General features: G+C 65.7%; 30 protein-coding genes, 1 pseudogene and 1 riboswitch. Of the genes and pseudogenes, 14 read left to right on the forward strand and 17 right to left on the reverse strand.

Annotated features, from left to right (window positions below):
• The 3 genes and pseudogenes from KAY22_RS04270 to KAY22_RS04280 all read left to right on the forward strand — a co-directional run.
• Nucleotides 1-265 (forward strand): annotated as a pseudogene (locus KAY22_RS04270) (electron transfer flavoprotein subunit beta/FixA family protein); the annotation flags it as partial.
• Nucleotides 262-1191: an electron transfer flavoprotein subunit alpha/FixB family protein gene (locus KAY22_RS04275; protein ID WP_296620400.1), complete on the forward strand. Its 930-nt coding sequence runs from the start codon at nucleotides 262-264 to the stop codon at nucleotides 1189-1191. The pseudogene KAY22_RS04270 and the gene KAY22_RS04275, both read left to right, overlap by 4 nt.
• Nucleotides 1192-1502: 311 nt before the next feature.
• Nucleotides 1503-1847 (forward strand): GAF domain-containing protein, encoded by a 345-nt coding sequence (locus tag KAY22_RS04280; RefSeq protein ID WP_296620402.1) that lies wholly within the window; start codon nucleotides 1503-1505, stop codon nucleotides 1845-1847.
• 4 nt (nucleotides 1848-1851) lie between these two features.
• On the opposite strand, the gene KAY22_RS04285 is transcribed toward KAY22_RS04280, so the two are convergent.
• On the reverse strand, nucleotides 1852-2937 hold the full coding sequence (locus KAY22_RS04285; RefSeq protein ID WP_366514062.1) for an FAD-dependent oxidoreductase: 1086 nt from the start codon (nucleotides 2935-2937) through the stop codon (nucleotides 1852-1854).
• A gap of 192 nt (nucleotides 2938-3129) precedes the next feature.
• Between KAY22_RS04285 and KAY22_RS04290 the strand changes: the two genes are divergently transcribed.
• The gene (locus tag KAY22_RS04290; RefSeq protein WP_296620407.1) at nucleotides 3130-3303 is read left to right on the forward strand and encodes a Thivi_2564 family membrane protein; all 174 of its coding nucleotides are present in this window, start codon (nucleotides 3130-3132) and stop codon (nucleotides 3301-3303) included.
• 48 nt (nucleotides 3304-3351) lie between these two features.
• Here the strand turns inward: KAY22_RS04290 and KAY22_RS04295 are convergent, their stop codons facing one another.
• The 6 genes from KAY22_RS04295 to KAY22_RS04320 all read right to left on the reverse strand — a co-directional run bounded on the left by KAY22_RS04295 (nucleotide 3352) and on the right by KAY22_RS04320 (nucleotide 19191).
• Nucleotides 3352-4713, reverse strand: a complete 1362-nt coding sequence (locus tag KAY22_RS04295; protein ID WP_296620409.1) for a UdgX family uracil-DNA binding protein — start codon at nucleotides 4711-4713, stop codon at nucleotides 3352-3354.
• Between the two features lie 10 nt (nucleotides 4714-4723).
• The gene (locus KAY22_RS04300; protein WP_296620411.1) at nucleotides 4724-5962 is read right to left on the reverse strand and encodes a putative DNA modification/repair radical SAM protein; all 1239 of its coding nucleotides are present in this window, start codon (nucleotides 5960-5962) and stop codon (nucleotides 4724-4726) included.
• A gap of 104 nt (nucleotides 5963-6066) precedes the next feature.
• Entirely contained in the window at nucleotides 6067-14232 is an 8166-nt protein-coding gene (locus KAY22_RS04305) for an Ig domain-containing protein (protein WP_296620413.1), read from the reverse strand.
• Nucleotides 14233-14277: 45 nt separating this feature from the next.
• A complete protein-coding gene (locus tag KAY22_RS04310; protein WP_296620415.1) occupies nucleotides 14278-17385 on the reverse strand; it encodes a CHAT domain-containing protein in 3108 nt (1035 codons plus the stop codon).
• Nucleotides 17378-17503, reverse strand: coding sequence for a hypothetical protein (locus KAY22_RS04315; protein ID WP_296620418.1), 126 nt, complete (start codon nucleotides 17501-17503; stop codon nucleotides 17378-17380). The genes KAY22_RS04310 and KAY22_RS04315 overlap by 8 nt, the downstream gene beginning before the upstream one ends.
• Nucleotides 17503-19191: a ShlB/FhaC/HecB family hemolysin secretion/activation protein gene (locus KAY22_RS04320; RefSeq protein ID WP_296620420.1), complete on the reverse strand. Its 1689-nt coding sequence runs from the start codon at nucleotides 19189-19191 to the stop codon at nucleotides 17503-17505. Before KAY22_RS04320 ends, KAY22_RS04315 begins: the two co-directional genes overlap by 1 nt.
• A 291-nt stretch (nucleotides 19192-19482) precedes the next feature.
• A riboswitch (cobalamin riboswitch) is annotated at nucleotides 19483-19682 on the forward strand.
• Between the two features lie 130 nt (nucleotides 19683-19812).
• Between KAY22_RS04320 and KAY22_RS04325 the strand changes: the two genes are divergently transcribed.
• Complete coding sequence (locus KAY22_RS04325; RefSeq protein ID WP_296620422.1) at nucleotides 19813-21696, forward strand: TonB-dependent receptor; 1884 nt, start codon at nucleotides 19813-19815, stop codon at nucleotides 21694-21696.
• A 92-nt stretch (nucleotides 21697-21788) separates the two neighbouring features.
• Here the strand turns inward: KAY22_RS04325 and KAY22_RS04330 are convergent, their stop codons facing one another.
• Nucleotides 21789-22400 carry a response regulator gene (locus KAY22_RS04330; protein WP_296620424.1) on the reverse strand — a complete coding sequence of 204 codons (612 nt, stop codon included), beginning with the start codon at nucleotides 22398-22400 and terminating at the stop codon, nucleotides 21789-21791.
• 506 nt (nucleotides 22401-22906) lie between these two features.
• Here KAY22_RS04330 and KAY22_RS04335 point away from each other — a divergent pair.
• Entirely contained in the window at nucleotides 22907-23272 is a 366-nt protein-coding gene (locus KAY22_RS04335; protein ID WP_296620426.1) for a response regulator, read from the forward strand.
• A gap of 17 nt (nucleotides 23273-23289) precedes the next feature.
• Here KAY22_RS04335 and KAY22_RS04340 read toward each other — a convergent pair whose 3' ends face one another.
• Genes KAY22_RS04340 through KAY22_RS04350 form a run of 3 tightly spaced genes read right to left on the reverse strand, consistent with a single transcriptional unit; the run spans nucleotide 23290 to nucleotide 26533 of the window.
• On the reverse strand, nucleotides 23290-24492 hold the full coding sequence (locus KAY22_RS04340; RefSeq protein WP_296620429.1) for a glycosyltransferase family 4 protein: 1203 nt from the start codon (nucleotides 24490-24492) through the stop codon (nucleotides 23290-23292).
• On the reverse strand, nucleotides 24489-25409 hold the full coding sequence (locus KAY22_RS04345; protein ID WP_296620432.1) for a Gfo/Idh/MocA family oxidoreductase: 921 nt from the start codon (nucleotides 25407-25409) through the stop codon (nucleotides 24489-24491). Before KAY22_RS04345 ends, KAY22_RS04340 begins: the two co-directional genes overlap by 4 nt.
• Nucleotides 25409-26533 (reverse strand): Gfo/Idh/MocA family oxidoreductase, encoded by a 1125-nt coding sequence (locus tag KAY22_RS04350; RefSeq protein WP_296620433.1) that lies wholly within the window; start codon nucleotides 26531-26533, stop codon nucleotides 25409-25411. The genes KAY22_RS04345 and KAY22_RS04350 overlap by 1 nt, the downstream gene beginning before the upstream one ends.
• Before the next feature lie 201 nt (nucleotides 26534-26734).
• Here KAY22_RS04350 and KAY22_RS04355 point away from each other — a divergent pair, with 201 nt between their 5' ends.
• From KAY22_RS04355 to KAY22_RS04375, 5 genes are all read left to right on the forward strand, one after another.
• Nucleotides 26735-27289 carry a helix-turn-helix transcriptional regulator gene (locus KAY22_RS04355; RefSeq protein WP_296620434.1) on the forward strand — a complete coding sequence of 185 codons (555 nt, stop codon included), beginning with the start codon at nucleotides 26735-26737 and terminating at the stop codon, nucleotides 27287-27289.
• Between the two features lie 73 nt (nucleotides 27290-27362).
• Nucleotides 27363-27716 carry a hypothetical protein gene (locus KAY22_RS04360; protein ID WP_165323681.1) on the forward strand — a complete coding sequence of 118 codons (354 nt, stop codon included), beginning with the start codon at nucleotides 27363-27365 and terminating at the stop codon, nucleotides 27714-27716.
• Between the two features lie 71 nt (nucleotides 27717-27787).
• Nucleotides 27788-28237 (forward strand): hypothetical protein, encoded by a 450-nt coding sequence (locus KAY22_RS04365; RefSeq protein ID WP_296620439.1) that lies wholly within the window; start codon nucleotides 27788-27790, stop codon nucleotides 28235-28237.
• Nucleotides 28123-28818: a DNA repair protein RadC gene (gene radC / locus KAY22_RS04370; protein ID WP_296620441.1), complete on the forward strand. Its 696-nt coding sequence runs from the start codon at nucleotides 28123-28125 to the stop codon at nucleotides 28816-28818. The genes KAY22_RS04365 and radC overlap by 115 nt, the downstream gene beginning before the upstream one ends.
• 52 nt (nucleotides 28819-28870) lie before the next feature.
• Nucleotides 28871-29059 (forward strand): hypothetical protein, encoded by a 189-nt coding sequence (locus tag KAY22_RS04375; RefSeq protein WP_296620443.1) that lies wholly within the window; start codon nucleotides 28871-28873, stop codon nucleotides 29057-29059.
• Nucleotides 29060-29286: 227 nt separating this feature from the next.
• On the opposite strand, the gene lepA is transcribed toward KAY22_RS04375, so the two are convergent.
• On the reverse strand, nucleotides 29287-31110 hold the full coding sequence (gene lepA / locus KAY22_RS04380; RefSeq protein WP_296620445.1) for a translation elongation factor 4: 1824 nt from the start codon (nucleotides 31108-31110) through the stop codon (nucleotides 29287-29289).
• A gap of 194 nt (nucleotides 31111-31304) precedes the next feature.
• Between lepA and KAY22_RS04385 the strand changes: the two genes are divergently transcribed.
• Nucleotides 31305-32240: an SH3 domain-containing protein gene (locus KAY22_RS04385; RefSeq protein WP_296620447.1), complete on the forward strand. Its 936-nt coding sequence runs from the start codon at nucleotides 31305-31307 to the stop codon at nucleotides 32238-32240.
• A 60-nt stretch (nucleotides 32241-32300) separates the two neighbouring features.
• Here the strand turns inward: KAY22_RS04385 and KAY22_RS04390 are convergent, their stop codons facing one another.
• The 5 genes from KAY22_RS04390 to KAY22_RS04410 form a co-directional block, all read right to left on the reverse strand.
• Nucleotides 32301-33887: an NAD(P)/FAD-dependent oxidoreductase gene (locus tag KAY22_RS04390; RefSeq protein WP_296620449.1), complete on the reverse strand. Its 1587-nt coding sequence runs from the start codon at nucleotides 33885-33887 to the stop codon at nucleotides 32301-32303.
• Complete coding sequence (locus tag KAY22_RS04395) at nucleotides 33884-34678, reverse strand: SDR family oxidoreductase (protein ID WP_296620452.1); 795 nt, start codon at nucleotides 34676-34678, stop codon at nucleotides 33884-33886. The genes KAY22_RS04390 and KAY22_RS04395 overlap by 4 nt, the downstream gene beginning before the upstream one ends.
• Nucleotides 34678-36186 (reverse strand): NAD(P)/FAD-dependent oxidoreductase, encoded by a 1509-nt coding sequence (locus KAY22_RS04400; protein ID WP_296620454.1) that lies wholly within the window; start codon nucleotides 36184-36186, stop codon nucleotides 34678-34680. Before KAY22_RS04400 ends, KAY22_RS04395 begins: the two co-directional genes overlap by 1 nt.
• Nucleotides 36187-36307: 121 nt before the next feature.
• The gene (locus tag KAY22_RS04405; protein ID WP_296620456.1) at nucleotides 36308-37285 is read right to left on the reverse strand and encodes an AraC family transcriptional regulator; all 978 of its coding nucleotides are present in this window, start codon (nucleotides 37283-37285) and stop codon (nucleotides 36308-36310) included.
• An 87-nt stretch (nucleotides 37286-37372) separates the two neighbouring features.
• Complete coding sequence (locus KAY22_RS04410; protein ID WP_296620458.1) at nucleotides 37373-39772, reverse strand: TonB-dependent receptor; 2400 nt, start codon at nucleotides 39770-39772, stop codon at nucleotides 37373-37375.
• 218 nt (nucleotides 39773-39990) lie between these two features.
• Here KAY22_RS04410 and KAY22_RS04415 point away from each other — a divergent pair, with 218 nt between their 5' ends.
• The gene (locus KAY22_RS04415; protein WP_296620460.1) at nucleotides 39991-40692 is read left to right on the forward strand and encodes a TetR/AcrR family transcriptional regulator; all 702 of its coding nucleotides are present in this window, start codon (nucleotides 39991-39993) and stop codon (nucleotides 40690-40692) included.
• 62 nt (nucleotides 40693-40754) lie between these two features.
• Nucleotides 40755-41827: class I adenylate-forming enzyme family protein (locus tag KAY22_RS04420; RefSeq protein ID WP_296620462.1), on the forward strand; the 1073-nt coding region annotated here is incomplete at its 3' end.

Here is a 41827-nt window from a genome sequence, read left to right on the forward strand (position 1 = left end):
CCTCGAGACGGTGAGCCTGAAGACCCCGGCGATCGTCACCACCGACCTTCGCCTCAACGAGCCGCGCTATGCTTCGCTGCCCAACATCATGAAGGCGAAGTCCAAGCCGCTCGCGCAGAAGACCCCGGCGGACTATGGCGTGGACGTCACTCCGCGCCTGAAGACGCTCAAGGTTTCCGAGCCGCCGAAGCGTTCGGCCGGCATCAAGGTGGCCGACGTCGATGAACTGGCGGCCAAGCTCAAGGCTCTGGGAGTTGCGGCATGAAGACGCTCGTTTGGGTCGAACATGAGGGCGGCGCCGTCAAGGACGCCACCCTGTCGGCAGTGACCGCCGCCTCGAAGCTCGGTGAAGTCCACCTGCTCGTCGCCGGCGAAGGCGTCGGCGCAGTGGCCGATGCCGCTGCGAAGATCGCCGGTGTCGGCAAGGTTCACGTCGCCGACGGCGCGGCCTATGCCAATGCGCTGGCCGAGAATGTCGCGCCGCTCGTCGTCGAACTGATGGGGCACCACGATGCCTTCGTCGCGCCGGCAACGGCTAACGGCAAGAACATCGCGCCGCGCGTCGCTGCGCTGCTCGACGTCATGCAGATTTCGGAGATCCTGTCGGTCGAAAGCGCCGACACCTTCACCCGGCCTACTTATGCCGGCAACGCGATCGCGACCGTGCAGTCGTCGGATGCGAAGAAGGTGATCACGGTTCGCGCCACCTCGTTCGAGAAGGCCGCCCGCGAGGGTGGTTCGGGCGCGGTCGAGGCCGTGTCGGGTGCGGGCGATGCCGGTCTGTCGAGCTTCGTCGGTGCCGAGATCAGCAAGTCCGAGCGTCCTGAACTGACCTCCGCCAAGGTGATCGTGTCGGGTGGGCGCGCGCTGCAGAACAGCGAGAACTTCCACTCGATCATCGAACCGCTGGCCGACAAGCTGGGCGCCGCCGTCGGCGCCTCGCGCGCTGCGGTCGATGCGGGCTATGTCCCGAACGACTATCAGGTCGGCCAGACCGGCAAGATCGTCGCTCCGGAAGTCTATGTCGCGGTCGGCATCTCGGGTGCGATCCAGCATCTGGCCGGCATGAAGGACTCGAAGGTGATCATCGCGATCAACAAGGACGAAGAGGCGCCGATCTTCCAGGTCGCCGACATCGGCCTCGTGGGCGACCTGTTCAAGGTCGTGCCGGAACTGACCGGCAAGCTCTGATCGACGCCACAGACGCAATAGAGGGGGACGGGAGCCATCGGTTTCCGTCCCCCTTCCTTTGAGGGTCGGGGTGCCATTTTGGGAACCATCTTTTCATAATATCGCTTAGGTAGATTGCCGTAGCGTCATGCCGCGCCTAGAGTGCCTGCTCCCGACGTTTGCCGGGGGAGGGCCTGCTGATAAGCCGAACTCTGGAAGAGGATGTCGCGGCGATACGCTCGATCGACGCGGTTCCGTCGGTCCTCGATCTCGCATCGGCGCGTAGCGGCATGGCATTTGCCGGTATCTGTCGCGTTACGCCTGATCGTTGGATGGCCTGTGCGATTTCGGACCGAATCGGTCTCGGCATTTCCGCTGGCGATGAACTTTCTCTCAAGACGACGATCTGCGACGAGGTTCGTGGCCACGGTCGGGCCATCATCATCGACGACATCACCAATGATCCGCTGTACCGCGCTCATCCCACGCCACGCCTGTACGGTTTTCGCAGCTATATATCCGCGCCGATCGTGGTTCAGGACGGCGGCTTCTTCGGAACGCTGTTCGCCGTGGATCCCAAGCCGGCCCGCCTCTCGAACAGCAATGCCCTGCTCTGCTTCGATCTTCTCGCCGGACTGATCGCACTGGAGCTGTCGCGTCGCGACTGGCGCGACTGAGCGACTAGCTCGCCATGGCTCCGAAGAGCTCTGCAATGCGCCTGACAGACGCCTCGGCGGCTTCGCGGTCCGGGCGCTCGTCGGCACTGTCCAGCCCGAAACGGTCGTCGGGGCCCATGTCCTGCACGACGATGCCATCCGATCGACCGAGGACGCTGACGTTTCGATAGAATAGCCCATAATCCACCGTCGATTGCGGCAGCAGCCAGGCTATCTGGCCCCGCACCGGCCGCACGCTCTCGTCCCGGAACAAAGCGCGCGCGCCATAGCCGGTACAGTTGATGACCACCTTCTCGCGCAACCGACCCAAGTCGGAGGGCTGTTCGAAGGTCACGGCCTCGAAGCGTCCGCCGGCTGCAAGAAAATCCTGCGTCAGCTGGTGGGCGAGCGCCGCGATGTTGAACGTCATCTGGCTGTTGCGCAGTGCATAGCGCGTTGGGAACGGATGCGCGCCGGGCCCGAAAAGCTGCGAGCGGGGACTGATGTCTTCGATCAGATCGGAAAAATGCGCAAACCCGGCCACGTCATGCCTGCGCAATTCGGCGCGCATCTCGTCGGGCGGAAGGTCGGAAAGCGTATATCGGTCACTCCACAGTACAGGCTGACCGGCAAGCCCGACGAAGCTTTGCCATCTGGCGTAGCTTTCATGGGCCATCACGCTCCACAGGGAGCCGAACTCCGGGCCCGCCGCATCCGCCATCGCAATCCGGGAGTCAGGCGTCCAGCTGCCGGTTGCGCGAGCCGATGGCACATCTGGGAAGCGGTCGCGCGCGTAGATGGTGACGCGCGCCCCGGCCCGCTGCGCCGCAATGGCGCTGGTCAAGCCGATCGCACCCGCCCCGATCACCGCTATCTCGCGCGGGTGCGCCATCATGGCCTTGCGTACCGCGATTTCGGCCGATCCCCAGCTGAGCGACCAACCGCTGCCGCCATGGCCATAATTGTGGACGACCAGCTTACGTCCCACCCGCTCAACATCGAGCCGCGGTCCCTGTGCGCGAAACGGGCGCAGACAGACCGTTATCCGGAAGATCCGGTCGACCAGGGCCCTGATCGGCGTAATCGTGCCGATCGGGTCAAACATGGGCATCGGGCGTTGCGCAGCGGAGCGTCCCCCTGACAAGTTTGCGCCGGCTACGGCAGCCAATCCCCCGCCCAAGAATCTCCGCCTGTGCATGCTCGCCCCCCTTTCAATCGGCACAGGCTAGCAACCCTCGAAGGAACATTCGTCGCTGTTCCGGGTTCGTAGCGACAGAATCACAGAAAACGAGGATGAATGACCATGCTTATCAACGTTATTGTCGTCCTGATCATCGTGGGTGTTCTGTTGTGGCTGGTCAACAATTACATCCCGATGGACGCGAAGATCAAAAGTATCCTGAACGTCGTCGTCGTGATCATCGTTGTCCTCTGGCTGCTCAAGGCCTTCGGTCTGCTTGCCGGGGTTGGACTCTAATCCGGTTAACTTTTGTTGTTTTAGGTAGCAAAGGGGGCGTTTGCTCGGTCAGAGCGACGCCCCCGAGCGAAGGTCCGCAACGAACCGGGCATATTCTTCCTCGGCTTTCTCCTCGTCGGGCAGCCGCAGCAAATAGCTGGGATGGATCGTCGCTCGACCTTCTGCCGCACCATCCAGCGTGATCGTTTCACCCCGAACCGAGGTCAGCGAACTCGCTTTTCCCGTCAGCGAATGAATGGCGGTGGTGCCCAGCATGATGATGCGGCGTGGCGCAACGATCGCGCGCTCCTGATCGATCCACCAGCGACAAGCCTTGATCTCTCCCGCATTCGGCCTGGAATGGATGCGCCGCTTTCCACGCGGTTCGAATTTGAAATGCTTGACCGCGTTGGTGACGTAGATCCGCGAGCGATCGATGCCCGCATCGCCGAGAGCGCGGTCGAACACCTGTCCTGCCGGCCCCACGAAAGGCCGCCCCGCCAGATCCTCCTGATCGCCGGGCTGTTCCCCCACCACCATGATATCGGCGTCGACCGGCCCCTCCCCAAACACCGTCCGGCTGGCGCAGCGGTACAGATCGCAGCGCGTGCATTGGGCTGCTTCGGCGCGTAGTGCCTGCCAGGCCTGATCCGCATTGCCTCGCGGCATCGACCGCTCCACCATCTCGATTTCGCGAGCGCGAGCACCCGCTATGAGCTCGGGAATCAACGCCGTCTCGGGCATGTTGGCCCAATATTTTCGGGGCATCTCTTTCAGCATCGCGCCGACCTTCAGTCGGGCGGGATTGAAGATGGAGGCATAATAGCCTTTCCAAAGCGCCTCGACGGGATCGCCATCGGGTGCATCGGTCCGCTGGGCACCGGGCCCCTCGCTCAGGCTGCTGCCGTCCCAGTGGGTCGACAATTCGGGTGTCAGGATCGACCAGCGCATGGTCGCGAACCGGCGCACGAAGAAGCCTGCATTGGCACGAACGATGTGGTGGTCGGGTTCGAACCAGGCGACGTAGCGGTCATCCACCTCGCGAAAGCGGACGAATGCGCGCATCTTGTGGATGTCGCGCCTTACCTCCTTGGCGAGCAGATCGAGCCGCCGCCGCAGCGGATCGGCCTCGTCCGCCATTGAGCCCGGCTGATCGAGCAGGCGCAGCAGCATATGGTAGAGCAGGGCAAAGCGCTCGGGCTCCCGATGGGGCACGACGTCCTCGGCCAGTCGGAGAAATTGCCGCGACACGGCAAAGGGCGATCGTGTCGGCTCGGGCAAAGGCGTGGGGGTGCTGCCAAAGAGGTCGCCTCCCTCACCCTCGACCTCCCACAGCAGCTCGCTCGGATCCACGCCCGCCATCGCCGCCCGCCGCGCCGCATCGCGCCAGGCGGCCACATCGTCGGGCTGGGGAAGCAGGATGCGATACATGGCGGTCGGCTCAGGCGCCGAACAGCTCCAGTTGCTCGGTCACGCGTGTGCGCAGGTCGATCCGATCGATCAGAGCAGTCGGGCGCCAGTCCGTGGTGACGATGAAGGGACGCAGCTTGGCGATCGAGCGGGAAAGCCGGCCCACATCGGCAAGGCTCAGCTTGCGCCAGCGGCGTGAGGCGATGACCGCATCGACCGCCTTCACCCCCAACCCCGGTACCCGCAGCAGCAGCTCGCGCGGCGCGGTGTTGACGTCGACGGGAAATTGCTCGCGGGCCTTGAGCGCCCAGGCCAGCTTGGGATCGATATCGAGCGGCAACATGCCCTGCTCGTCGGTGGCCTGCGCCACCTCGGCGGGCCGATAGCCATAGAAGCGCATCAGCCAGTCGGATTGATAGAGCCGATGCTCGCGCATCAGCGGCGGACGCTTCAGAGGAAGCACCGCCGAAGCATCCGGGATCGGGCTGAACGCCGAATAATAGACGCGCCGCAGGGCGAAGCGATCGTAGAGCCCGCTGGCCGTATGTACAATGTCCCGATCATTGGCAGCGTCGGCCCCAACGATCATCTGGGTCGACTGTCCGGCAGGGGCGAATTTCGGAGCCGAGCGATAGCGGCGCGATGCGTCCTTGCCGTCCTCGATCGCGGTCTTCATGCCCGCCATCGCGCCCCGAATGCGCGAAACCGACTTGTCCGGTGCCAGCCTTTCGAGCCCGGCCGCCGTAGGCAGTTCGACGTTGATCGAGATGCGGTCGGCATGGTGGCCGGCGGCCTCGATCAAGCCCGGATCGGCATCGGGAATCGTCTTTAGGTGGATATAGCCCCGGAACTGGTGATCCTCGCGCAGGCTGCGCGCCACTTCGACCAGTTGCTCCATCGTATAGTCGGACGATCGAATGATGCCCGAGGACAGGAACAGTCCCTCGATATAATTGCGGCGATAGAAAGCTAGGGTGAGGTCGACCACCTCCTTCGCCGTGAAGCGGGCGCGGCGGACGTTGGAGCTCTTCCGGTTGATGCAATAATGGCAGTCGAAGATGCAGCTGTTGGTCAGCAATATCTTCAGCAGCGAGATACAGCGTCCGTCGGGTGCATAGGCATGGCAGATGCCCATGCCTTCGGTCGAACCGATCCCTTTCGCAGCCCCGCGGGAGTCACGCTTGCTCGTGCCCGATGACGCGCAGGACGCATCATATTTCGCCGCGTCGGCAAGAATTTCGAGCTTCTGACGAACATCCAGCTGAGCCATGTGTTCTTTATATGTTCACATGGCAGCTGCGTCCAGCCCACCCCTAAGGGAAGGCCGGACGCGGCGCTTTTGGCCCTGGCGCGAACCCCCGCCCGGCCCGCGCCCTAGTTGCCCGGAACGTCGGCCACGCCGTCTGCACCAGGCCACAGGCTGCTGTTGCCGCCTGAAGTGATCGGCGTGTCGACCTCGACATTGGGCGATCCGACCCGGCTGAGGTCGATCAGGACATTCGGTCCTGCAACCGAATTGCCCGAGCCGCCTGCGCTGCTCGACTCGCTGCCGTCCTCATCACCACCCTCGTCGGCTACGCTGCCTTCACCCGATCCGGAATCGGACGAAGCGGCGCTGCTGCTGGCAGAACCCGTTCCGCCCGAAGCCTCGCTCGAGGAAGAGCCGGAGGAGGAGCTGGACCCAGAACTCGAACTGGAGCCGGACGACGTCGTCGAACCGCCTCCGGACGATGAGCCGAAGCCGGCCAGACCGCCCGAACTGGTACCGACGCTTCCTCCCGCGACCCGCGTGCCCGTCAACGAGGACTGGATGCTGGTCGTGATGATCGTCGTTTCACGCATGACCGTTTGCATCACCACCGGCTCCTCCACGGAGGGAGGCGGCGGCGGCGGCACCTCGGGAGGAGGTGGCGGCGGCGGCGGCACCTCGGGCGGAGGCGGCGGCGACACCGGAGGCGGCGGAGGCGGCGGAGGCGGCGGGACCTCCGGCGGAGGCGGAGGCGATACCGGCGGCGGTGGCGGCGGCACCTCGGGAGGAGGTGGCGGCGACACCGGAGGCGGTGGCGGTGGCGGCGGTGGCGGTGGCGGCGGCGGCGGAGGTGGCGGAGGTGGGTTCCTCGGAACTGGCGCCGCACATGCCTGGCTGTTCACCGTGCAGGTCTGGATGGACAAGGTACCGTTCGGGTCGAGGAAGAAGCCGATCGGCCCGCTCCCGTTCAGCGCGAACGTGTTGATCGACAGGGTGCCGTTGCCCGCCGAAACCTCCGACGGCTCGGGTGCGGTGGCAGTCCCACCCGCGGCCACCTGTACGTTGGTAAGGACTTCCAGATCGCCACCGGCGGTGTTGATCAGGAAGCTGCCGGCCGCCGAAAGCGGTCCGTATCCGGATACGTCGCCATTGATCGAACTGATCGTCAGGTCGCCGGCAGTGAGCGGCAGATAGTTGCTGCCGGTGTCGCCATCGAATCGATAGGAGGCGATGGCCGCAAAGCTTCCGCCCTGCGCAGTACCGGATCCCCCCGGTCCCGCTGCACCCGTCCCGCCGCTTCCGCTCGTAGCACTGGCATTGACGAGCGTGGTACCCAGCGTCACCGGGACACCCCGGGCGAGAATGGCCGTGGAACCACCTACGGCATTGCCGCCCGCGCCGCCCACGCCATTGACCCCGGCAGCGTTCGTAGCCGCGCCCGTACCGCCATCGCCGCCTTCGGCGTAGACGGCGATCTGGGTGTTGCCGAAGCTGCCATTGCCCTGCGTTACGGTAGTGGTTGGACCACTGAAGATGCCCAGGTCGACCCGACCGCCGGTGGCGTCACCGCCGCGGCCGCCGGCCCCGCCCGTCGCACCCGTGACGCCATCGCCGCCGAGACCGCCGATCGCGATCGCCTGAGCGACCGTGGTACCGATGGAAACCGTCGAATAGCCGGCATATCCGCCGATCACGACTTCGCCGCCGGTCGCCTCACCTCCGATGCCGCCCGTCGTTCCGCTCGCACTTGCCGTGCCGGCCGAAGCACCAAAGCCGCTTGCCGAGACCGTGGCCGTGGTGGCGTTGATCGTGCTGGTCGACGGATTGGCCGAGTCGCGGAACGACAAGAGTTCGGCATAGCCACCGCGCCCGGCACCGGCCGTTCCGACGACGCCGCTGGCGCTCGCCCGGGCCTGGCCACCCGTTCCGTTGGACAGGATCGTGATGCCCGAACCGTTGAAGTTGAGCGTGCCCGAGGTCGTATCTACATAAGAGCCGAGCGAGAAATCGGTCGCCGTACCACCCAGGCCGTCACCGCCATTGTCGCCGCTGCCGCCCTCACCACTGGTATCGACCTGCGCGCTGCTCGACACAGTGATCGTGGCGCGGTTTGCCTGGATGGCAGCGCCACCGCCACGCCCCAACCCGCCGGCAGCGCCTTCCGGAGCGTCGGAGAAGGAATTGAAGCCGCTGTTGCCGCCGACACCTATGGCGGTCAGGTTGAGCGTCGTGGCGCTGATGGTGGTGGCGTTATTGGCCTGGACCAGGACCGTGCCGCCGCGGCCCTCACCGCCGCCATTGCGCCCCATGCCGCCGAAACCGGTGGCGCCGAGGTCGGCCAGGCCCATGGAGATATCGTGGTTGGCCGCCGTGATGAAGACATTGCCGCCCGTACCGATGCCACCGACGCCGCCGATGGACGTGCCGCCCTCGCCATTGGCGCTGACGCTCAGGTTGCCGAAGCCGATCGTCCCGCCGCCGGCCGTTGCCGAAAAACCGCCGCCCGTGGCATTTCCGCCGGTGCCGCCGGCAGCGGTCGCGACGCCGCCGGAGCCCGCAAGGTTGGCCTGTATGGGACCGGCGAAACTGATTCCCCCGCCGCTCGCGTTGATCGTCAAGGAACCGCCCGTGCCGACACCGCCAGCCGTGCCCCCCGAACCGCCCGAGCCAATCGCGGTGAAGGTAGCGCCGTTGAGGTTGATCGAACCGTTGATCGCCGAAATCAGGATCGCGCCACCGGTGCCGGCGCCGCCCGCACCGCTGGTCGCTCCGCCCCCGAAGGCCGAGGTGAAGATCTCGAGATTGCCGAGGATCTCGACCATCGAATCCTGGCCATTCGCCTCAATGGTGACCGAGGACGCCGAAGCGCCGACCCCTTCGCCCGATTCGCTTCGGCTGGTGTCGACCGATACGTCACCCGCGAAATTGAGCGATCCGGTGGCGCCGCTGGCGGCAATGACCACATTACCGGCGGAGTTGATCGAAACCCCGCCATCGAAGAAGCTCGCCCCATCGGTCACGCCGAAGGTGACGCCCCCGCCGATCGAGCCGATCGACAGGTCCCCGCCAAAGGTGGTGCCGCCTGTCAGGAACAGCGGCGCAGCGGAAAGGATGCTGGTACCGACCTGGCCGACACTGCTGAACTCGCCAGCGCGAACGATCACGCTGCCGCCGGCGAGTCCTCCGCTGGCCTGTGTCATCCGCGCCGGAGCCAGATTTGCGCCGGCACCGATCAGGATGCTCTGCGAGAAGGGATCGGCCCCGCCGGATAGCGTGAAGTCGATATTGCCGCCGCCCATGTCGAGCACGGCGCTCTGGTTCTTCGGCGCAACGAGCAGCGATACTGTGCGCGACACCGCTCCGTCCGCGAGGACGTTCGTCGTGCCGCCATGGGTAATCGCGTTGACCTGCCCCGTGCCCGTCACGACCGTGATGTCGGTCGGGCCGGTCAGATCGATACTGGCCTCTTCCGCTGCGACATAGGACACATTGCCGTTGGCGGTGACCGTACCACCCTGATTGATCGAGGGTGCCAGCGCCACGACATAGCCATCGGCGCTGACATCGTCCGACTCGATTCCGATCGACGCATTGGGGTCGGTGGGAATCAGAGGGGATTCGATTGAGATGAGGTCGGGGTTCGAGTTGAACGGATCGGAGAAGCCGATATCGACACTCGACAGGACGAGGCCGCCGACATCGATCAGCGCCGTAGAGCCGATCAGGATGCCGCCGGGGCTGTAGAACCAGACATTGCCGCCCGTACCCGTGAGGTTGTCGTTCGAATCGTATAGGCGGCTCTGAATCGTCCCGTTGAGAGCAACCCGGCGCGACGGATCGTTCGGCAGGATCCGGTTGAGAACCGTGAAGCCGCCCGTGTTCGTGACCGCATTGCGGAACAGAACAGACGAACTCGAGGGCAGGAAGACGATGTCTCCGCCGCCCACGCCTGCATCGTCGGGAGCCCAGTTGATGATCGCCGTCGGTGCATTGACGGTGATCGTGTCGCTGCCGGCGGAGCGGACGATATCATAGTCCTGGGTCGATAGCTGCCCAGGATCACCGGCGAAACCGAACGAACCCGACGGCGGAGGCGGAGGCGGCGGCGGCGGGGGAGGAGAAATCGCTCCCTGCTGCACCGTGATCGAGAACATCATCGATCCGGTCTGGTTGTTTGCGTCGGTGACGGTGACTTCGAAGGTATAAGGCCCGACTTCGGTCGGGATACCGGTGATGTTGCCGGCGGAATCGACCGTCAAACCGGGTGGAACCGTACCGCCGGTAACCGCAAAGCTGTAAGGCGAAACGCCGCCGGCCGCGGCGATGAACTGGTTGTAGCTGCTGCCGGTTTCCGCATCGGGCAGGCTGCCGGGCGTATCGAAGCCGGGCGAGGTCGGCGGCGGGGGCGGCGAGGAACAGGTCGCGTTGATGTTGCATTCACCGGTGACCGTGCCGGTGTTGAGCGAATATTCCGCAGCGGTGATCGTACCCGTACCTGCGACGGCAAAGGTGATGCCGCGAGCGGGCATGTCGATCGCCAGATCGGTGCCCGATGGGTTGTTGAACAGGATCGCGCCATCGGTCGCGCTGATCAGATTGTCAGGATCGCTCGGTGGGACATCGGCACCGCTGCCGAAGATCGACACGGCTCCGCTCGAAGTGATGTCGCCACCATTGGCGAGGATCGAGAAGGTCCCGGCCGTGGAGAGGCCAGAGACGCCCCCCATGCCCGCGGTGCCGCTCATATTGGCGACGACGCCATTGAGCAGCATGTCTCCCAGAACCGTCGGCTGGTTGAACCGCGTGGTCGATTCGATGCCCAGAGAACCACCGGTGCCATTACCGCCAGCACCCGTCGTTTCGCTGCTGCCACCATCCCCGCCGGTACCGTTGGCCGTGAATGTGACCTGGCCCGAGATGCTCAGCCCCGGATCCGTAGCGTTCGAGCCGCGCGACAAGAGGGCGAGTTGTCCGCCCGTCGCAGAGCCGCCGGCACCGCCATCGCCCTGACCAGCCTCGGCCGACGTGCCACCGGTACCGCCGGCGCCCGCATCGGCGTTAGCGAAGACCGTGACGCCAGCCAATTGCACGCGCCCCTGCGTATCGACCGTGTCGGGACCGCTGACGAAACCGACCTGCGCGAAACCCGCCGTCGCATCGCCGCCCGCACCGCCGGCACCGCCCTGCGTCGGCCCCGAGGCGACCCCGCCACCGGTTCCGCCCGACCCGGCGGTGGCGCCCACGCTCAGCGTGACCGGACCGCCCAGATCGAGCCGACCGAGCCCGGCCTGCGCGCCGAGGAAAATGGATCCGCCGGTTGCTGATCCACCGAAACCACCTGCGGCTCCGTCAGCTGCATTTCCGCCAAAGCCGCCTGACCCAGTCGCGTTGAGGAAGAATTCGGTGCTGCTGGCAGTGACGCTGCCCAGTGCGCTGTCCCCGGTCAGCCCAGCGATGTTGGCGTCGCCGCCAATGCCCTCGCCCGCATCGCCGATGGTGCCAGCCGCATCGGCAAAGCTGGATCCACCCACACCATTGGCGTTCAGTGTCACCGTTACCCCGGTGATGTCGATCGTCCCGTCCGAGGCCGTGATGGCGGCGCCGTTGCCGCCGTTGATCAGATCGAAACCGGCCTGGCCCGTGCCACCACTATAGCCGCCCCCGCCCTGCCCGTTCGACTGGATAGTCGCACTGCCCATCGTGACCGCACTGCCTGTGCGGACCGTGACGCCGGCAAAGCCGCCCGTACCAGCACCGCCCACCGAATTGGTCAGCGCGACCCCGCCGGTCACCGCATCGCCGCCGCCGCCGTCGGCAATCAGCAGCACACTGCCAACCGTCATGGTGGTTCCACCGATTGCCGCAATATTGGCGATGCCGCCCTGGCCATCGCCGCCGCTCGTCTCGCCCTGCCCGCCATAGCCGTTGGCGAACAGACTTACCCCCGAGTTGGCGGTAATCGTGCCGGCTCCTCCGCCGAAGATCAGGTCACCGCCAAGACCCGCTCCACCGTCCGTCACCGGGGAGCCGCCACCCGTACCGGAGCCGGACATGAAGACGCTTCCGCCGAAGTCGATCGACCCACCGGACGCGACGACCACGCTGGCGTTGCCACCCGTTCCGGTGCCGCCGGCGCCGAAGAGGTTTGCACCACCGGCCCCGTCCATAGCGATGCTCACCCCGGCCAGAGTGAGCGTCCCGCCATCCGCCCGGGCACCGAAGCGGCCGCCCGTCGCGCTGCCGCCGCCGTTGGATTCGCCATTGGCAACCGTTGCGTCGCCAGCAAAGGAAAGTGTGTCACGCACCGTAACCGTCGCGCCGTTGGACGCAATGATGTCGAAACCACCGCCCCGGGCATTGCCGGACAGGCTGCCACCCATCGAGTCGCCGCCATTGGCGGAGGTGTCGACGAAGAGACCCACCGGGTTCTGCGCGGTACCGAAATCGATGCTGCCCGTCCCGCCCGAAGCGCTTATCCCGACATATCCGCGGCTCGTGCCCTCGCCGGGGAAAACGGACAGGGCACTGCCCCCGGCACCGCTGCTGCTTCCGCCGCCACGGCCGAGCGCGACGAGGGAAGCGACTCCGCTGTCGGTCAGGCTGATCTGCCCGTCCGTCGCGGTCAGCAGGATCTCGCCCGCCAGGCCATTGCCGCCACTGCCCTGCATGGCTCCTGCACCGAAACCTGACGCACTGACATCGAGACTGCCCGACGCGATCGCACCGCCGGTCAGCGCGTTGACCAGCACGCGGCCACCGACCCCGTCGCCTCCGTTGATGCTGCCCGACACGGCGCCACTGCCACCATCGGCCTCGATGCTCAGCAACGCCCCGATATTGATGGCCGCGCCGGTGCCCTGCGCCTGGACGGTGACGTTACCTGCCGTGCCCGTTCCGCCGTCTCCGCCATTGGCGCTGGTGGCGATGCTAACCGATCCCGCCGAAATGGTGCCGCCAGCACCCGCGAGCAGCGAAACGTTGCCGCCCGTTACCGAGCTGCTGCTCTCTACTACGCCGGTCTCGATCGAGAGAAGCCCAGCCACGCTGACATTGCCGGCTGTCGTATCGATCACGATATCCGTGCCGCTGCCATTAGCGGCATCGATCGCAGCCTGGTCTGTGAACGTCGTGCCAGAGATGGTGAGATCACGCGACGCGCCGATATAGGCACGAGCACCAACCGATCCGCCTTGGACGCGTACCGTACCAGTGCCCGCTGCTGCAGGCGGTCCGGACGGACCGAAACCTCCGGACACGACATCGTTGCCCGCAGACAGGACGACACCCTGATCGGACACGGAGGCGCCACCGGCTTCCGAAAATTCGAGCGAGCCACCCGTGAGCAGCATGGTCAGCGCCTGATTCTTCGGAACCGCGACGAGATAGATTCCGCGGCTCGTACCCGAACCCTGCGGGGTGACGACGGTCGTGCCGTCATGCGTCAGCGCATCGGCCGATCCGGTGCCGACCGGGATCGAGATGTCGAACAAGCCGTTGGAGAAGGTAAGGTCGGCCTGCTCGGCCGCGACATAAGCGACACTTCCCTGCGAGGCGACCGTGCCCGACTGGACGATGCGCGGCGCGAGCACGCCGACATAGTTCGACGCCTGGAAGTTGGCCGTCTGGATTTCCACGGTGCGTCCGGCATCGCTGGCGCCGAGCGAGACGACATCGGGGTTGGGACCCGACCCGCCGAAGTCGATCGGCACGCTGGACAGGACGATCCCGCCGACGTCGATAGAGGCGGAAGCCCCGACGAGAAGTCCGCCCGGGCTGTAGAACCAGACATTGCCGCCGGTGCCGATCAGATTGTTGCTGCCGTCATAGAGCCGGCTGTTGATCGCGCCGTTGAGGGCGACGGCGCGGGTCGGATCGTTCGGGAGAATGCGGTTGAGGACGGTGAAACCGCCCTGCAGCGAGGGATCGTTACGATAATTGGCGGTGGTGCCCGAAGGAAGGAAGTCGATAGCCGCGCCGCCGGACTGGGTGTCGGTGGGCGTCCAGGTGATGATCGAGGTCGCATTGCTGACCGTGATCGTGTCGGTGCTTTCGCTTTGCGAAATGAAGACGCCCGCACCGGCGCTGGCGCTGCCGGCGAAGGCGCCGTTCGCAGCGAGAGTCTCACGGGCGGGGAAGGCAAGGATCGTAGCCATTGCCAGCGCGGAGGTGAGCGTCCGGCTGTTGCCGCCACCGCGCGCCGCGCGTCCGAACGGATCGGCCTTGCCTCGCCGGAGCAGCGACGGTTCACTGCCCAGCTGTCCGTTACCGCGTCCCGTGCCCCGCTTTGTCATGCCGTCCCCCAACGAACCAATCCCCGCCCGTATCAATGCGCCCCGTTACTGCGCCGTCGATGTCGTCCCCGCTGCCGCCGTGGCCGGAAGCAGCGCCCGCTGACCATCGCCGACGATCGCGAAGGCCGACCAGTAATAAGGGTGAGACGTGTTCTGATCGTCCATCAATCCCACCTGTGCATTCCGCATGGCCGTCGCCATCGGCGTCCCTGGCGGCGCGGTGAAGAGGCCGGTGATCAGCCGCTTCGTGGCGTTGAAATCGTCCGGCACCGGCCAGTGGCTGGCAACGACGGTCCGAGCGCCCGCGCCCACAAAAGCACGTACGAGACCATCGAGCGCAAAGTTGCCGCCGGTCGTGACACCCGCCTCGCGGGTCGCGCCGACCGTCGCCATGCCGGCGGTATCGCAGGCCGACAGGACCACAACGTCTGCGTCGAGCTTGAGGTCGAAGATTTCCTTGAACGACAACAGGCCATCGGACGTGCCGCCGCCGAACGAAGTCAGCAGCGCCGGTCGAGCCGGGCATTCCGGCCGCGGCGCCGTGACGAGGCCGTGCGTCGCGAAGTGGATGATCCGGTACTGCGCCAGATCGTTCATGCCGATGATGGTCGAATCCGAGAAGTCCGCCCCGACGACCAGCTTCGACTTGTCCTGGCCGATGATGCCGCTCGCGAGATAGAGTTCGGACGAGGAGATCGGGTTGTTCCAGTTGCTGAGCGGCCACGCGCACTCGTCGGCCTGCGACGGTGGCGGCACGAAGAAGGGGTTGAGCGCCGGGCGCGCATTTTCGCCCATGCCCAGATAGCCCATCGCCGCCTTGGAGCTGGCGACATCGCGCCCGTCGACGAAGGAGCGCGGGCTGACCACCGTCGAGACGTCCCGCTCGCGGCCGAGCCAGGCGACCCCGCGGAAATCGAAATCGTCGGCATTGGGCTTCTTCAGCCGCGCCAGATAGGCATCGACACCCGCCTGTTCGATCGGCAGCAAATTCGCCGGCAGCTGCAGCAGCGGGCCATCGGGCTCGAAGATGAAGTTTCGCACCTGATGCAGTTCGGCATCGACCGGCTGCATCAGCGTCACATAGAGCTTCCGCGCCAGAACAACGTCGAACGGATAGGTGGCGACCTGTCCATTCTCGATCTTCACGACCGAGTCGCGGATCTTGGCGACGGTGTCCTCGAGCTCCTTGGTGGTGATGTCGAGCTTCCACGCCTTCGCCACCGTCGGTGAAACGAACATAGCGTAGGCATCCTGCCCGACAAGCGTGACCTTGTAATAGCCATCGCCGGGACGCAGCGCCTTCTGCAATTCATCGACGCCCATCGTCGAGGGCGACAAGACGCGGTAGCGCGGGAATTTGGCGAGCTTCGCCTGAAGCGCGGTCTGGTCGCGCGAATAGCGGGCAAGGCGCCCGCGCGCTTCTTCCAGTGCGGTGCGATCGGCCGGAGTCGGCGCCGGCAGCGACGCGAGGCGCGCCACGTCGCCGGTCGCACGGGCGATGTAGCGTGACAGCGTCACCGACTGACGGAACAGGCCGGCCGCCTCGTCATCGCCGCCCGACAATTCGCGCGCGAGCAGCGCCTGGGTCTGGGCGATGCCCGGCCGCAGCATCAGCTGGCTGGCGGTGAACATCTGCGCGACGGCCTTGGGATCGCTGGCCGACCGCTCGGCGAGCAGGCGAAAATAGGGACGCAGCAGCGTCCGGATCGACGACATCGCGCCGGGGACATTTTCCGACGCCCCGATCAGCTCGCCATAGAGCGTCATCGCCCGGTCACCCTGCCCGTGACGGCTCAGGAAGCCGGCGAAACGCGCCTTGGCGCCCAGCGCGACGGCGGTGTTCGGATATTGGATCTCCACCACCTGCAACGAGTCTGCGAACAGCCGCTCGGCCTCCTCGATGCGCCCTTCGGCCTCGGCGGTCAGCGCCAGTTCGCTTTGCACGCTAGACCGCAGCCAGCCGGTGCTGTTGATCTTGCCTTCGCGCACCGCCTGCATCGCCGTGACGGCTTCGTCGAAGCTGGTGCGCGCCTCGGCATATTTCTTCTGCGCGCGGAAGACGACGCCACGCAGGAGCAGCGCCTGCGCGTCGAGGATCTGGGCGCGCTCGAACGGCTGGATCGACCCGTCGAGCCCGGCGACCTGGTTGATCGCTCCGCCCTCGCGGTTGAGGTCGTCGGCCACAGTCTCGCTGATCTCGCCTTGGGCAAGCTTGGCGTCGGCGGTCTGAACCGCCTCGATCTCGGCAACCGGCTTGGCGAGTTCCGCAAGCGCGCGGTCCAGCTTGCCCTGGTTCAGATAATGGATCGCATAGAAGTTGCGCAGCATGCGCCCGACCACCGGATCGACGAGCGCCGACGGCGTCGCGGCACGCGCAAACAGCGCATCCGCCGTGGAGAAATTTCGCTGGTTCGATTCCTGAAGGGCCTGGTTGGCAAGATATTCGGACAGGCGCGACTGGGCCTTGGACGAGCCGGCGTCACGCTCGACCAGCGCCTCGAAAAATTCCGCCGCCTCGGCATAGGAACCGTCGTTGTTGCGCGCATAGGCTTCGGCCAGCGCGCTTTCGCTGTCCAGCGCGCCCGCCTGCACGCGGGCAAAGGCTGCGGGATCGCCGGCAGAGGTGGTCGCCACCTGCACCTCGCCCTTGACGATGCGATCGGCGACGAGGGTCCGCAGGCCCAGTTGCATGGCGCTGTCATAGCCGCCGAGGCCGGCTGCAACATAATCGCTGCGTGCGTCCGAATGGATGTAGATCTTGTAGGACAGCTGATTGGCATCGACGCATTCGCGCATCTGCACCTTACCCAGCCCCTCGATGTCCACCGCTTCCGGGCGCTGGCAGGTCAGCGGCGCATCGGCGCTGGCGATCACGCGCTGGACCGGATCGTCGCCATTTTTGCGCAGGGCGAACAGGCGGCCGACCGGGGACGCCGCATCGCGACACACGACGCGATAGCCGCGGTCGAACATGGTCGCAAGGACCGGCCCGACCGACCGGTTCTGCGCCGTACAGAGCACGCCCGTGGTGCCGATCCGGAAGCTGTTGCGTAGCGAAAGCGGGGTCGACTGCGCCGCGATGGCGGGAGCCGGCAGAACCAAGGCCAGCGAGGCGATCAGCACCGTGCCGAGTGCGGAGCGGCGATTACGCATGAAGGACATCCTCCCGGAGCATCACGGGATTCTTGCGCCCGGACGCGAAATGGACATGAAAACCGATCGACGCCTCCCGCGCCGCCAGCTTGGGCAGAGGCGCGGCAGGGGCGGACATCAGCGCCGCTCCCAGGGCCAGAGCTGGGTCGTGAGCGATATCAGGAAGCGGGGATCCTTGTTCTTCGTCTGGAACCCGGCCTTCCTCAGCGGCACGGCGATCGTGCCATCGATGCGAAAGCGATTGTTCAGGATCGCCCGCAGACCGCCGCCCACCGAATAGAGCGCATCGAGATCGTCCCGGCCGAGTTGCTTGTTCCACGTCAACGCGACGTCGGTAAACACATAAGGCAGGACGTTGAGGTTGACCTTCTGGAAAGGCTGCACCCGAGGAAAGCGCAGCTCGAAGCCGCTGCCCAGACCGCTGTCGCCGATGATCGTGCCGGGATCATAGCCGCGCCCGATCGAGAAGTTGCCGCCCGAATATTCCTCGAAGCTGAACAACGGATCAAACGCATATTGCGCGCGTGGCGTCGCCGCGATCCAATAGCCCTTGCCGAGCGCATATTCGAGCGAGGCGGATGCGCGGACCAGCCGCGACGTCTTGTCGCCGTCGAGCCGTGCCGGCGGAACATATCCGGCGGGTAGCGGCCGAACGGTCGGAACCGATGGAGATGCACCGAAAATGTCCAGGCCCTGCCGGAACTCTACCGAACCCGAGGCGCGCCAGCTGGGGAAACGCCGCTCGGCAATATCGGCCGCGTCAAAGTCGAGACGGAGATAGCCGACGCGCAGACGATCGCGCGTGAGATCCTGACCGTTGAAGGTAACGACCTGATTCAGATAGTCGAGACCAGCCGCACCCGAGAGGCTGAAGGCCTGGGTGCGGATGAACGGATAGCGGGTTTCGCCGGTGGCGAACAGCGTTCGCGCCCGCAGCCTGATCGCACCACCGACATCCGGCTTCGACCAGGCGTAGGTGAAGTTACCGCTGAGAACGAGCCCTTCCGAACCGATCCGGGTGTCGTAGCCCAGCTGGACGAGCCGCTGCTCCTTGAAGTCGGCGGTGCTGCCGACCGACGCAGTCAGCCGGTCGCCGCCGAGCAGACCATAGGCCGCGCCCTGCAAGGTGCCGTTCCAGCGCCCCGAGCTACGCGCGGAGAAATTCTGGAGGCTGTAATTCACCTCGACCGGAGTGCGCGTCACGCTGACTTCACCGACCAGCTCGCCCGGCGCGCCGCCTGCGGGCTTGAGCGCGAGACGGACGTCATAGCCGGGGACGTCGCGCGCCAGGATCAGATAGCGTTCGGCGGTGTAGCGGTTGAAGACGCTGTCCTGCGTCAGGTGCGACAGATAACCCGCCAGCAGCTTTTCCGCCGGCCCCGCGTCACCACGCACGCGCACCGCGACGATCTTGGCGAACAGCACCTGGAACTTGACCACGCCATTTTCGATCCGCTGCACCGGCACCTGCACGGCCGCGAGATAGCCCTTGCGACGCAGCGCGGTGGCAGCGGCATCGCGGATCGTGCAGATCGTGGCGATCGGACGGTCGGCGCCGAGCAGCGAGGCATAGGAGGCCTTCAACTCCTCCGCCGAAACGCCCTGAAGATTGGCGAACTGCGCCTCGGTGATTGTCACCTTGATATTGGCGTAGGCCGGCGCATCGAGCGCGCAAGGTGCCCGTTCGATATCGCCGTCGATGGTAAGACGCGAAGGCCCGGGAGCCGGCTGCTGCGTCGTGCGATTGAGCTCGTCGCGGCCGGGCGCGATCTGCTGACCGGTCGGCGTCTGGATCTGGGCCAGCACGGCCGAATCCATCGACGAAGCAAAGAAACAAGCTGCCAATATGGCAGCGGGCCTGAACGGACTGCGCAAGACGTCCCCCGATTTCCCCTGTCGGCGATCCCCTTCGCCGCCTGCTTCAATACCCCCCCACCGGGGCCTTGTCATCGTAATAGTTCAATGCCGTTCAATAGTTTGTGCGTTTCGACACAGCGACCTGCCGTTGCGTCACGAGACCATCCGCACGGGCCAGACCGAAACGTAACCGAAACGAGTCCCGCCGCTTGGCGCTTGCGTCGTACCGCCACTTTACCTAGAGGCGCGATCGCGACGGGTCCCGGAGACGGGACTAAAAGGGAATTCGGAAGCGGGCGACCGCAAGCCGGAGCTGCCCCCGCAACTGTGATCGGCGAGCGATCGTCCGCACATGCCACTGGATGTCTCAACATCCGGGAAGGCTGGGCGACCGCGATGACCCGAGAGCCAGGAGACCTGCCCGTCGCGGTCGTTCCATCATGCGGGCGGGGTGCACCACATGATCGAGGCGAAATCCTCGCGTGACGACGATCGTAAAGGGTCGCGCGCGGAGGATATCCATCCTTTCCGTCCGGGGCCCTGATGACTTGTCATTGAGGGGTTTCCGCCATGTCCAGACTATCGTTTCTCTCCTGCATCCTGCTCTCGACCGCGGCCCTGCCGGCCGTCGCCCATGCCGAAGACGCAGCCGAAGACGCCGACACCATCGTCGTCACCGCGACGCGGACCGAAACGCCGCTGTCGCAGGTCGCCCAGTCGATCTCCGTCGTGGATGCGAAGACGCTGGAATTGCGGCAGACGCCGTCGGTCGCCGAGCTCCTGCGCACGCTGCCCGGCGTGACCATCGTCCGCAATGGCGGCCTGGGCTCGACCACCAGCGTCTTCATCCGTGGCGCGGAAAGCGACCAGACCGTGGCGCTCATCGACGGGGTCAAGCTCAACGACCCGTCCGCACCCGGCGGCGGCTTCAACTTCGCCGACCTGCTGACCGACAATCTCGACCGGATCGAGGTGCTGCGCGGGGCGCAATCGGTGCTGTGGGGCAGCCAGGCGATCGGTGGCGTGGTCAACCTGATCACCTCTGCGCCGACACAGGGGCTGCAGATCAAGGCGAGCGGCGAATATGGCCGCTACGACGCCGGTCGCGCCGTCGCCAACATTTCAGGCACTGTCGGCCCTGTCGCACTCAGCGCGGGCGCCGGCTATCTGACCACCGACGGCATCTCGGTCGCGGACCGTAGCGGCGGCGGTACCGAGCCGGACGGCTATCATCTGTTCGGAGCCCATGCGAAGGCGCAGGTCGCGCTCGCCGACGATCTGTCACTCGACCTCCGTGGCTTCTATACGAAGAGCAAGGTCGACCTCGACGGCTTTCCGCCCCCCAATTTCGAACTCGGCGATACCGACGAATATTCGCGGCAGGAACAGATCGTCGGCTATGCCGGGCTGAACGCCGCGCTGTTCGACGGCCGGCTGAAAAACCGCCTTGCGGTCGCCTGGACGCGGATCGATCGGCAGAATTACGACCCGGCCGGCACGCCAATCCTGACCTTCGATGCGCTGGGGCGCAATTTGCGTTTCGAATATCAGGGCGGTGCGGAACTTGCGCGCTCGGCCGACGTCACCTTCGGCGCCGAGCATGAAGGCCAGCGCTACCGGACCGAAAGCGTCTTTTCGCCGCTCGATCGCAAGAAGGCGAACATCGACAGCGTCTATGGGTTGCTGACGCTGCGTCCGCTCGCGGGGGTGACGGCCGCCGCCGGCATCCGACATGACGACCACAGCCAGTTCGGTGGCAAGAGCAGCGCCAACGCCAGCCTCGTATGGACTCCGAATGAGGGCGCAACGATCCTGCGCGCTACTTATAGCGAAGGATTCAAGGCGCCCTCGCTGTATCAACTCTACGGCGACTTCGGAAATGACGACCTCCGCCCCGAAGTAGCGAAGAGCTGGGATGCCGGTGTCGAACAATCGCTGATCGACGGGCTGCTGCAGGCGCGGGCGACCTGGTTCGAGCGCCGGGTGGTCAACCAGATCGACTTCGACCTGTCGACCTTCACCTACGCCAATATCGCCAGAGCGCGCGCACGCGGCGCAGAGATCGAACTGGTGATGCAGCCGACGCCCGGCTTCGAAGTCCGCGCAAACTACACCTACACCAAGGCTCAGAACCGCGAGCGGAGCAGTGCCAATTTCGGCAACGACCTCGCACGTCGCCCGCGTAACGCTGTGAGCGTGACGGCCGATTATGCATGGAGCGCAGGCTCGATCGGCGCGACGATCACCCATGTCTCGAACAGCTTCGACAATGCCGCCAACAGCGTCAGACTGGGCGGCTATGCGCTGGTCGACATTCGCGCGAGCATGCCCCTCACCGAGAATGTCGAGGTGTACGCGCGCGTCGAAAATCTCTTCGACGAGCGCTATCAGACCGCCTCCGGCTACGGCCAGCCCGGCCGCGCGGCTACGGGCGGCGTCCGGCTGCGATATTGAGACCGACCCGGCGGGCTAGTCTTCGGGCACGTGCGGGCAAGGCACTTTCCGACGGAAGCCGGAGGCTTCCGGCCGGGACGGGCCGCCGATCGTCAGAGCCTGCCCGCAAGAGCGAAGACGCGCATCGCGTCGAAGATCGTGGGCGCGTCGAGCTTGGCGAGAGCCAGCGCCCGCGCGCGCTGCACGTCCCGCGGGGTCACACCCATTGCCGACGCTATGTCGGCGTTCGACTGCCCTTCGAAGATCAGCGCCATCGAACGATCCTCCTCGCTGGTCAGCGCCGCCACCCGGGACTGCGCATGAGAGACGAGGGCCTGCCATTGGCCGTCCCCCCTCAGGCGGTGCAAGGCCCGTTCGACCGCGTCGAACAGCGCCACAGGATCGACGGGCTTGTGGAGAAAGTCGACTGCGCCCAGCCTGAACATGCTGACCGCAGTCGCGAAATCGCTGAATCCCGTAACGACGACAAAAGGAAAAGACGGCGAGCGGCGCGACAGAGCCTCGACGATCACGCTGCCGTTCGATCCCGGAAGCTGCATGTCGACGAGCACGCAGCCTGGATCCAGGCTGTCGAGCGCTGCGAGAAAGCTGTCGCTATTGTCGAATTCGGCGTGGTCCCAGCCTCCGTCGGCCTGGAACAGGCTTATGATCGAGGCGCGCACGATCGCTTCGTCATCAATGATGTAAAGCCATTTGCCTTTCATCGCCGCAGGACGACCACACCCAACGCCACACAAACCTCCACGCCACCATCTTACAGACAGAGAATTCCGATAATCATCAAATTCCATCTGGCAACATAAAATTAAATATCAGTGAAATTTATCAGATCGAAACCTCACAAATGAGCCCTGTTGCAGCAGTGTTTGCAAATAAATACCGACTGACAAACGCCAGAACCACGTGAAGATCACATTTACGCCGATGGGAAAGATAACGGATTTTTACTGTAAAATCGTGAAATTTATTTGTGCGTTTTATATTTAGGCCAATACTGTCATGCTCGAGACGGCATCGCCGTTTCAAGGGATGCCCTGGGCCCCTCTCCGCATGTCGATACCTGTCGGATCGGCCGATCGATCGTGCGCGGACGGCTATGCGAAAAGCGCAGACGGCTCGCTTCTCCGGTGTTCTACCTAGGCGTGGAAACCCCTCGTTAAGCCCAGCCGACTAAAGTGCGTCCCGCAATCATGGGCTGACGAGCGGCTGAATGGCAAAAATCCTGACCGTGGACGATTCCTCGACTATCCGGCGGCTGCTCGGAGCGGTTCTCCGCGGACAGGGTCATGACGTGGCCGAAGCCGAGGACGGCGTCGCCGCGCTCGAATGGCTCGCCGAACATGACCGGCCCGATCTGCTGATCACCGACATCAACATGCCGCGCCTGGACGGGCTGGGCCTGGTCGAAGCCGTGCGGTCGCTGGACCGCCACCGCGATATCCCGATCCTGGTCCTGTCTACCGAATATTCGGACGAGAAGCAGAGCCGCGCGCGCAAGGCCGGAGTTGCCGGCTGGATCATAAAGCCGTTCGCGCCGGCGAAGCTCCTGCACGCCGTGGAGACCGCGGCCGCCTGAAAGCTGCGCCCATCCCTTCAGGCCCGCTGCCGTCCGAAGAGATCGAGCAGTTGCGCGGCGCTGCGGTCGACGTCATGCCGCGCGACCACGCGGCTACGCCCTTCCGAGCCGAGCGCGGCGAGCCGTTCCGGCGAACAGTCCAATGCTTCTGCCATCGCCTTGGCCAGTCCGACCACGTCGCCGGGTGCCACCAACCAGCCGCAGCGCTCATCCACCAACTCGGCTATGCCCGCGACCGGGGTCGTCACCACCGGCCGGCCGAGCGCCAGCGCTTCCATCAGCACGATAGGAAGCCCTTCGGCATGACTCGGCAGGATCAGCGCCCTCGCCTCGCCGATCAGCCGGCGCACCTCGTCATTGTCGCGCCAGCCAAGGAGCCGGACATGGTCCGCCACCCCGGCTTTGGCGACGGCGCGCTCGATTGCGCCGCGATCCTCGCCGTCGCCAACCAGCAGAATCCGAGCCTCGGGATGATCTGGCAGCAGCGCCGCCACCGCCGCCGGAATGTCGACTTGCCCTTTCTGGGGACAAAGCCGGCCGACGCAGAGCAGCATCGTTCCAGACGGCCCGGCATCCGCCGTTCTCGGATATTCGCGCAGATCGAGGCCGCAAGAGATGATCTCGATCCGGCTCGCCAAGGCCTCGGGCAGATGTCGGACCAAGCGGTCGCGACAATAGCGGCTGATCGCCACGATGGCTTCGGCATGGTACGCCTTGTCGACGAAGGCGTTGCGACCGAGCACCTCCAGTTCGTCGGGCCCATGCACGGTGAAGCTGTAGCGCGGCCCGCCCAGAAGCCGGGCAAGCATCGCCACCGCCGCCGCGTTGGTGGAGAAATGCGCGTGGACATGGTCGATGCCGAGCGCGGCACAGCGCTGCCGCAGCCTGACCGCCTGCGCCACATAGGCGACGTGCCTGACCACCCCCTCGCCGGCGCGGCGATAGAGCGCCCAGCCATGGCGGATCGCGCGGAACAAGCCGGCGGGATTGCCTAACAGTTCGACGATCAGTCCCGCCAACAGTCCGATCAGCTTGCCACTCAAAAGATATTCGGTCTTGTCCTGCTCGGCGCGATCGGCCGGATCGACCAGCCCCTCGGCCCAGCGGCGGACGGCGAACCGCTTGACCGGCACACCCGCCCGCTCGATCGCGGCGATCTCGCGTCGGATGAAGGTCGTGCTCGTCATCGGATAGCTGTTGAGCAGATAAGCGATCTTCACCGCGACCGGGCCTCCTCGACCAGCCGCACCACCTCTTCCATCCGGGCATGGGTGACGATGGGGCTCTCAACCTGACCGTCTCGCACCAGTTGCGTGAAATGCGCGATCTCATGCCGGTAGAGCGATCCGCCGAGCGGATGGAAATCGCCGCCAATCCTTGCGACGGCATCGTTCAAACGCCGTATCAGAGGATTTTGTCGAAGGGCGCTTCGCCGCCGCGAGATCTGCGGCGCACCGGCGGGCCGCAGGCGCAGACGCTGCGCCGAAAGCAGCGGCGGCGACAGTTCGAGCGTGGCCGCTTCGCCCTCGATACGGAGATCGTTGGACAGACGCTCGACGAAAGAAACCGACAGATCGGAGCGCGCGCCCCCGCCATGGACCAGCGACAGCCGCGCCGCGACGTCGATGCCGTCGGTGTCGCGCTCCACCTCGCACGTCATCCCCGCCACCGGGCCGAGCAGGATCAGCGCGAGCATCAGCGGATAGACCGCACGATCGGCCAGCACCCCCGTACTCGGCATAAACAGACGCGGGAATGCGTCGCGCGAAACCGGATAGCCGAAGCTCGCCTCGAGCCGATCGACACGGCCGAGCCGCCCCTCGGCGACAAGAGCGATCGCATGGGCGACTGCGGGCAGGAAGGGCGTCGCCACCGCCTCCATGAAGGTCAGGCCGCGCGATCGGGCAAGGGCGCTAAGCGCCCGAACATCGGCACCCGCCAATGCGACGGGCTTCTCGCACAGCACCGCCTTACCGGCCTCGAGTGCCAGGCGCGACTGACGCACATGATCGGCATTGCCGCAGGCCACATAGACAGCCTCCGCCTGGTCGGGAGGCACGTCCCCCACCAGCGCGCGCATCGTCGCGGCCATGCGACCGCGACCAATGACGGCGAATCCCAACGACGAACCGCTCATCACCAGCGCATCGGCTCCATCGCGTCGAAGCTCGTCGCCATGCGATGATCCCCGCCCATCTGCATGGCGAGGCTTGCTTCGGTCAGATGCAGCGCGAAATCTCCGGCAAGACGCGGCGAGCGACCGGCGGCAATGGCGCGCATCATCTCGGCCACACCCAGCGCGAAGTTCATCGAGGCGGCGCCACGCCGACCCAGCATCGGATGCCCGTCCCCGGCCCAGGGCACGCGGCGCGCAATCGGACTGTTGACCAGTCGTCTCCGCAGGACATGGCGTCGACGCACCCGCACGGCAGCGCCGTTGGCCCAGGCGTCAGCGACTTCCAATATGCCGTCGTCGCCGAAGATTCGCAGGCGATGGTCGTGCCGGGCGACGATCGAACAGGTCAGCCGCGCGACCATCGCATCGAAATAGAGCGTCGCCGAGGCATAATCGGGCGCAGCATGACCGGCGCCCGTCTGCTCTTCGTCGAGACAGCGCGCGGAACCGCCGACGACGCGGCGCACCGGACCGAAGATCGCCATCAACCAGCTGAGATAATAGCCCGCATGTTCGAGCGTACATCCGGTACGGAACTCGTCGTCCGCCGGCCACGCTGCTCCGCTCGCCGAGAACCAGCGCCGGAAGGGCGCGCTGCTGACGAAATCGTCATCGAGCTCGGCATAAACGAGCCGGGGACGTCCGATGCGACCATCGCGGACGGCCTGCCACAGCGTCTGCGCCGCACGCCCCAGCACGCTGCAGGGCGCCGAGGCAAGGTGAAGCCCGCGCGCCTTCGCCAGCTCGGTCAGCGCGATCGCCTCGCTCATCTCCAGCGCGAGCGGCTTCTCGCTCCAGACATGGAGCCCGGCCTCGAGCGCCTGACGGGTGACGGCGGCATGCGACGACGGGTTGGTGAGGTTGAGTATGATATCGGGCCGCGCCTTGACCACCGCCTCGAATCCCGCCAGCGCGGGGAGCGACCAGTAGGCGGCGAAATGCGCAAGCCGCGCCGCATCGCGATCCCAGACACCGACGATCTCGATTTCGGGAAAGGCGCAGAGCGAGGCGAGGTACAGATCGGCGACATAGCCGGCACCTATGATGGCGATTCGCCCCTTGGATTGGCTTTCCCCCGATGCCATCGCGCGATGCTAGGAGCCGCCGACCCGCTTCGCAATGGTCAGCAGCGGCATATCAATGGCATATCAAAGGCCGTGATCGCCTCACGCTCCGACCGCCGAGCGGGTGGCCTCCGACGCCCCCGAAACGACCGTCATTCGGGCGTAACGAGACCGTTACACGAGCATGTCCCGACGGGTTTTACAGCGCGCGGGAATAGCGATATGATGGAAGCCATGGAATCGGGCCGCATCGAGAAATTGACCGAGGCGCAGCGCATCTGCCTGCGCATGGTTCTCATGCATCTTTCGTCCAAGGACATCGCCCGCGAGCTGGGCATTTCTCCGCATACGGTCGACCAGCGGCTGCGCATGGCGATCCAGATTCTCGGGGTCGCCAACCGCTTCGAAGCGGCCCGGCTGCTCGCCAAATATGAGACCCCGAACGCATATCAATCGGCCGTATATCAATCGCCGCACGTTGCTCAATCGGCCGTACATGCCACTGTCGACCTGTCCGATATCCACGGGATGCGGCAGGCCGAAACGGACTTCCACGGAAGTTCGGTTCGCGAGGAACAGCTGGCTTTTCGAACCCCCGCGTTCGTAACCGGCGGCTCCTTCGTAAACCTGCCCGTCCCCACCCCGGGGAGGGAACGTAATGATCTGAGTGTCGTGCAAAGGCTGGGATGGATCCTCTCGATCGCCATCGCCTCGGCCCTTGCATTCGGCGGACTTCTCGCCGGCCTCGATGCGCTGAAGCGCCTGTTTCAGGTCTAAGCGCTACCCGGACTTTCATCATTGCCAGACAGGGACGTGCAGCCTCGGACGGGCTGCGCGAAGGGAGCAGCACATGTTCAATCGCCAGACCATTCTGAAGCGCCGCGAAGTTGCCCAGGAAGTCGCCGACCGCCTGATGGCGGCCGAGCATGCCATCGACCAGGCGATCGCCCGCACCGCAGAACTGACCGGCTTCATCCCGTCCGCCCGCGCCGAGGCCGACCTCGCCTGCGAAGTCGGCCAGGAAGCCCTCGAATATGCCGCCGAAAGCTTTTCGACGCTGGTCAAGGCCCGCGCCAAGATCATCGCCAGCCACCGTGAGCTCGCCGCGACCAAGGACCAGATCGGTCTGAAGACCTATGCCCTGGGCGGTCTGGTCGGCAAGCCTTACAACTCGGAAGTTCGCCACCTCGCCGAAGTCGCCTGATCGGGAAGAGCCGCGCCGGGAGCGGCCATGCCATGCTTGACCGACCGGAACCGATATGATCCGGTCGGGCCATGGCCCTCCTCAACCAGCTCTTCTACCTGTTCGTGCTCATAGCCGTCGCCTCCTATGCAGGATGGCAGGGCGGCTGGCCCGAACGGATCGGTGCGGTGATCATGGTCGTCGGGTCCATCCTGACCGTGATCGCAGCGATGTCCTTCTATCCGGGATGGCAGACACCGCAGGCGGGGATCTTCATCGTAGATCTGCTCGTGCTCGCGGCGTTCGGCAATCTCGCCCTCAATAGCGATCGATATTGGCCATTATGGGTAACATCCTTCCATTTGATCGCAGTGACCATTCACCTGGCCACTCTCGCCGATCGGTCGGTCGCAGCGCTGCCCTACGCGTGGGCCGCGGAATTCTGGGCCTATCCGATGCTGGTCGGCATAGCGGTGGGCACCTGGAATCGCCGGCGCCGGGTTCAGGCTTCGGCGCAGCGACCGAATGTCGTGCGATACTAGAATCGCTGATCGAACCGCTGGGCCTGGCCCATGGCGGCGCGATCGTCGACGAACTGCTCGACGAATTCGGCACGCTGCCGGCGATCCTGGCAGCCGATCCGGCGCAGCTGCACGCCTGCCTGCCCGAGGACGGCCATGTCGCCGACCTGCTGGTGGCGATGCGGGTAGCAATGCTTCACTCGCTCAGGACGCGGCTTAGCGCGAGTCCGATCCTGTCGACATCGGAAGCGCTGACCAACTATCTGTTCGCGAGCATGGCTTATAACGGGATAGAGCATCTGCGGGTGCTGTTCCTGAACTCGAGCAACCGCCTGCTGCGCGACGAACTCATGTCGCGCGGCACCGTCAATCAGGCGCCGCTCTATCCGCGGGAGATCCTGAAGCGGGCACTGGAACTCGGCGCGACCGCGCTGATCCTGGTCCATAACCATCCGTCGGGCGATCCCACCCCGTGCCAGGCCGACGTCAAGGCGACGGCGCATCTGGTCGCGGCTGCCCGGACGCTCGACATTGCCGTTCACGACCACCTGATCGTCGCCCGGACCGGCTGGCGCAGCCTGCGCGCCGAAGGGTTGGTGTGAGGCCATGTCCGGCGTGGAGGGCAAGAAGAGTAGCAGCGTAATGGAGACGAGTATGATCCGCGACTTCGCCAGGAGGGTGATCGACGATTTCGGCGATCAGACCGACAGCTATGTGGCGAGCCGGATCGGCATATTGATCCGGGATGGCGACAGCTATGGCGTCGGCCTGTGGAAGGCCGTCGCGACCGAGATCGATCGCCTCCGCCTGCCCGAAAAGACGATGCCGCGCAGCCGGCACTGAATGAAGATCAGCACAGGCCGCGCATCGATCGCGGCACATGAGTACCCGGTCGGTCGTCCTCCCCCCGATCCGACCGACCGGGGACACCAGGGAGGACTTCCAGCCCCCACGGGGCGGCGGATCGACAAGGGGCTTTGCGATCCGCCGCCCATCGGACTGACGACCGCACCATCTCCATCTCAGCTTTCGACCGGCCGGCGCTCACAACGAAGCGCAGCGAATCCGCTTTACGCCTCGTCACCCATGCGCAGTGCGGCGATGAAGGCCTCCTGCGGGATGTTGACGTTGCCATATTCGCGCATCCGCTTCTTGCCCTCTTTCTGCTTCTCGAGGAGCTTGCGCTTGCGGGTTGCGTCGCCGCCATAGCATTTGGCGGTGACGTCCTTGCGCATCGCCGCGATCGTCTCGCGCGCGATCACCTTGCCGCCGATCGCCGCCTGGACCGGAATCTTGAACATGTGACGCGGGATCAGGTCCTTGAGCCGCTCGCACATGTGCCGGCCGCGCGCTTCGGCGGCGGCGCGGTGGACGATCATGCTCAGCGCGTCGACCGGCTCGCCATTGACCATGATGCTCATCTTGACGAGGTCGCCCTCGCGATGGCCGATCTGGTGATAGTCGAAGCTGGCATAGCCCCGGCTGATCGACTTCAGCCGGTCGTAGAAGTCGAACACGACTTCGTTGAGCGGCAGTTCATAGGTGATCTGCGCGCGTCCGCCGACATAGGTCAGGTTCTTCTGGATGCCGCGCCGGTCCTGGCAGAGCTTGAGCAGCGACCCGAGATATTCGTCGGGGACATAGATGGTCGCCTCGATCCACGGCTCCTCGATCATCTCGATCCGGTTGGGATCGGGCATGTCGGCCGGGTTGTGCAGTTCGATGACCTTCGCATCCTCATTCTTCGAATGGCTCAGCGACAGGCGATAGACCACCGACGGCGCGGTGGTGATCAGGTCGAGATCATATTCGCGGGTCAGCCGCTCCTGGATGATCTCCAGATGGAGCAGGCCGAGGAAGCCGCAGCGGAAGCCGAAGCCCAGCGCCGCCGAGGACTCCGCCTCGAAGCTGAACGAGGCGTCGTTGAGGCGAAGCTTGTAGAGGCTCTCGCGCAGCTTCTCGAAATCGGCGGCGTCGACCGGGAACAGCCCGCAGAACACCACCGGCTGCACTTCCTTGAAGCCCGGCAGCGGCTCGGCAGTCGGCCTCTTGGCGTCGGTGATGGTGTCGCCGACGGCGGTCTGGCTGACCTCCTTGATCTGCGCGGTGATGAAGCCGATCTCGCCCGGCCCCATCTCGCCGAGCTGCTCGATCTTCGGCCGGAAGCAGCCGACCCGGTCGACGAGATGGACGGTGTCCGCCTGCATGAACCGGATCTGCTGGCCCTTCCTGATCGTGCCCTCGACCACGCGGATCAGAATGACGACGCCGAGATAGGGATCGTACCAGCTGTCGACCAGCATCGCCTTGAGCGGTGCCGAGGCGTCGCCCTTGGGCGGGGGAATGCGGGTGACGATCGCCTCGAGAATCTCGTCGATGCCGATGCCCGACTTGGCGCTGGCGAGGACGGCATCGTCGGCGGGAAGGCCGATGATATCCTCGATCTCCAGCTTGACCTTCTCGGGCTCGGCTGCGGGAAGGTCGATCTTGTTGATGACGGGCACGATCTCATGGTCATGCTCGATCGACTGATAGACATTGGCCAGCGTCTGCGCCTCGACGCCTTGCGCGGCGTCGACCACCAGCAGCGCGCCCTCGCAGGCGGCCAGGCTGCGCGACACCTCATAGGCGAAGTCGACATGGCCCGGCGTGTCCATCAGGTTGAGGACATAGTCCTGGCCGTCGCGGGCAGTGTAGTCGAGGCGCACGGTCTGCGCCTTGATGGTGATCCCACGCTCCTTCTCGATATCCATATTGTCGAGCACCTGCGCCGACATCTCGCGATCGGACAGGCCTCCGGTGCGCTGGATGAGCCGGTCGGCCAGCGTCGACTTGCCATGGTCGATATGGGCGATGATCGAGAAATTGCGGATGCGGTCGATCGGAACTGTCACGGACATCTCTGAATAAGCGGGAGCGGTTGGCGGGGGCCATAGCAATGCTGGCGCCGCGAAGCAAAAGACTCCCGAAAATAGAGCGCAGCAGCATCGCGCGGGGCGGATTTCAGGAAACGTCAGACCAGCAGAGCGCGGGAATCGCTTACTCCGAAGCCGTCGGGCTGCGGCTCGCTTGCAAACGGGGGAATGTCATGAAGCTTCTGATTCCGGCGGCGCTGATCGCCACTGTCGCATTTCAGCCGGCGCTCGCCGCCAAGGAACAGCCGGTCGCGCTCGCCAAATGCGACGCGCCCATCGGCAGCATCGCGGTTGTCGACGGCGAAGCCCAGGGCTGGACCAAATATGGCCTGTCGAGCCCGCGCGACCTGATCGCGGCGATGGCGGTGCAGAGCAACTGCTTCACGCTGCAGGCGACCGGCAGCAACAAGCCGGCCGACTTCCTGATCAACGCGGTGGCGGGCGACAAGGAAGAGATCGACCAGACGATGAATACCGCGAAGGGACTGGCCACCGAAGCCCTGGTCCGCTCGGGCGCGGCGAGTTCGCTGCTCGGCAGCATGGGCGGCTTCGGCGGACAGGCGTTCGGCATGCTCGGCGGCCTCGGCGGCAAGAAGAAGACGATCGCGGCGGGCCTGCGCGTCATCAGCCCGGCCACCGGCCAGACGATCGCTTCGGGCAGCGGCACCCAGTCGAAGACGCAGATATCGATCGGCGGCATCGGCGGCGGGATCGGCGGCAATCCCTGGGCCGATGCCGCCAAGGCGCAGATGACCTCGATGGGCTATGGCGACTATGCCAATGGCGGCTACGCCAATTCGAAGGACGGGCAGATGCTCGCCGCCGCTTTCGTCTCCGCCTTCAACGCGGTCGTCGCGCAGAAGGCGGCGCTGGTCGCGGTGAAGCCGGCGGCAACCGCAGCGACGCCCGCCACCCCGGTGGCGACGGCCGCCTCCTATGTCACCGCGATCGACACCAAGCTCTACGCCAAAGCGGCCAAGGGCGACGCCGTCCGTGCACTGCGCGCCGGCACATCGCTCAACCCGACCGGCGGCCGCGAAGGCCTCTTCGTCGAGGTCAGCGACGCCTATGGCACTAAGGGCTGGGTCTCGGTCGAAGATCTCAAATAAGGCAGACTGCCTGCTGATGACGCAAGGGGCCGTCCCGCATCGGCGGGGCGGCACTTCTCGTCAACCGGCAATCCGCCGCGCGGCCATATAGCCCGACATGCCGCCCAGCCCCGGCCCCGGATGGGTCGAGGCACCGATCTGATAGAGCGCCTTGACCGGCGTGTCGTGGCGGCTCGGCACCGCTTGCGGGCGCCACAGCATGAACTGGTCGATCGAGCAGAGCCCGCCATAAGGATCGCCACCGACCAGATTGCAGTTCAGCGTCTCCAGATCGGCCGGCGAGATCGCGTGGTGGCCGATGATCCTTTCGCGCAGGCCGGGGCTCAGCGCGCACAGGCGGTCGACGATGCGATCGGCATAGGCTTCGCGCACCGCTTCGGTCCAGCGCCCGTCGGCGGGGACCGCGATATCGCCGAGCGCATCGCCCTTCAGTTCGCCGTTGCGCGGCAATTCCTGCAGCTGGATCCAGAGGATCGCTTTGCCCTCAGGCGCTCGGCTCGGGTCGATCGCAGTGGGCTGCGCGACGACGATCGTCGCCTCGGCGGGGAGCAGGCCACGCTCGGCTTCGTTGACCGCGCGCGACACCGCGTCGAGCCCGTCGGTGACATGGAGCATCGCCACCTTCGCGAGCGACGCGTCGGGCCACTCGGGCGGAGACGACAGCGCCAGATGGATCTGCATCTCGCCCCGGCCATATTGGAAGGCGGCGGCCTCCTGGCGCACCGGTTGCGGCACGTCGACATCGGCCAGCAGCCGGTCGTAAAGTTGCGTCGGCGTGACCGAGGCGACGACCGCCCGGCGCGCCGCGATGCGCTCGCCATCGGCCAGCCGCACGCCCGTCGCCTTGCCGCCCGCAACTTCGATCGCCTGCACGTCGGCACCGATACGGATCGCGCCGCCATGCTCCTCGATGAGCGCACGGAAGGCGGCGACGATCCGGTCACTGCCGCCTTCGACCATCGGCGCGCCGACCGCTTCGAGCGAGAAGAGGACGAGCCGGTTCATCAGCGCCGACATGCTGCTTTCGGGTGACAGGCCGACATGCAGAACCCAGGGGGCGAACAGCCCGCGCGCGGCCGGCGAGGTAAAGTCCTGCGACAGCCAGCCGCGCGTCGAGCGCAGCGCCTTGCCGAAGAAGGCCGCAAGCCCCTTGAGCCCGCGCCGCCGCGCTTCACCGAGCAGTAGTCTGATCGTCGGCCAGGACCAGAGCTCGCCGCCGAGCAGGCCGAAGATCAGCCCCGCATCGGCCTCGACCGCCTGCATCGCCCGGCGATAGGCGTCCCCGTCGCCGGGTGCCGCCGCATCGAGCGCGGCGACATTGGCCTCGCGATCGGTGCGGAACAGCAGCGCCGACCCGTCCGACCGCAGCAGCGCGGTCGGCGCGTCGGTGTTGACGAAGCGAAGCCCGTGCCGCGCCAGCGCCGGGCCGAGTTCGCCATAATGCGGCGAGGTCACGAACAGCGGGTAGAGCGTCGACAGCGTATCGTGGCGAAAGCCGGGAAGGGTCAGCTCTTCGGTCCGGATGCAGCCCCCCGCGACGTCGTTGCGCTCGAGCAGCAGGACGCGCTGTCCGCGCAGCGAGAGCATCGCGCCGCAGACCAGCGCGTTGATCCCGCTGCCGATAATGACGACGTCGGCGTCGCTCATCCCTGCGCGCCCGACAGCAGCGGCATCAGCGGAATGCGGCGTTCGGGGCCGAGTATGCCGTAACCGCCGTCGACGCTGGTTTCGCTGCCGGTCATGTAGCTGGCGGCGGTCGAGGCGACGAAGCTCACCACCTCTGCCACTTCGGCCGCATCGGCGACGCGTCCGAGCAGGTTGAGGTCGGCCGACACCGCATCGGCATGGGCGCGGTCGCCGGCGGTCAGTCCGTCGAAGGGATCGGACCAGATATGGCCGAGCGTGACCATGTTCACGCGGATGCCGTCGGCGGCATAGTCGAGCGCCTGCGCCTTGGTCAGGTGGCGCAGCGCCGCCTTGGCGACCGGATAGGCCCAGCGCCCGACATGCGGGAACACGCCGGAGATCGAACCGATGTTGACGATCGTGCCACCGACCGCCGCAAGGTGCGGACGCGCAACTTCGCCCAGGATCGCGGCGGAGACAGCCGACACGTTGAGCGTCTCGAGCCAGGTCGCCCGCGAGGTCGCCGAACCTTCGTCGCCATAGCTGCAGGCATTGTTGACGAGGATGTCGAGCCGGCCGAAGCCGGTGACCGCCGCATCGACGAGTGCGGCCAGCGCGGCGTCGTCGGTGATGTCGGTCGCGACGAAGCGCGCGCGTGCGCCGAGTTCGGCCTCGATCGCACGCCCCTTGTCGACGCTGCGCGCGGCGATCAGGACGGTCGCGCCCTCGGCGTGCAGCTTGCGGGTGATCGCGGCGCCGATCGATGCGGCGCCCCCGGTGACGATGGCCACGCGGCCGTCATGCTGTCTCATCAGTTTCTCCCGGTGCTGGTCGTGGAAAGGGTGCGGCCATGGCGCTTCAGCAGGCGCGGCAGCAGGCCGGCATATTCGGCGGCGTCGATCGACACGAACCATTGCCGGATGCGCGTCAGCAGCGGCAGCCGCAGGTCGATCTCGGCCAGCAGCTCGTCCATATGGTGGACCGAGAAGGGGATGATGTTGGTCCCCTTCGAATGTTTGCCGTTGGTGCGCTGCTCCATCCAGGCAAGGCGGCTGTCGATATAGCGGCGCTGCTCCTCCTCCGGCGGCAGGACCAGCCCTCCGACCAGCATATTGGCGATCCACAGCGCGCTGACTTCGGCGTTGAGCTGGCTGAAGAAGGAGGAGTTATAGCCGTTGAAAGCGATGCCCGGCACGCCGAGCGGGAGCATCGACCGGTAGAGGCGGAAATTGCCGCGCTCGTCGGTGACCTTCGACAGCACATCCCGATCGAGAAAGTCGCAGCGCTGGTGCCATCCGGTGCCGCAGATGATGACGTCGGCGGGCACCGTCGTGCCGTCGGACAGGCGCGCCTGCCCCGGCGAAAGTTCGGCGATCTCGCCGCGATGGAAACTGATCCGCCCGTCGCCGATCGCCTCGTAAAAGCCGTCGGTGACGAGGCTGACCGTGCTCCGCGCGATGGTCTCCAGCTTGCCGTCCGGCTCCAGCCCGATTTCCTTGAGCCGCAGCTGCCGGGCGATCACGCCCTGCACGCTGTTCATCATCGCGTTGCGGATCGGCTTGCCGGGCCCGTGGAGGAAGCGCTCGAAGCCCTTGACCTCGATATAGCGGAACAGCCCTTCGCCCAAGCGGTTGAGGAAGAGATGCTTGAAGTTCAGCGTGTTGGCGAGCTTCTTGGGGATCTTCCAGATGATGCTGCGCGCGATCACGCGCGTCGACGCCGCGACCTCCATACAGGCGCGCGCCACGTCGCAGGACGACTTGCCATAGCCGACGACCAGCAGATTGCGTCCACGCGCGATCTCCGGATCGGTGAACTGGCTGGTGTGAAGGATTTGCCCACCTGAGTCGCGGAAGGCGTCGCTGCCCGGATAAGGCGGAATGGCGGGGATGGAGAAGATGCCGTTGCAGACGATCAGATAGTCGAACGCTTTCGTCTCCACGCTGCCGTCGGCCACCGACCGGCTCTCGATCGTCCACCGTCCGCTGCCGTCGCCGACCGGCCGGGCGGCAGTGACCTCGCGGCCGAGGCGGATCGAGCTGCGCAGGCCGAAATGATCGACATAGGTTTCCAGATAGGCCTGGACCTGGGCGCCGGTCGGCCATTCGGGATAGTCGGCGGGCATCGGCCAGTCGGAAAAGGCATAGGTTTCGCGCGGGTTCTGCGTCGTCAGTCCCGGATAGCGCCGCGATGCGGACCACACCCCGCCGATGTCCGCCTCCTTTTCGAAGACGGTCACCTCGAAGCCGAATTGCCTGAGCGTCTTGGCGGTGCTCAGTCCCGCGAGGCCCGCCCCGATGATCGCGATGTCGTGAACCATGCGTCTCCCCATATTCGTGGGAGACAGGCTAAAGCGGGGTCGCGGGAAGCGTTATGCGCGCACTGCCGAGATTGTCCGCTGAGTGCGGCAACCTTGTGCCGCCGCTCGCCCCGGCAGAAGCTCAGCTGGCGCGGCGGCGCAGCGTCTCGGACGGGGTCTCGCCGAACAGCGAGCGATATTGGCCGGCGAAACGGCCGAGCTCGTAGAAGCCCCAGCGACTGGCGACATCGGCGACGCCCAGCGGGAGCGGCGCGCTGGTCAGTTCCTCATGCACGCGCCGCAGCCGGGTCAGCCGCAGATAGGCCATGGGCGAGATGTCGCGGAAGCGCTGGAAGCCCTCGAACAGCGTCCGGCTGCTGACGCCGCTGACGGCGACGAGGCGCGCCATGTCGATCGGCTCGTCGGCATGGTCCTCGATATAGCGCTCGACAAGGCGGACATGACGCGGCGCGATCGCGCAGCCGCCGCGCTGCAGCGCTTCCGAATAATTATGCGGCTGGGTTTCGAGCAGATTGGTGAGCAGCAGCGCCTCCAGCTGGCGCGTGGTTGCCCGGGCCGGGGTCGTCCGGTCGAGTTCGCCCATCAGCGCGGCGACATATTGCCACCAGATCGCGACGGTCCCTTCCATGGGCATTGTCGTCGCAAAGCGAACCGGCGCGCGGATCGGCTTGTCGAGCAGGATCGCCAATTGCTGTTCGAGCGCGTCGCGTTCGATCCGCACCATCGCCTTGGTGCAGGCCTGGTCCCACACCATGCGGACCGGATCGGTCGGGTTGAGCAGGGTCGCCGTCGCCCGATCGGCGCGAAAGCTTTTGCCCTCGGAGGTGATCGTCGCGCTGCCGGCAACCGGCAGCATCAGCAGGTAGAAATCCTCGAGACAGCCGGGATCGATCTCGACCTCGGCGCCATAGCTCATCATCCCCACGCTGATCCGGTCGAGCGCCAAGCTGTTCTGCCACGCATCGAGACGGCCGGTGCCGCCGATGGGATCGAGCCGGTGCGAGCAATAGACCTTCGAGACCTTCTCGCGCGTCTCATCGACGTCGATCGAACGGAAATAGCGATGCGCCGCGAGTGAAGGCGGATTGATGCACAGCATGGTTCGATCCTCGTCAGATGGTCGGTTATGCTCCTGCAATCAGCGCCGGCAGGGTTTCACGATTCCCGCCGGCGCGCAACGCCTGCGTCACATCTTCCACTTCGCGGTCAGATACCATTCGCGCGGCCGGGCGAAGAGCTGCTCGTAGACGCGGAAGGACGCGCCGTAGATGCCGGTCTGCGTATAGCGTTCATTGGTGATGTTGGTGACGCCCGCGACGAAGCTGATCGAGCGGCCGGGCAGGTCCCAGGCGACCGATCCGTTCAGCAGATGATAGCCGCCCTGATAGAGCTCCGCCGTGCTGAGGGCGTCCATGAAGAAGCCCGAGCGGTAGGACCAGTCGAGCCGAGGGGTGATCTCGCCGCCACCCGGTAGCTCGAAGCTTTTCAGCAGCGAGGCGCTGAGCGTCCATCTGGAGATGCGCTCGAACTTCGATGCGCGGGTGATCTCGGTCGCAGCAGGGTCGATCGAGGTATAGGACGGATCGAGATAGCCGGCGCTCGCCTCGACGAAGACGCCTCCGCCGGGCGACAGCCGCGCCTCCAGCTCGGCGCCCTTGATCTCGGCGCGCGCGGCGTTCTTGGTGACCGGGGCCACGCCGGTGAAAACCTGCACCTGCAGATCGTCATATTTGGTCAGGAACACCGCGCCGTTGAGCGTCAGCCGGCGATCGAGCAGTTCGGACTTGAAGCCCGCCTCGAACGCCGACGCCTTCTCCGCACCATATTCGGGCGTGGCGGCCAGCGGCGGGAAGACGCGCTGGACGAAACCGCCGCTCTTGAAACCGCGAGAGAAGGAGCCGTAGAGCATCAGCCGGTCGGCCGGCTTCCAGGCGAGATTGACCATCGGGGTCAGGTCGTCCTCGCTCCGCTTCACCGTCACGAAGGGCAGCACGCGAGTCTTCGGCGTATTGGGGCTGCCGGCGATCAGCTGCGCGCCCGGCGTGCGATCGACGAAGATCGTCTGATCCGGCAGGAAGCTCTTGTCGTCCTTAGTATAGCGCAGACCAGCGGTCAGATCGAGGCTGTCGGTCAGCTTGACCGTCGCCTGGCCGAAGGCCGCATAGCTGCGGGTCTTGAACCGGCCGCCCGACTGGAAATTGACCGGGGTGAAATCGAGGATGTTCACATTGTTGCCGGTCTCGTCGAAATAATAGGCGCCGACCGCATATTTGACCCGATCCGCAAAGGCATCGCCGGTCAGCTGGACCTCCTGGCTGAACTGCTCGTCGGTCAGGCTGTCGAAGAAATGGGTGATCGTCAGCGGCGAATGATCCCCGTCGCGCGCGAAGCGGCCCTTCAGATGGCGATAGGCGGTGATCGACTTGAGCTTGGCCGCTCCCAGGTTCCACTCGATCGTGCCGCTGGCCGCCCACACCTTGTTGCGCGAATATTGCGGGGCCGTCCCGGCATCGGTCGTGCGGCTGACATAGTCATCGCCATAGCAGGCCGCCCCGCTGCCCTGCGGGCTGTAGGGGTTGAAGCCGAGGCAGTTCTGTCCGCCGAGAAAGGTCGCGATATAGTTGTTGAGCAGCGCGAAATTGTCGACCGGCGCGTCGAAGGGCGGGTTGATGACGTAGAAGCCGGGGGTGGCCGGGCTGCCCGGCGGCAGCATCGGCAGCCCCTGCGGGTTGAAAACGGCCGAGCGATAGTCGATCCCCGACAGCGTCAGGGCGGGGCCATGGCTGCGATCGTCGGTGCCTTCGACCGCCAGATTGATTTCAAGGTCGGACGAGGGCGTCCAGCGCAGTTGCAGGCGGCCGGTCTGGGTGTTCACATTGCCCAGGTCCTTCCTGTCGGCGGTGCGGGTGACATAGCCGTCGCGGATGAAGCTGCCGACCGACAGGCGCGCCGCGAGCGTCTCGCCGAGAGGCACGTTGATCATGCCCTTTACGTCGAAGCGGCCATAGCGCCCCGTCGTCGCCTGCGCCGCAGCCTCGAACCGGTCGCGCGGCTTGACCGTTGTCAGGCTGAGCGCGCCGCCGATGGTGTTGCGCCCGAACAGCGTGCCCTGCGGCCCGCGCAGCACCTCGATCCGCTCGACGTCGACCAGATCGAGCAGAGCGCCCACCGAGCGTGCGACATAGACCCCGTCGACATAGACGCCGACGCCGGGTTCAGTCGTGGGCAGGAACTCCTTCTGCCCGATGCCGCGAATGTAGATGGCCGCCGAGGAACTGGCGCCGCCGAAACTGGGGTTGTTCTGGAAGGTCAGGTTGGGCGTGAAGGTAGCGATGCCGTCGACCTTGTCGAGACCGCGCGCGGCGAGCGATTCGCCGCTGAACGCCGACATGGCGATGGGAATGTCCTGCGCGCGCTCCTCACGCTTGCGGGCGGTGACGATGATGTCGCCCTCACCAAGCAGATCGGCGCGCGACGTCTGCGCCCCTTCGCCCGATGCGGCGGTCGTCTGCGCCTGCACGGGCAGGGCGAGCGCCGCCGCGACCGCACCCATCATATGAAACGCCGGACTCCATCCCTTGACCATCGTCTGTCCCCTTCTCCAGCCCCCGCCTTGCGGTGAGCCCATTCCCTTGGCTGGGAGAGAACAGCATTCGGCCGCCACAAGTTATGCAGCCAATGCGGCGGCTGTGCGCCGATTGCGGTTTAGTGACGGCGGCGCGACCGGTCCGCGCCCGATAGAAATATGGACTATAGTCCAATTCATGCTATTGCCGACACCGAACTTCGACGGAGCGGAATGGAATGGCGCGCAGATCGACGGCAGCTCTGGACGAAGACGGGCTTCCGCAGGACATGTCGCGCCGCGAACGCAACAAGGCGCGGACCCGAGCCGCCATCCTGGAGGCGAGCATCATCTGCATGGCCGAATCGGGCGTGCAGGACGCGACGATGGACCAGATCGCCGCCGCCGCCGACGTCGCCCGGGCCACTTTGTTCAACTATTTCCCCAGCAAGAACGACATCATCGAGGCGCTGGTCGCCGAGAATGACGCGGGATTCTTCATGGCGATCGAAGGCTGGCGGCAGGCCACGCATCTGACGACGGTCGAGAAGCTGGCAGGGCTGTTCGCCGCGACCGATCATTATCTGCGGCGCGCGCCCGCTCGGCGGCGCGCTGTTCTCAGCATGTCCTGGAGGAACTGGGGCCAGCCCGGAAACCAGCAACGCGTCCAGCGGGTCGTCGATGCCTTCACCGCCCTGCTCGACGACGGACGTCATGGCGGGGACCTGTCGCCGCAGCTCGACAGCGCCATCGCGGGAGAGATCATCGCGCAGACCTATATGGGGGTGATCCACGCCTGGCGGATGGACGAGGCGCATCCCGCAGCGAATCGGCTCGACGTCGTGGCGCGCCTGCTGGCGACGATGATCGCGCCAGGCACGCCCTTCCCGGATCGCGCTCCCCTGCCACCCGTGCCATCGATCGCAGAAATTCAGACCTGATTATTTTTATGGACTATAGTCCAACTATATATAATATCGAGCCTGTGAAGGCCAAGGAGAGGATGTTGGCTGAGACAAAAGACAATCTCGTGCAGATGCTGACATCTGCCGGGGCGCCCTTCGAACTGATCGACGTGGCGGTCGGCGGCCATGCGATGCGCGGCTTCCGCCGGGCCGAGACCAATCTCGGCGTGCTGCTCGACAATCTCGCGCTGTTCCGGGATCGGGAGTTCATCGTCGATGGCGACCGCCGCCTGACCTATGGCGAGGTCGAAGCGGCGGCGGGCCGGATCGCCCGGCTGCTGTCGGATCGCGGTATCGGGCCGGGCGAGCGCGTCGCGATCGCCATGCGCAACGGACCCGAATGGATGGTCGCCTTCCTCGCCATCATCGCGATCGGCGCCATACCGGCGCTGGTCAACAGCCGGGGCAGCGCATCCGAGATGCTTGCCACGATCGATCTGGTCGGCGCCCGCCTCACCCTGGTCGACGAACGCCGCGACGCGATGCTCGGCGACGCGACGCCGTGCCTCGTGCCGCAGATCGACGCCAGCGCGGGCGGCCCGGCGCTGCCGCGTCCGTCCGCCGGCCCCGACGAAGCGGCGATGATCCTGTTCACGTCGGGCACCACCGGCCGCTCCAAGGGCGCCACCCTGTCGCACCGCGCCGCGCTCACCGGGTTGCTGCTCGCGCAGATGGCAGGCGCGATCATCGCCCTGCGTCATTTCGGACCGGATGCATTGAGCGCACCGCGTCCGCAGCAGACCACGCTGCTCGCCTTCCCGCTGTTCCACGTCAGCGGCTGCCACGCCACTTTCCTGTCCGCGCTCGCATCAGGCGGCCGTCTCGTCGTCGCTGCGCGTTGGGAGCCAGAGGCCATCGTCCGGCTGACCGAGAGCGAGCGCATCAACAGCATATCGGGCTCGCCCGCGATGATCTGGGACCTGGTCCACACCAAGGCCCGGCTCGGTGCGGCGCTCGATTCGCTGGTGTCGGTGTCGACTGGTGGCCAGGCCCAGCCGATCAACCTGCTGAACGCAGTGGTCGAGGCCTTTCCGCGCGCGATCGTCGGCACCGGCTTCGGATCGACCGAGACCGCCGGTGCGGTGGCGATGCACACCGGCGCCGACTATCT

This window comes from Rhizorhabdus sp. (genome assembly GCF_018006725.1).
Lineage (GTDB): Bacteria > Pseudomonadota > Alphaproteobacteria > Sphingomonadales > Sphingomonadaceae > Rhizorhabdus.

Coding starts and splice junctions, on each gene's coding strand:
- KAY22_RS04315 (WP_296620418.1), bottom strand. CDS start 17,503: ATGTCCGCCCCTGCCGCGCCTCTGCCCAAGCTGGCGGCGCGGGAGGCG.
- KAY22_RS04305 (WP_296620413.1), bottom strand. CDS start 14,232: ATGACAAAGCGGGGCACGGGACGCGGTAACGGACAGCTGGGCAGTGAA.
- KAY22_RS04385 (WP_296620447.1), top strand. CDS start 31,305: ATGAAGCTTCTGATTCCGGCGGCGCTGATCGCCACTGTCGCATTTCAG.
- KAY22_RS04350 (WP_296620433.1), bottom strand. CDS start 26,533: ATGGCATCGGGGGAAAGCCAATCCAAGGGGCGAATCGCCATCATAGGT.
- KAY22_RS04365 (WP_296620439.1), top strand. CDS start 27,788: ATGGCCCTCCTCAACCAGCTCTTCTACCTGTTCGTGCTCATAGCCGTC.
- KAY22_RS04330 (WP_296620424.1), bottom strand. CDS start 22,400: ATGAAAGGCAAATGGCTTTACATCATTGATGACGAAGCGATCGTGCGC.
- KAY22_RS04300 (WP_296620411.1), bottom strand. CDS start 5,962: ATGGCTCAGCTGGATGTTCGTCAGAAGCTCGAAATTCTTGCCGACGCG.
- KAY22_RS04400 (WP_296620454.1), bottom strand. CDS start 36,186: ATGGTTCACGACATCGCGATCATCGGGGCGGGCCTCGCGGGACTGAGC.
- KAY22_RS04360 (WP_165323681.1), top strand. CDS start 27,363: ATGTTCAATCGCCAGACCATTCTGAAGCGCCGCGAAGTTGCCCAGGAA.
- KAY22_RS04375 (WP_296620443.1), top strand. CDS start 28,871: ATGATCCGCGACTTCGCCAGGAGGGTGATCGACGATTTCGGCGATCAG.
- KAY22_RS04275 (WP_296620400.1), top strand. CDS start 262: ATGAAGACGCTCGTTTGGGTCGAACATGAGGGCGGCGCCGTCAAGGAC.
- KAY22_RS04405 (WP_296620456.1), bottom strand. CDS start 37,285: ATGCTGTGCATCAATCCGCCTTCACTCGCGGCGCATCGCTATTTCCGT.
- KAY22_RS04290 (WP_296620407.1), top strand. CDS start 3,130: ATGCTTATCAACGTTATTGTCGTCCTGATCATCGTGGGTGTTCTGTTG.
- KAY22_RS04345 (WP_296620432.1), bottom strand. CDS start 25,409: ATGAGCGGTTCGTCGTTGGGATTCGCCGTCATTGGTCGCGGTCGCATG.
- KAY22_RS04410 (WP_296620458.1), bottom strand. CDS start 39,772: ATGGTCAAGGGATGGAGTCCGGCGTTTCATATGATGGGTGCGGTCGCG.
- KAY22_RS04390 (WP_296620449.1), bottom strand. CDS start 33,887: ATGAGCGACGCCGACGTCGTCATTATCGGCAGCGGGATCAACGCGCTG.
- KAY22_RS04285 (WP_366514062.1), bottom strand. CDS start 2,937: ATGCCCATGTTTGACCCGATCGGCACGATTACGCCGATCAGGGCCCTG.
- KAY22_RS04295 (WP_296620409.1), bottom strand. CDS start 4,713: ATGTATCGCATCCTGCTTCCCCAGCCCGACGATGTGGCCGCCTGGCGC.
- KAY22_RS04395 (WP_296620452.1), bottom strand. CDS start 34,678: ATGAGACAGCATGACGGCCGCGTGGCCATCGTCACCGGGGGCGCCGCA.
- KAY22_RS04310 (WP_296620415.1), bottom strand. CDS start 17,385: ATGCGTAATCGCCGCTCCGCACTCGGCACGGTGCTGATCGCCTCGCTG.
- KAY22_RS04335 (WP_296620426.1), top strand. CDS start 22,907: ATGGCAAAAATCCTGACCGTGGACGATTCCTCGACTATCCGGCGGCTG.
- KAY22_RS04325 (WP_296620422.1), top strand. CDS start 19,813: ATGTCCAGACTATCGTTTCTCTCCTGCATCCTGCTCTCGACCGCGGCC.
- KAY22_RS04355 (WP_296620434.1), top strand. CDS start 26,735: ATGATGGAAGCCATGGAATCGGGCCGCATCGAGAAATTGACCGAGGCG.
- KAY22_RS04280 (WP_296620402.1), top strand. CDS start 1,503: ATGGCCTGTGCGATTTCGGACCGAATCGGTCTCGGCATTTCCGCTGGC.
- KAY22_RS04415 (WP_296620460.1), top strand. CDS start 39,991: ATGGCGCGCAGATCGACGGCAGCTCTGGACGAAGACGGGCTTCCGCAG.